58 protein-coding genes, 1 pseudogene and 1 other annotated feature (1 of these 60 cut by a window edge) are annotated in these 56893 nt (G+C 58.1%); of the genes and pseudogenes, 38 read left to right on the top strand and 21 right to left on the bottom strand.

The genetic code is table 11. The features are described from left to right. From KHQ23_RS12500 to rpmH, 7 genes are all read right to left on the bottom strand, one after another. On the bottom strand, positions 1-722 hold the 5' portion of the coding sequence (locus tag KHQ23_RS12500; RefSeq protein WP_211776958.1) for an MFS transporter. The gene continues 457 nt to the left of window position 1, outside the view; only the first 722 of its 1179 coding nucleotides appear in the window; the start codon lies at positions 720-722; its stop codon lies off the left edge, out of view. A 99-nt stretch (positions 723-821) separates the two neighbouring features. Further along, entirely contained in the window at positions 822-1241 is a 420-nt protein-coding gene (locus KHQ23_RS12495) for a GNAT family N-acetyltransferase (protein ID WP_004151539.1), read from the bottom strand. Positions 1242-1360: 119 nt separating this feature from the next. Beyond that, a complete protein-coding gene (gene mnmE, locus KHQ23_RS12490) occupies positions 1361-2725 on the bottom strand; it encodes a tRNA uridine-5-carboxymethylaminomethyl(34) synthesis GTPase MnmE (protein WP_004186273.1) in 1365 nt (454 codons plus the stop codon). Positions 2726-2919: 194 nt separating this feature from the next. Further along, the gene (gene yidC / locus KHQ23_RS12485; RefSeq protein ID WP_004150295.1) at positions 2920-4566 is read right to left on the bottom strand and encodes a membrane protein insertase YidC; all 1647 of its coding nucleotides are present in this window, start codon (positions 4564-4566) and stop codon (positions 2920-2922) included. Positions 4567-4568: 2 nt separating this feature from the next. Further along, on the bottom strand, positions 4569-4826 hold the full coding sequence (gene yidD, locus KHQ23_RS12480; RefSeq protein WP_004151536.1) for a membrane protein insertion efficiency factor YidD: 258 nt from the start codon (positions 4824-4826) through the stop codon (positions 4569-4571). Beyond that, positions 4790-5149 (bottom strand): ribonuclease P protein component, encoded by a 360-nt coding sequence (gene rnpA / locus KHQ23_RS12475; RefSeq protein ID WP_004151535.1) that lies wholly within the window; start codon positions 5147-5149, stop codon positions 4790-4792. Before rnpA ends, yidD begins: the two co-directional genes overlap by 37 nt. Positions 5150-5164: 15 nt before the next feature. Next, positions 5165-5305 (bottom strand): 50S ribosomal protein L34, encoded by a 141-nt coding sequence (rpmH, locus tag KHQ23_RS12470; protein WP_000831330.1) that lies wholly within the window; start codon positions 5303-5305, stop codon positions 5165-5167. Positions 5306-5926: 621 nt separating this feature from the next. Here rpmH and dnaA point away from each other — a divergent pair. The 13 genes from dnaA to KHQ23_RS12405 all read left to right on the top strand — a co-directional run bounded on the left by dnaA (position 5927) and on the right by KHQ23_RS12405 (position 21868). Next, positions 5927-7330 (top strand): chromosomal replication initiator protein DnaA, encoded by a 1404-nt coding sequence (dnaA, locus tag KHQ23_RS12465; RefSeq protein ID WP_004151534.1) that lies wholly within the window; start codon positions 5927-5929, stop codon positions 7328-7330. 4 nt (positions 7331-7334) lie between these two features. Further along, positions 7335-8435 carry a DNA polymerase III subunit beta gene (gene dnaN, locus KHQ23_RS12460; protein ID WP_004145090.1) on the top strand — a complete coding sequence of 367 codons (1101 nt, stop codon included), beginning with the start codon at positions 7335-7337 and terminating at the stop codon, positions 8433-8435. Between the two features lie 207 nt (positions 8436-8642). Then, entirely contained in the window at positions 8643-9716 is a 1074-nt protein-coding gene (gene recF, locus KHQ23_RS12455; RefSeq protein WP_004150293.1) for a DNA replication/repair protein RecF, read from the top strand. 28 nt (positions 9717-9744) lie between these two features. Then, positions 9745-12159, top strand: coding sequence for a DNA topoisomerase (ATP-hydrolyzing) subunit B (gene gyrB, locus KHQ23_RS12450; protein WP_004173845.1), 2415 nt, complete (start codon positions 9745-9747; stop codon positions 12157-12159). A 201-nt stretch (positions 12160-12360) separates the two neighbouring features. After that, positions 12361-13173: a sugar-phosphatase gene (yidA, locus tag KHQ23_RS12445; protein ID WP_025367788.1), complete on the top strand. Its 813-nt coding sequence runs from the start codon at positions 12361-12363 to the stop codon at positions 13171-13173. A gap of 149 nt (positions 13174-13322) precedes the next feature. Continuing rightward, positions 13323-14405 carry a hypothetical protein gene (locus tag KHQ23_RS12440; protein WP_009485044.1) on the top strand — a complete coding sequence of 361 codons (1083 nt, stop codon included), beginning with the start codon at positions 13323-13325 and terminating at the stop codon, positions 14403-14405. Beyond that, complete coding sequence (locus KHQ23_RS12435) at positions 14402-15535, top strand: BamA/TamA family outer membrane protein (RefSeq protein ID WP_025367789.1); 1134 nt, start codon at positions 14402-14404, stop codon at positions 15533-15535. Before KHQ23_RS12440 ends, KHQ23_RS12435 begins: the two co-directional genes overlap by 4 nt. A gap of 229 nt (positions 15536-15764) precedes the next feature. Then, a complete protein-coding gene (dgoR, locus tag KHQ23_RS12430; RefSeq protein ID WP_025367790.1) occupies positions 15765-16454 on the top strand; it encodes a D-galactonate utilization transcriptional regulator DgoR in 690 nt (229 codons plus the stop codon). Further along, positions 16451-17329, top strand: a complete 879-nt coding sequence (locus KHQ23_RS12425) for a 2-dehydro-3-deoxygalactonokinase (RefSeq protein ID WP_004145083.1) — start codon at positions 16451-16453, stop codon at positions 17327-17329. Before dgoR ends, KHQ23_RS12425 begins: the two co-directional genes overlap by 4 nt. After that, complete coding sequence (locus tag KHQ23_RS12420; protein WP_038992262.1) at positions 17313-17930, top strand: 2-dehydro-3-deoxy-6-phosphogalactonate aldolase; 618 nt, start codon at positions 17313-17315, stop codon at positions 17928-17930. The genes KHQ23_RS12425 and KHQ23_RS12420 overlap by 17 nt, the downstream gene beginning before the upstream one ends. Then, positions 17927-19075, top strand: coding sequence for a galactonate dehydratase (gene dgoD, locus KHQ23_RS12415; RefSeq protein WP_004150286.1), 1149 nt, complete (start codon positions 17927-17929; stop codon positions 19073-19075). Before KHQ23_RS12420 ends, dgoD begins: the two co-directional genes overlap by 4 nt. Positions 19076-19252: 177 nt before the next feature. Continuing rightward, the gene (locus KHQ23_RS12410) at positions 19253-20590 is read left to right on the top strand and encodes an MFS transporter (protein WP_004150285.1); all 1338 of its coding nucleotides are present in this window, start codon (positions 19253-19255) and stop codon (positions 20588-20590) included. 51 nt (positions 20591-20641) lie between these two features. Next, a complete protein-coding gene (locus KHQ23_RS12405) occupies positions 20642-21868 on the top strand; it encodes a DUF3748 domain-containing protein (protein WP_025367791.1) in 1227 nt (408 codons plus the stop codon). Position 21869: 1 nt separating this feature from the next. Here KHQ23_RS12405 and KHQ23_RS12400 read toward each other — a convergent pair whose 3' ends face one another. After that, a complete protein-coding gene (locus tag KHQ23_RS12400) occupies positions 21870-22202 on the bottom strand; it encodes a YceK/YidQ family lipoprotein (protein ID WP_004151524.1) in 333 nt (110 codons plus the stop codon). Between the two features lie 245 nt (positions 22203-22447). Further along, positions 22448-22523, top strand: a sequence feature (ROSE (Repression Of Heat Shock gene Expression) occurs in the 5'-region of heat shock genes and acts as an RNA thermometer to modulate expression.). Between KHQ23_RS12400 and ibpA the strand changes: the two genes are divergently transcribed. The 4 genes and pseudogenes from ibpA (at position 22517) to KHQ23_RS12380 (ending at position 26198) form a co-directional block, all read left to right on the top strand. Next, complete coding sequence (gene ibpA, locus KHQ23_RS12395) at positions 22517-22930, top strand: small heat shock chaperone IbpA (RefSeq protein WP_004151523.1); 414 nt, start codon at positions 22517-22519, stop codon at positions 22928-22930. Its footprint overlaps the feature before it by 7 nt. Positions 22931-23046: 116 nt before the next feature. Further along, a complete protein-coding gene (gene ibpB, locus KHQ23_RS12390; protein ID WP_038992266.1) occupies positions 23047-23475 on the top strand; it encodes a small heat shock chaperone IbpB in 429 nt (142 codons plus the stop codon). A 136-nt stretch (positions 23476-23611) separates the two neighbouring features. After that, a pseudogene (dinD, locus tag KHQ23_RS12385) lies at positions 23612-24435 on the top strand (DNA damage-inducible protein D). A 101-nt stretch (positions 24436-24536) separates the two neighbouring features. After that, a complete protein-coding gene (locus KHQ23_RS12380) occupies positions 24537-26198 on the top strand; it encodes a putative transporter (RefSeq protein ID WP_009485050.1) in 1662 nt (553 codons plus the stop codon). Here KHQ23_RS12380 and KHQ23_RS12375 read toward each other — a convergent pair. Beyond that, entirely contained in the window at positions 26190-26912 is a 723-nt protein-coding gene (locus KHQ23_RS12375; protein ID WP_004151520.1) for a GntR family transcriptional regulator, read from the bottom strand. The genes KHQ23_RS12380 and KHQ23_RS12375 overlap by 9 nt on opposite strands. Positions 26913-27210: 298 nt before the next feature. Here KHQ23_RS12375 and KHQ23_RS12370 point away from each other — a divergent pair, with 298 nt between their 5' ends. The 5 genes from KHQ23_RS12370 (at position 27211) to KHQ23_RS12350 (ending at position 31450) form a co-directional block, all read left to right on the top strand. Beyond that, the gene (locus KHQ23_RS12370; RefSeq protein WP_047694013.1) at positions 27211-28833 is read left to right on the top strand and encodes an alpha-glucoside-specific PTS transporter subunit IIBC; all 1623 of its coding nucleotides are present in this window, start codon (positions 27211-27213) and stop codon (positions 28831-28833) included. After that, entirely contained in the window at positions 28830-30152 is a 1323-nt protein-coding gene (locus KHQ23_RS12365; protein ID WP_002923306.1) for a 6-phospho-alpha-glucosidase, read from the top strand. Before KHQ23_RS12370 ends, KHQ23_RS12365 begins: the two co-directional genes overlap by 4 nt. Before the next feature lie 101 nt (positions 30153-30253). Beyond that, complete coding sequence (locus tag KHQ23_RS12360; RefSeq protein WP_002923305.1) at positions 30254-30601, top strand: YidH family protein; 348 nt, start codon at positions 30254-30256, stop codon at positions 30599-30601. Further along, positions 30591-30953 (top strand): DUF202 domain-containing protein, encoded by a 363-nt coding sequence (locus KHQ23_RS12355; protein ID WP_002923304.1) that lies wholly within the window; start codon positions 30591-30593, stop codon positions 30951-30953. The genes KHQ23_RS12360 and KHQ23_RS12355 overlap by 11 nt, the downstream gene beginning before the upstream one ends. Before the next feature lie 74 nt (positions 30954-31027). Further along, positions 31028-31450, top strand: coding sequence for a hypothetical protein (locus KHQ23_RS12350; RefSeq protein ID WP_002923302.1), 423 nt, complete (start codon positions 31028-31030; stop codon positions 31448-31450). A 3-nt stretch (positions 31451-31453) separates the two neighbouring features. Here the strand turns inward: KHQ23_RS12350 and dsdA are convergent, their stop codons facing one another. Then, positions 31454-32782 (bottom strand): D-serine ammonia-lyase, encoded by a 1329-nt coding sequence (gene dsdA / locus KHQ23_RS12345; RefSeq protein WP_002923300.1) that lies wholly within the window; start codon positions 32780-32782, stop codon positions 31454-31456. 16 nt (positions 32783-32798) lie between these two features. Further along, positions 32799-34136 (bottom strand): D-serine transporter DsdX, encoded by a 1338-nt coding sequence (gene dsdX / locus KHQ23_RS12340; protein WP_004173855.1) that lies wholly within the window; start codon positions 34134-34136, stop codon positions 32799-32801. A gap of 91 nt (positions 34137-34227) precedes the next feature. Here dsdX and KHQ23_RS12335 point away from each other — a divergent pair, with 91 nt between their 5' ends. Next, positions 34228-34362, top strand: coding sequence for a hypothetical protein (locus KHQ23_RS12335; protein ID WP_004150275.1), 135 nt, complete (start codon positions 34228-34230; stop codon positions 34360-34362). Then, the gene (dsdC, locus tag KHQ23_RS12330; RefSeq protein WP_004188006.1) at positions 34362-35285 is read left to right on the top strand and encodes a DNA-binding transcriptional regulator DsdC; all 924 of its coding nucleotides are present in this window, start codon (positions 34362-34364) and stop codon (positions 35283-35285) included. The genes KHQ23_RS12335 and dsdC overlap by 1 nt, the downstream gene beginning before the upstream one ends. A gap of 159 nt (positions 35286-35444) precedes the next feature. Here the strand turns inward: dsdC and emrD are convergent, their stop codons facing one another. From emrD to KHQ23_RS12305, 5 genes are all read right to left on the bottom strand, one after another. Continuing rightward, on the bottom strand, positions 35445-36629 hold the full coding sequence (emrD, locus tag KHQ23_RS12325; protein ID WP_004181587.1) for a multidrug efflux MFS transporter EmrD: 1185 nt from the start codon (positions 36627-36629) through the stop codon (positions 35445-35447). Between the two features lie 175 nt (positions 36630-36804). Continuing rightward, the gene (locus KHQ23_RS12320) at positions 36805-37638 is read right to left on the bottom strand and encodes a DMT family transporter (protein WP_002923296.1); all 834 of its coding nucleotides are present in this window, start codon (positions 37636-37638) and stop codon (positions 36805-36807) included. Positions 37639-37706: 68 nt separating this feature from the next. Then, positions 37707-38153 carry a GNAT family N-acetyltransferase gene (locus KHQ23_RS12315; RefSeq protein ID WP_002923294.1) on the bottom strand — a complete coding sequence of 149 codons (447 nt, stop codon included), beginning with the start codon at positions 38151-38153 and terminating at the stop codon, positions 37707-37709. A gap of 90 nt (positions 38154-38243) precedes the next feature. Then, positions 38244-38363, bottom strand: a complete 120-nt coding sequence (gene tisB / locus KHQ23_RS12310; protein WP_004145059.1) for a type I toxin-antitoxin system toxin TisB — start codon at positions 38361-38363, stop codon at positions 38244-38246. Positions 38364-38815: 452 nt separating this feature from the next. Next, positions 38816-38983 carry a hypothetical protein gene (locus KHQ23_RS12305; RefSeq protein ID WP_004150272.1) on the bottom strand — a complete coding sequence of 56 codons (168 nt, stop codon included), beginning with the start codon at positions 38981-38983 and terminating at the stop codon, positions 38816-38818. Between the two features lie 12 nt (positions 38984-38995). Here KHQ23_RS12305 and ivbL point away from each other — a divergent pair, with 12 nt between their 5' ends. The 8 genes from ivbL to KHQ23_RS12265 all read left to right on the top strand — a co-directional run bounded on the left by ivbL (position 38996) and on the right by KHQ23_RS12265 (position 46884). Then, entirely contained in the window at positions 38996-39091 is a 96-nt protein-coding gene (gene ivbL, locus KHQ23_RS12300; RefSeq protein ID WP_002923286.1) for an ilvB operon leader peptide IvbL, read from the top strand. A gap of 104 nt (positions 39092-39195) precedes the next feature. Further along, positions 39196-40884, top strand: a complete 1689-nt coding sequence (gene ilvB / locus KHQ23_RS12295; protein WP_004173858.1) for an acetolactate synthase large subunit — start codon at positions 39196-39198, stop codon at positions 40882-40884. A gap of 3 nt (positions 40885-40887) precedes the next feature. Further along, positions 40888-41175, top strand: coding sequence for an acetolactate synthase small subunit (ilvN, locus tag KHQ23_RS12290; protein ID WP_002923283.1), 288 nt, complete (start codon positions 40888-40890; stop codon positions 41173-41175). A gap of 150 nt (positions 41176-41325) precedes the next feature. Beyond that, positions 41326-41919: a transcriptional regulator UhpA gene (gene uhpA / locus KHQ23_RS12285; protein ID WP_002923282.1), complete on the top strand. Its 594-nt coding sequence runs from the start codon at positions 41326-41328 to the stop codon at positions 41917-41919. A 17-nt stretch (positions 41920-41936) separates the two neighbouring features. Beyond that, the gene (uhpB, locus tag KHQ23_RS12280; protein ID WP_073553676.1) at positions 41937-43418 is read left to right on the top strand and encodes a signal transduction histidine-protein kinase/phosphatase UhpB; all 1482 of its coding nucleotides are present in this window, start codon (positions 41937-41939) and stop codon (positions 43416-43418) included. A gap of 11 nt (positions 43419-43429) precedes the next feature. Next, entirely contained in the window at positions 43430-44758 is a 1329-nt protein-coding gene (locus KHQ23_RS12275) for an MFS transporter (RefSeq protein WP_211776959.1), read from the top strand. 145 nt (positions 44759-44903) lie between these two features. Beyond that, positions 44904-46295 (top strand): hexose-6-phosphate:phosphate antiporter, encoded by a 1392-nt coding sequence (uhpT, locus tag KHQ23_RS12270; protein WP_002923280.1) that lies wholly within the window; start codon positions 44904-44906, stop codon positions 46293-46295. Positions 46296-46431: 136 nt separating this feature from the next. Next, a complete protein-coding gene (locus KHQ23_RS12265; protein ID WP_002923278.1) occupies positions 46432-46884 on the top strand; it encodes a DUF1198 family protein in 453 nt (150 codons plus the stop codon). A gap of 129 nt (positions 46885-47013) precedes the next feature. On the opposite strand, the gene KHQ23_RS12260 is transcribed toward KHQ23_RS12265, so the two are convergent. Together KHQ23_RS12260 and KHQ23_RS12255 are read right to left on the bottom strand one after the other, a co-directional pair. Beyond that, positions 47014-47337 carry a DNA-binding transcriptional regulator gene (locus tag KHQ23_RS12260; RefSeq protein WP_004173862.1) on the bottom strand — a complete coding sequence of 108 codons (324 nt, stop codon included), beginning with the start codon at positions 47335-47337 and terminating at the stop codon, positions 47014-47016. Beyond that, the gene (locus tag KHQ23_RS12255) at positions 47321-47680 is read right to left on the bottom strand and encodes a type II toxin-antitoxin system RelE/ParE family toxin (RefSeq protein ID WP_004151518.1); all 360 of its coding nucleotides are present in this window, start codon (positions 47678-47680) and stop codon (positions 47321-47323) included. The genes KHQ23_RS12260 and KHQ23_RS12255 overlap by 17 nt, the downstream gene beginning before the upstream one ends. Before the next feature lie 211 nt (positions 47681-47891). Between KHQ23_RS12255 and nepI the strand changes: the two genes are divergently transcribed. Next, positions 47892-49085 (top strand): purine ribonucleoside efflux pump NepI, encoded by a 1194-nt coding sequence (gene nepI / locus KHQ23_RS12250; RefSeq protein WP_004186250.1) that lies wholly within the window; start codon positions 47892-47894, stop codon positions 49083-49085. On the opposite strand, the gene phnX is transcribed toward nepI, so the two are convergent. Together phnX and phnW are read right to left on the bottom strand one after the other, a co-directional pair. Next, the gene (gene phnX, locus KHQ23_RS12245; RefSeq protein WP_016532492.1) at positions 49082-49891 is read right to left on the bottom strand and encodes a phosphonoacetaldehyde hydrolase; all 810 of its coding nucleotides are present in this window, start codon (positions 49889-49891) and stop codon (positions 49082-49084) included. The two genes, nepI and phnX, sit on opposite strands and share 4 nt — an antisense overlap. 9 nt (positions 49892-49900) lie before the next feature. Continuing rightward, positions 49901-51004, bottom strand: coding sequence for a 2-aminoethylphosphonate--pyruvate transaminase (phnW, locus tag KHQ23_RS12240; RefSeq protein WP_038992278.1), 1104 nt, complete (start codon positions 51002-51004; stop codon positions 49901-49903). Positions 51005-51145: 141 nt separating this feature from the next. Here phnW and phnR point away from each other — a divergent pair, with 141 nt between their 5' ends. From phnR to phnV, 5 genes are all read left to right on the top strand, one after another. Next, the gene (phnR, locus tag KHQ23_RS12235) at positions 51146-51865 is read left to right on the top strand and encodes a phosphonate utilization transcriptional regulator PhnR (protein ID WP_004145049.1); all 720 of its coding nucleotides are present in this window, start codon (positions 51146-51148) and stop codon (positions 51863-51865) included. A gap of 176 nt (positions 51866-52041) precedes the next feature. Continuing rightward, positions 52042-53055, top strand: coding sequence for a 2-aminoethylphosphonate ABC transporter substrate-binding protein (phnS, locus tag KHQ23_RS12230; RefSeq protein WP_020953275.1), 1014 nt, complete (start codon positions 52042-52044; stop codon positions 53053-53055). Positions 53056-53060: 5 nt separating this feature from the next. Next, entirely contained in the window at positions 53061-54173 is a 1113-nt protein-coding gene (gene phnT, locus KHQ23_RS12225; RefSeq protein ID WP_038992282.1) for a 2-aminoethylphosphonate ABC transport system ATP-binding subunit PhnT, read from the top strand. Beyond that, positions 54173-55033, top strand: a complete 861-nt coding sequence (phnU, locus tag KHQ23_RS12220; protein WP_038992284.1) for a 2-aminoethylphosphonate ABC transporter permease subunit — start codon at positions 54173-54175, stop codon at positions 55031-55033. Before phnT ends, phnU begins: the two co-directional genes overlap by 1 nt. A 2-nt stretch (positions 55034-55035) precedes the next feature. Continuing rightward, positions 55036-55833 carry a 2-aminoethylphosphonate ABC transport system, membrane component PhnV gene (phnV, locus tag KHQ23_RS12215; protein ID WP_004145044.1) on the top strand — a complete coding sequence of 266 codons (798 nt, stop codon included), beginning with the start codon at positions 55036-55038 and terminating at the stop codon, positions 55831-55833. 258 nt (positions 55834-56091) lie between these two features. On the opposite strand, the gene KHQ23_RS12210 is transcribed toward phnV, so the two are convergent. Further along, positions 56092-56893, bottom strand: an 802-nt coding sequence (locus KHQ23_RS12210) for a carbohydrate porin (protein WP_148722431.1), incomplete at its 5' end; no start/stop codon positions are given.

Here is a 56893-nt window from a genome sequence, read left to right as displayed (position 1 = left end):
TAAGTTCCCCGGTCGAACCCCATCTCTTCCATCATTAGTACCGGCGAGACGTTAACGTAGGTCAGGATCACCGTCACGCTGAGGGTGGTAATGAGTAAGCGGCTGAGGAAAAAGCGGTTCAACAGCGATTCGCCAGCGTCATGCTGCGGTGACGCTGCCTGCGGAGGCGCCGTCGGCCGCGTTTCACGCAGGATAAAGACCGACAGCACAGCGATCATGACGCCCATGCCGGTCATCGTGTAGAACAGGCTCTGCCACGGATATTTCAGCATAATCAGGTGGCCAAGCACCGGCGCCAGGACGGGGATAATGCAGGTGATGCCGTTGAGCAACGACAGCACCTTGGCGCGGCGACGGTCGTCCAGCGTATCGCGCAGGATAGCGAAAGCCACCACGTAGCAGCTGCCGGCGCCGATCCCCTGGATAAAGCGTCCGATGAGGAAGTGGCTGCTGGTATGCGCCTGGGCGCAGAGCAGGGAGGCGATAACAAAGATCGCTGCACCTACAATAGCGACAGGCTTACGCCCCGAGCGGTCGGCGATGCGGCCAGCAAACAGCATCGCGGAGGCCATACCGGCCAGATAGACCGAGAAGGCGATATGTAATTGCGCCTCGCTGGCCCCCAGGTCCTGAGCAATACGCGGCAGGCCGACCAGATACATATCGATGCCGGAGGGGTAGAGCAGAACCAGGGCAAAGCTGCAGAGAAGAAAGCGTGTCATGGGATCCTCGCGATGTGAATGGCGTTCAGCATAGTGAGGAACGCGCCGTAAGACGAGTTGCCATTTGGACAACGCTCTTTTCCTGGCAGGAAATGCGAGCTAACGACTGCGGGTTCGCCAGACGCGGGCCATCCCCTCGCTCTCCGGGCGAACGCTTTCGAAGCCGAACTTCGCGTACAGTTCCGGCACATCCGCCACCAGCGTAACGTAGGCGCCATCAAAGGCGTTAGCGTCCAGCCAGGCGACCAGCTTCTCCATCACCAGCCGGCCAAGGCCTTTTCCCTGGTGAGCCGGATCGACGGCGACGTCGACAATATCGAAATTAATCGCGCCGTCGCCGACGATGCGTCCCATCGCGATCGGCGTCTCCTGCCAGAGGATATGTACGCCATAACAGCTATGCGGCAGTCCGGCTCTGGCGCCTTCCAGGGGGCGCGGCGACATGCCGGCGGCTACCCGCAGGTGGCAAAACGCTTCGGCGGAGGGCACCTTCTCGATCACGGTATATTCAACGGTCATGTTTTAGTCTCGCGGCAGAGGGGGAGATAAAAGTAGAGAACGTTGCGCCGCAAAGGGCAAGAAAAAACCCGCATTAACGCGGCGTTAATGCGGGTGAGTGAACGTTTACGGACTAAACGTTATTTGCCGATACAGAAGCTGGAGAAGATGCGGCCCAGCAGATCATCGGAAGTGAACTCCCCGGTGATCTCGCTCAGCGCCTGCTGCGCGAGGCGCAGCTCTTCCGCCAGCAGCTCGCCGGCCCAGGCGCCCAGCAGCTGGGCTTTGCCTTGCTGCAGATGGTTCGCCGCCTCTTCCAGGGCCTGCAGGTGACGGCGGCGGGCGAGGAAGCCGCCTTCCATATTGGTATCGAAGCCCATGCTCTGCTTGAGGTGGTTACGTAGCACCTCCACGCCGTCGCCGGTACGTGCCGACAGGCGAATAAGTGAGTGGCCATTTACTTCGCTGATACCGAGCGCTTCGCCGGTGACATCGGCTTTATTGCGCACCACGGTAATCGGCAATTTAGCGGGCAGGCGCTCGATAAAGTCTGGCCAGATCTCCGCCGGGTCAACGGCGCTGGTGGTGGTGCCATCGACCATAAACAGCACCCGATCGGCCTGGGCAATCTCCTGCCAGGCGCGCTCGATGCCGATACGTTCCACTTCGTCATTAGCATCGCGCAGGCCTGCGGTATCGATGATATGCAGCGGCATGCCGTCGATATGGATATGCTCGCGTAGCACGTCGCGGGTGGTACCGGCGATATCGGTGACGATCGCCGCTTCGCGGCCCGCCAGGGCGTTCAGCAGGCTTGATTTACCGGCATTTGGCCGCCCGGCGATCACCACTTTCATCCCTTCGCGCAGCAGGCTGCCCTGACGAGCTTCCGCGCGGACGGCGTCGAGATCGGCCATCACCTCGTTCAGCTGGGCTTCAATTTTGCCGTCGGAAAGGAAATCGATTTCTTCATCCGGGAAGTCAATGGCCGCTTCCACGTAGATGCGCAGGTGAGTGAGCGCTTCCACAAGATGATTCACCCGCGCGGAGAACGCCCCCTGCAGCGAATTCAGCGCCGAGCGCGCCGCCTGCTCTGAACTGGCGTCGATAAGGTCGGCGATGGCCTCTGCCTGCGCCAGATCGAGCTTGTCGTTGAGGAACGCGCGCTCGGAAAACTCACCCGGCCTGGCGATGCGCAGGCCCGGCAGGGTCAGAATACGTTTAAGCAGCAGGTCGAGAATGACCGGGCCGCCGTGGCCCTGCAGCTCAAGCACATCTTCCCCGGTAAAGGAGTTCGGCCCGGGGAACCACAGCGCAATCCCCTGATCCAGCGGGGTACCGTCAACGTCGTTGAACGGCAGGTAGTCGGCATAGCGCGGCTTCGGCAGCTTGCCCAGCACCGCCTGCGCGACGTCGCGCGCCTTAAGGCCGGAGATACGCAGGATGCCCACACCCCCGCGTCCCGGAGGGGTTGCCTGGGCGACGATAGTGTCGTTATGGCTCATGGTGACTCTCTATGTAGATGTAAAAAAGGCGGTCCATTGACCGCCTTCTCTGGCATTAACGCTACCGTAGATACTCGAAATAATTCAAGTTGCAGAAAGGCGGCAAGTTAGTGAGGCCCCAGGAGCTTACTGTAGTAAGTGACTGGGGCGAACTAATGAAGCCAACGCATCTGCGGCTTGAAGAATGAAGAGTATCAGGATTTCTTCTTCTCGCGGCTATGCAGGCCACGTTTCTCCAGACCACGGTAAATCAGCTGCTGCTGAATAATGGTGACCAGGTTGCTGACGATGTAGTACACCACCAGGCCAGACGGGAACCACAGGAAGAACACCGTGAAGATGACCGGCATAAAGGTCATGATCTTCTGCTGCATTGGGTCGGTCACGGTGGTCGGCGACATCTTCTGGATGAAGAACATGGTCGCGCCCATGATGATCGGCAGGATGTAGTACGGGTCCTGAGCAGACAGGTCGTGGATCCACAGGATAAACGGCGCATGACGCAGTTCAACCGAGGCGCTCAGCATGTAATACAGCGCAAGGAAGATCGGCATCTGAATAATCAGCGGGAAGCAGCCGCCCAGCGGGTTTACTTTTTCCGCTTTATACAGCGCCATCATCTCCTGGCTTTGACGTTGTTTATCGTCGCCCAGACGCTCACGCATGGCCTGAATCTTCGGCTGCAGCATGCGCATCTTCGCCATCGAGGTGTACTGCGCTTTGGTCAGCGGGTACATGATGCCACGAACGATAAAGGTGATAACGATGATCGAGAAGCCCCAGTTGCCGAGGAAGCTGTGGATGAATTTCAGCAGCTTGAACAGCGGTTGGGAGATGAACCACAGCCAGCCGTAGTCGACGGTCAGATCCAGGTGCGGCGCAACGGCAGCCATTTTGTCCTGAATAGCCGGGCCGACCCACAGCGTGCTCTGCAGTTTGTCGGTCTGGCCTGGCTGCACCAGTACCGGCTGCGATTTGTAGCCAATAGCGACAACGCCGTTGCCGAGGTTGGCGGTGTAGAAGTTATTCGTCCCGTTATTCCGCGGCACCCATGCGGTGGTGAAGTACTGCTGCAGCATGGCAACCCAACCGTTTTTGGTGCTGACGTTCAGGTTTTCGTTATCCAGAATGGTATCGAATTTATATTTCTCGTATTTCGAATCCGCAGTGGAGAACGCGGCGCCACGGAAAGTATGCATCGTGGACAGGCCACCGGTCTGCGTATCGCGACTGGTCGGCAGCGCAGCGGTCTGCTTCAGCTGACCGAAGGTTGAGACTTCCAGAGGCTTCTCGCTGGCATTCTGCACGCTGTAACCCACGTTCACCGCATAGCCACCGCGCTTCAGGGTGAAGGTTTTGGTGAAGACGTTGCCGGCTTTGTCAGTGTAGGTCAGCGGGATAACGAGCTCATCCTGGCCATCGGCCAGCACAAACGCCTCTTTATCGACGTTGTACAGCGGACGCGGGCCGTTTGCCGGGTTATCCGGACCGTCACGGCCGGTTAAGCCGCTCTGCGCCTGGTAGACAAACTGCGGCGTGGTTTCCAGTAACTGGAACGGTTCGGTCGATTTCAGCGTTTTTGGATACGCCAGAAGCAGCGCCTGCTCAATATCGCCACCGTTGGTGTTGATAGTCAGCTCAAGCACGTCGGTTTTAACCGTAATCAGTTTCCCCTGGCCACTGGCCGGTACGCCCTGGTCGGCGGCGCTACCCGCTGCTGTGGTCGTAGTCTGCGTGGTCTGCTGCTGGGGCTGCGGATTTTTGTCCTGCTCCCAGGCTTGCCAGATCATGAAAGACACGAACAACAAAGCGATGATAAGAAGATTGCGTTGCGAATCCATCGTTAGTGTTCTCTGGTATCAAATGGTCCAGGCGGGACGGGATCGTCACCACCAGGGTGTAAAGGGTGGCATTTTAATACGCGTTTCATCGTCAACCAACTGCCTTTTATCACTCCAAACCTGCGTAAGGCCTCAATTCCGTATTGAGAACAGGTTGGGGTGAAACGACAATGCGGCCCGAGTAGCGGACTAATCAGGCGCTGATAAACTCGAATCAGGCCGATCAGGACCCGCGAGCCAGGCGACAATGGCGGCGCCATAATTTTTCCAACGCTTCCGAGAGAGCACGGTTATCGAGGTCGGCAACCCCTCTTTTCGCCACCACCACGAAATCCATTGGCGGGAGTTCATGTTGACGCAAACGAAAACTTTCACGCGTCAGACGTTTAATCCGATTGCGTTCATGTGCGCGTTTCACGTTTTTCTTGGCGACGGTGAGACCGATGCGGGGATGCCCCAGCGAATTCAGGCGGCCGAGGATGGTGATTTGCGGCGTGCCAGCCCGTTGTGGCTGCTGGAAGACGAAAGTGAAATGACTGGGAGTTAACAAGCGTAACTCCCTGGGAAATGCGAGCTTAACCACGCAGGGTTAGCTTTATTACTTGGAAACGGTCAGACGAGCGCGGCCTTTAGCACGACGACGTGCCAGAACCTGACGACCATTTTTAGTAGCCATACGAGCACGGAAGCCGTGAGAACGGTTGCGCTTCAGTACAGACGGTTGAAAAGTGCGTTTCATGGCGATTTCTACCTAAACTTGAATAAATTCACTGACTTTTGCGTAGACCCGAACGAACTTCGAACGACTTACGCCTCAGCGTGGGTGATTAAAGAGGCCGGATTGTAATAATTGTACACTCCGGAGTCAATTCTCTTTCCTTATTTCTCGCACCTCGTCGCACAAAAAATAAGCTGAGACGCGTGACGAAAACGGGCATTACGCGCCGGGTGGGGGATTATACGGCCTGGCCAGTAAAGCGCAAGGATCCACAAGGATCTTTATTAGATCGTTTCCGCCCAAAAGCGGCATAGCTCATTAATTTTTCCAATATGCGGCGGAAATCGTGCTTCACTCCCCGCAGGATCGATTACACTTACCCGGTTTCGATCCTTCCTGTGGATAAATCGGGAAGAATCTGTTGAGAAACACAAGATCTCTTTCTCAGTTTAGGCTATGATCCCCGGTCCCGATCGCGATCCCCGGATCCGCAGCGGGTAATAACCGCAGATAGCGGTTCGCACGTCACCCCTTTTGTGCAGGGGCTTTTCGGCTAATGCAGGGTCTTGTCGACGTGTGCCAACAATCACGATTGTTTCAGTTTTTCTTTGATATCGATTTTATGTTCGAGTGGAGTCCGCCGTGTCACTTTCGCTTTGGCAGCAGTGTCTTGCCCGATTGCAGGATGAGTTACCAGCCACAGAATTCAGCATGTGGATCCGCCCATTGCAGGCGGAACTGAGCGATAACACGCTGGCACTGTATGCGCCAAACCGTTTTGTGCTCGACTGGGTAAGGGACAAATACCTCAATAATATCAATGGACTCCTCAATGATTTTTGCGGTGCGGACGCCCCGCAGCTGCGTTTTGAGGTGGGCGCTAAGCCCGCCAGCTCGCTGCAGAAAGGGGCGGTAAGCCCGGCTGCGGCGGCCATTCCGGCGGCGCAGGTGCAGACCGCGCGCGCGGCGCCGACGATCGTGCGCCCTGGCTGGGATAATGTCCCGGCGCCGGCGGAGCCGACCTACCGCTCTAACGTTAACGTGAAACACACGTTTGATAACTTCGTCGAAGGTAAATCTAACCAGCTGGCCCGCGCGGCGGCGCGTCAGGTGGCGGATAACCCGGGCGGCGCCTACAACCCCCTGTTCCTCTATGGCGGGACGGGTCTGGGTAAAACTCACCTGCTGCACGCGGTGGGCAACGGCATTGTGGCGCGTAAGCCGAACGCGAAAGTGGTCTATATGCACTCTGAGCGTTTCGTTCAGGACATGGTTAAAGCGCTGCAGAACAACGCCATCGAAGAGTTTAAGCGTTACTACCGCTCCGTTGACGCCCTGCTGATCGATGACATTCAGTTCTTTGCCAATAAAGAACGATCCCAGGAAGAGTTTTTCCACACCTTCAATGCGCTTCTGGAAGGTAATCAGCAGATCATCCTGACGTCGGATCGTTATCCAAAAGAGATCAACGGCGTTGAGGATCGTCTAAAATCCCGCTTCGGCTGGGGGCTGACGGTGGCGATCGAGCCGCCGGAGCTGGAAACCCGCGTCGCGATCCTGATGAAAAAAGCCGACGAGAACGACATCCGCCTGCCGGGCGAAGTGGCGTTCTTTATTGCCAAGCGTCTGCGCTCGAACGTGCGTGAGCTGGAGGGGGCGCTGAATCGCGTTATCGCCAACGCCAACTTCACCGGCCGGGCGATCACCATCGATTTCGTGCGCGAAGCGCTGCGCGATCTGCTGGCGCTGCAGGAAAAACTGGTCACCATCGACAATATTCAAAAGACGGTGGCGGAGTACTACAAGATTAAGGTAGCGGATCTGCTGTCCAAACGCCGCTCCCGTTCGGTGGCGCGTCCTCGCCAGATGGCGATGGCGCTGGCCAAAGAGCTGACCAACCACAGCCTGCCGGAAATCGGCGATGCGTTTGGCGGCCGAGACCATACCACCGTGCTGCACGCCTGCCGCAAGATTGAGCAGCTGCGTGAAGAAAGCCACGACATTAAAGAAGATTTTTCCAATTTAATCAGAACATTATCCTCGTGACGCTATGAAATTTACCGTAGAACGTGAACATTTATTAAAACCGCTGCAACAGGTGAGCGGTCCGTTAGGTGGTCGTCCGACGCTGCCCATTCTCGGTAACCTGCTGCTTCAGGTCGCGGACGGCGCGCTGTCGCTGACCGGTACCGATCTTGAAATGGAGATGGTGGCGCGCGTGGCGCTGGTTCAGCCGCACGAAGCGGGCGCAACGACCGTTCCGGCACGGAAATTCTTTGATATCTGCCGCGGCCTGCCGGAAGGCGCGGAGATCGCGGTTCAGTTGGAAGGCGATCGCATGCTGGTGCGTTCCGGCCGCAGCCGCTTCTCGCTGTCGACCCTGCCCGCCGCCGATTTCCCGAATCTGGATGACTGGCAGAGTGAAGTGGAGTTTACCCTGCCGCAGGCGACCATGAAGCGTCTGATCGAAGCCACCCAGTTCTCGATGGCGCACCAGGATGTTCGTTACTACTTAAACGGCATGCTGTTTGAAACCGAAGGCAGCGAACTGCGCACGGTGGCCACCGATGGTCACCGCCTGGCGGTCTGTTCGATGCCGCTGGAAGCGTCGCTGCCGAACCATTCGGTGATCGTGCCGCGTAAAGGGGTGATTGAGCTGATGCGGATGCTCGACGGCGGCGATACCCCGCTGCGCGTGCAGATTGGCAGCAACAATATCCGCGCCCACGTTGGAGATTTTATCTTCACCTCTAAGCTGGTTGATGGCCGTTTCCCGGATTATCGCCGCGTATTGCCGAAAAATCCGGATAAACACCTCGAAGCGGGCTGCGATATTCTGAAGCAGGCTTTTGCGCGCGCGGCGATTCTCTCCAACGAGAAATTCCGCGGCGTGCGGCTGTACGTTAGCGAAAACCAGCTGAAAATCACCGCCAATAACCCGGAACAGGAAGAAGCGGAAGAGATTCTGGATGTGACCTACGCCGGAACGGAGATGGAGATTGGCTTCAACGTTAGCTATGTGCTGGATGTGCTGAATGCGCTGAAGTGCGAGAATGTACGCATTCTGCTGACGGATTCGGTGTCGAGCGTGCAGATTGAGGATGCGGCCTCTCAATCCGCAGCCTACGTTGTCATGCCTATGCGATTGTAGAATCTGCAAAGGGGCTGGTTTACTTGCCATTTCGCCTTCCGGCAGTGCTCGACAAAACGCTATGCGTTTTGGACGTCTGTAAGACGGTCCGAAGGACGAGCGGAGCGAGCAAATGCTCACGTACTTCGTGTACGCTCCGCTTTCTGCGCGCTGGCGGTAGACGAACTGGCTGCGACACCCACGCCCCTTGAATGATGACGAGCTGATATGTCGCTATCCCGACTCTTGATCAAAGACTTCCGCAATATTGAACATGCGGATCTCGCTTTATCTCCCGGCTTTAACTTCCTGGTTGGCGCGAACGGCAGCGGCAAAACCAGCGTGCTGGAAGCTATCTACACGCTTGGCCACGGCCGGGCATTTCGCAGTTTGCAAATTGGCCGGGTGATCCGCCACGAGCAGGATGCGTTTGTTCTGCATGGCCGTCTGCAGGGCGAAGAGCGGGAAACCGCCATCGGCCTGACCAAAGACAAACAGGGCGACAGCAAGGTGCGTATCGACGGCACCGACGGCCACAAAGTGGCGGAGCTGGCGCACCTGATGCCGATGCAGCTGATTACGCCGGAGGGGTTTACTTTACTCAACGGCGGCCCCAAATACAGAAGAGCATTCCTTGACTGGGGATGCTTTCATAACGAAGCCGGATTCTTCACCGCCTGGAGCAATCTGAAGCGCCTGGTCAAGCAGCGCAACGCCGCGCTGCGTCAGGTCAGCCGCTATGCCCAGCTGCGGCCTTGGGATCTGGAATTAATCCCGCTGGCGGAGCAGATCAGCCGCTGGCGTGCCGAATACAGCGCCGCTATCGTCGAAGACATGGCGGATACCTGTCAGCAATTTTTACCGGAATTCACGCTCACCTTCTCTTTCCAGCGCGGCTGGGAAAAAGAGACCGACTACGCGGAGGTGTTGGAGCGGAATTTCGAGCGCGACAGAATGTTAACCTACACCGCCCACGGCCCGCATAAAGCGGATTTTCGCATTCGCGCCGACGGAGCGCCGGTGGAAGATACCTTGTCGCGCGGGCAGCTTAAGCTGCTGATGTGCGCCCTGCGTCTGGCGCAAGGAGAGTTCCTCACCCGCGTCAGCGGGCGGCGCTGCCTGTACCTGATAGATGATTTTGCCTCGGAACTTGATGATGCCCGCCGCGGTCTGTTATCCAGCCGCCTGAAAGCGACGCAGTCGCAGGTTTTCGTCAGCGCGATCAGCGCTGAACACGTTATGGACATGTCGGACAAAAATTCGAAGATGTTCCGCGTGGAAAAAGGTAAAATAACGGATTAACCCAAGATTAAATGAGCGAGAAACGTTGATGTCGAATTCTTATGACTCCTCCAGTATCAAAGTCCTGAAAGGGCTGGATGCGGTGCGTAAGCGCCCGGGTATGTATATCGGCGACACGGATGACGGCACCGGTCTGCACCACATGGTATTCGAGGTTGTGGATAACGCTATCGACGAAGCGCTCGCGGGTTACTGCAAAGATATCGTTGTCACCATCCACAGCGATAACTCCGTCTCCGTCCAGGATGACGGCCGCGGCATCCCGACCGGCATTCACCCGGAAGAGGGCGTCTCCGCAGCGGAAGTTATCATGACCGTCCTGCACGCTGGCGGTAAATTCGATGATAACTCCTATAAAGTTTCCGGCGGTCTGCACGGCGTAGGCGTCTCGGTGGTTAACGCCCTGTCGCAGAAGCTGGAGCTGGTTATCCAGCGCGATAACAAAGTTCACAAGCAGATGTACGAACACGGTGTGCCGCAGGCACCGCTGGCCGTGACTGGCGAAACCGACAAAACCGGCACCATGGTGCGTTTCTGGCCAAGCCTGGAAACCTTCACCAATGTCACCGAATTTGAATATGACATCCTGGCGAAACGCCTGCGCGAGCTGTCGTTCCTGAACTCCGGCGTCTCTATCCGCCTGCGCGATAAGCGCGATGGCAAAGAAGACCATTTCCACTACGAAGGCGGCATCAAGGCGTTCGTTGAGTATCTCAACAAGAACAAAACGCCGATCCACCCGAATATTTTCTATTTCTCCACCGAAAAAGACGGTATCGGCGTGGAAGTGGCCCTGCAGTGGAACGACGGCTTCCAGGAAAACATCTACTGCTTTACCAACAACATTCCGCAGCGTGACGGCGGTACTCACCTCGCCGGCTTCCGCGCGGCGATGACCCGTACCCTTAACGCCTATATGGACAAAGAGGGCTACAGCAAAAAAGCGAAAGTCAGCGCCACCGGCGACGATGCGCGTGAAGGCCTGATTGCCGTGGTATCCGTGAAGGTGCCGGATCCGAAATTCTCCTCGCAGACCAAAGACAAGCTGGTCTCCTCCGAGGTGAAATCGGCGGTGGAGCAGCAGATGAACGAACTGCTGAGCGAATACCTGCTGGAAAATCCATCCGATGCGAAAATCGTGGTCGGCAAAATTATTGACGCCGCGCGCGCCCGTGAGGCCGCACGTCGCGCTCGTGAGATGACTCGTCGTAAAGGCGCGCTGGATCTGGCAGGCCTGCCGGGCAAACTGGCGGATTGCCAGGAGCGCGACCCGGCGCTGTCCGAACTGTACCTGGTGGAAGGGGACTCCGCGGGCGGCTCTGCTAAACAGGGTCGTAACCGCAAGAACCAGGCGATCCTGCCGCTGAAGGGTAAAATCCTTAACGTTGAGAAAGCCCGCTTCGATAAAATGCTCTCTTCCCAGGAAGTGGCGACGCTGATCACCGCGCTGGGCTGCGGTATCGGTCGCGATGAGTACAATCCGGATAAACTGCGCTACCACAGCATCATCATCATGACCGATGCGGACGTCGACGGCTCGCACATTCGTACCCTGCTGTTGACCTTCTTCTATCGTCAGATGCCGGAGATCGTCGAGCGCGGCCACGTCTACATTGCCCAGCCGCCGCTGTACAAAGTGAAGAAAGGCAAGCAGGAACAGTACATTAAAGACGACGAAGCGATGGATCAGTATCAGATCTCCATCGCGCTCGACGGTGCGACCCTGCACACCAACGCCAATGCGCCGGCGCTGGCGGGCGAACCGCTGGAAAAACTGGTTGCCGAGTTCAATGCCACCCAGAAAATGATTGGCCGCATGGAGCGCCGCTTCCCGAAAGCGCTGCTGAAAGAGCTTATCTATCAGCCGACCCTGACCGAGGCCGACCTGGCGGACGAGCAGAAGGTGACCCGCTGGGTGAACACCCTGGTCTCCGAGCTGAACGAGAAAGAACAGCACGGCAGCCAGTGGAAATTCGATCTCCACGAGAACAAAGAACTGCAGCATTTTGAGCCGGTTATTCGCGTACGTACCCACGGCGTGGATACCGACTATCCGCTGGATAACGAGTTCATTATGGGGCCGGAATATCGTCGTATTTGTGCCCTGGGCGAGAAACTGCGCGGCCTGATGGAAGAAGATGCTTACATCGAGCGCGGCGAACGTCGTCAGCCGGTAGCCAGCTTCGAGCAGGCCCTGGACTGGCTGGTGAAAGAGTCCCGTCGCGGTCTCTCCATCCAGCGCTATAAAGGTCTGGGCGAGATGAACCCGGATCAGCTGTGGGAAACCACCATGGATCCGGACAGCCGTCGCATGTTGCGCGTGACCGTCAAGGATGCCATCGCTGCCGATCAGCTGTTCACCACCCTGATGGGTGATGCCGTTGAGCCGCGTCGCGCGTTTATCGAAGAGAATGCCCTGAAAGCGGCGAATATCGATATTTAAGCCGCATGTTTCCCGGTAACGAGTTTTACCGGGGCAACAGGATGTATAAGCCCGGTCGCATCGCGCGATCGGGCTTTTCTTTTGCCGCTAAAAGAGGAATCCGCTGCTGCGGTTCCATCCCCCTTTCTGGCCGACACTTTTACTGTTTTTTGAGCGGAATCGCGTTAGCATGAGGGGAGACTCATCTTACCCGGGGACCCTATGGCTATTAAACTGATTGCAATCGATATGGACGGCACGCTGCTGCTGCCCGACCATACCATCTCTCCAGCGGTGAAAGCCGCCATCGCCGCGGCGCGCGAGCGCGGTGTTAACGTGGTGCTGACCACCGGTCGCCCTTACGCTGGCGTCCACAGCTATTTGAAAGAGCTGCATATGGAGCAGCCGGGTGATTACTGCATTACCTACAATGGCGCGCTGGTGCAGAAGGCTGGTGACGGAAGCACCGTCGCGCAAACCGCGCTGAGCTATGACGACTATCGCTTCCTTGAGCAGATCTCCCGCGAGGTCGGCTCCCACTTCCATGCGCTGGATCGCAATACGCTGTATACCGCGAACCGCGATATCAGCTACTACACCGTCCACGAATCCTATGTGGCAACCATTCCGCTGGTGTTCTGCGAAGCGGAGAAAATGGATCCTGAGATCCAGCTGCTGAAAGTGATGATGATTGATGAGCCGGCAATCCTCGACCAGGCCATCGCCCGTATTCCAGCGGAAGTGAAAGAGAAGTACACCGTGCTGAAAAGTGCGCCTTACTTCCTCGAAATACTGGATAAACGCGTCAATAAAGGCACTGGCGTGAAGTCGCTGGCCGATGCGCTGGGCATCAAGCCGGAAGAGATTATGGCGATTGGCGATCAGGAAAATGATATCGCGATGATTGAATTTGCCGGCGTCGGCGTGGCAATGGATAACGCCATTCCTGCGGTCAAAGAAGCGGCGAACTTCATCACCAAATCGAACCTTGAAGATGGCGTTGCCTTCGCCATTGAAAAATACGTTTTAGCGTAAACTTCTTTCCGGCCCGGCGTTCGCCGGGTCTGTCTTCTCTTTTTTCATGAACAGATGTTAATCCGCATTTAAATCCCTCAATCCTTGCAGGGGATTCTATAAGCTACCCGCCCTCTTTTTAGCAACTCAGAACTAACATCATACTTTTCATGAATATATACCACCGTTTGATGTTGGTTACGCTGCCATTCGCCTCTGTTCAGATTTGCGCGGCCGCGGAACCAACGGCGCCGCTCGAACCGGCGTATGCCTATCACGGCGCAGAGCCCGCGGATCTGCCGGCGCCAGAAAGTCGCCAGCCTGCGGCCGCAGCATCGTCCTCGCTACTCCCTTTGCTAGGCGATGAGGCCAGAAAGCGCGGCTACGTCCTGCCGCTGCCGTTTGGCGTCAGCATTAACTATATGGATATGCGGCAGAATATTAATGTCGACAGCATAAACTTCACCGGGCTGTCGCTGGATGGCCGCAATATCGATTGCGGTAAGGATCCTGTCTGCAAGCACGCCGTGAATAACATTTTCGCTAATGGGCCGGTCTCGCTGGATAACGCTTTCCAGATTGGCGTCGGTCATACGCGGGAAAGCAGCAAAACCGAGACGCTCAAGCTGGATGCCTGGCTGCTGCCGTTTATGAACGTTTATGGCCTGGTGGGGCACACCGAAGGGCATTCAATTTCGCAGATAGCTGTCGGCCTGAAGGGACCGAACGGTAAAGTGGTGCCCCTGCCGGGGATGCAGGATCTCGACTTTCGTCTCGATTTTAAAGGTACTACCTACGGGATGGGCACCACCCTGGTGGGCGGCGTCGGCAATTGGTTTACCGTGCTGGACGCCAACTACACGCAAACGCGCTTTGATATCCTCGACGGCAGCATCGATGCGCTTACCTTTTCGCCGCGCGTTGGCTATCGTTTCAGTACGCCATCGGTCGATGCGCTGCATCTCCCCGCCGGAAAGCTAAATCTGTGGGTTGGCAGCATGTATCAGGATGTGCAGCAGGAGTTTAAAGGCAGCCTCAGCGATCTCTCGATGCCGTCGCCGATGCTGCAGAATATGGTTAATCTGGCCAACCAGGACAATAACGGTCGCTTCGATGTGAAGCAGCATCTGCAGTCGCCATGGAACGTTCTGGTGGGTGCGCAATACGAGCTGACGCAGAATTTTAATATTACTACCGAGTTTGGCTTTGCCGAACGTAACAGTTTCTTTATTGCCGGCGAGTATCGCTTTTGAGCCGACTGTTTATCACTTTTCTGCTGCTGATGGTCTGCCCGACAGGCAGCCAGGCCGAGGCGCTCAGCCGCGAGAAAATCGACGGCTGGCTGCAGCATCTCGGCGCCAGCGATAAGTTCGACGCCAGCAAAGGCATCGACTGGGGCGTGATGCCCGGTCCGTTCTATACGCCGGAACTAGGGTTGGGCATTGGCACCGCTGTCGTCGGCCTGTATCGTCCCGACCCGCAGGATACCACCAGCCAGAACTCGACCCTGACGCTCAGCGGCTACGCCAGCTCTACCGGCGCCTTTGGCCTCAACGTGAAAAACTACACCTTTTTCGATCGTGATCTGTGGCGCGTTTTTGTCGACGGGTCGATAGCCAATACGCCCACTTATTATTGGGGGCAGGGTTTTCATGCCGGAGATAAAGACAATGAAAAAGAGAAGTATACCGCCCAGGTACTGACCCTGCGACCCACACTTTATCGGCAGCTTATCGATCATGTTTATCTCGGGGCGGGATGGTCGCTGGCGGCGCAGAATGCCGATGAGATGGACCATGACGATCGGCCGAAGATAGAAAACACTCCGCAGGGGCCGTCGGTATTCAGCTCCGGCGCCAGCATCGATATCAACTGGGACGATCGCGACTTTGTCCCTAACCCGCGCCGGGGTCAGTATGCCAACCTCCGCTATACCCACTATGCGCCCGGATTAGGTAGCGATACCCGCTTTGAGGAATTTCAGCCGCACTATAGCCATTATCATGCCCTGAGCGAGAAAAGCGTGCTCGCCTGGGAGGCCGATGGCGCCTTCACCCAGGGCGAGGTACCGTGGAGCATGATGCCGCTGCTCGGCAGCGATGAACGGATGCGCGGCTACTACCAGGGGCGCTACCGGGATAAAAACGTCGTCAGCGGTCAGCTGGAATATCGCCGGCAGCTCACCTGGCGGCACGGGATTGTCGCCTGGGCCGGGGCGGGAACCATGGGGCCCTCACTGTCGTCGCTGAATAATGGCCGCTGGCTGCCTTCGGCGGGCGTTGGCTACCGCTTTGAATTCAAACCTCGCGTTAATGTTCGCCTCGACTACGGTATCGGCAATGGCAGCAGCGGCTTTTACTTCCAGGTCGGCGAAGCGTTTTAACGCCTCCTCCCCTTAATTTTCTCTCTTATCGCCTCTTGTCAGGGCCGCTGCGCTTTAGTTTTCATGAATTGTTCTTTTTGTGATCCAAATTGTAGTACAACACAATAATGTTGTACTACATTACGCTCATGTTGATAACGTACAGCATCATGTTAGTAGTACAAACATGAGGCGAAATTCAGCAGCGACGGTAAAGTAGAGCAGTACACATAGAGCACAAGGACTCTCCATGACTCTCAATAAGACCGATCGCATTGTGATCTCGCTGGGCAAACAGATCGTCAGCGGTAAATACGTCCCGGGTTCGGCGCTTCCGGCCGAAGCGGAACTCTGTGAGGAGTTTGAAACCTCGCGCAACATCATTCGTGAAGTGTTTCGTTCCCTGATGGCGAAGCGGCTGATTGAAATGAAGCGCTATCGCGGCGCGTTTGTCGCTCCCAGAAACCAGTGGAACTACCTCGACACCGAGGTGCTGCAGTGGGTACTGGAAAGTGACTATGACCCGCGTCTTATCAGCGCGATGAGTGAAGTGCGCAACCTGGTTGAACCCGCCATCGCGCGTTGGGCGGCGGAACGCGCCACCTCAAGCGATCTAGCGGAAATCGAGTCGGCGCTCAATGACATGATCGCCAACAACCAAAACCGGGATGCCTTTAACGAAGCGGATATTCGCTACCACGAGGCGGTGCTGCAGTCAGTACATAACCCGGTTTTGCAGCAGCTTAGCGTGGCGATCAGTTCGCTGCAGCGGGCGGTATTTGAACGGACCTGGATGGGCGATGAAGGCAACATGCCGAAAACCCTCCAGGAACATAAAGCGCTATTTGACGCCATTCGGCATCAGGATAGCGACGCGGCGGAGCAGGCGGCGTTGACGATGATCGCCAGCTCGACACGAAGGCTTAAGGAAATCACATGACGGCTCGCTACATCGCAATAGATTGGGGATCGACGAATTTACGTGCCTGGCTTTATCAGGGCGAAGAATGCCTGGAAAGCAGGCAATCTGAAGCAGGCGTAACGCGCCTGAATGGTCGCTCTCCCGCTGCGGTGTTAGCGGAAATCACACAGCACTGGCGCGATGGCGCCACACCGGTGGTGATGGCAGGGATGGTCGGCAGCAACGTGGGCTGGAAAATCGCCCCTTATTTGCCGCTTCCTGCCGCTTTCTCGGATATTGGCCAGCAGTTAACTGCCGTTGGCGATAATATCTGGATAATTCCCGGCCTTTGCGTTTCCCGTGACGATAACCATAACGTCATGCGTGGGGAAGAAACGCAGCTGCTGGGCGCTCGCGCCTTAGCCCCTTCGTCTGTCTACGTGATGCCGGGAACCCACTGCAAGTGGGTACTGGCCGATCGCCGGCAAATTCACGATTTTCGTACCGTTTTGACCGGTGAATTGCATCATCTGTTGCTTCAGCACTCGCTGGTGGGCGCCGGCTTACCGCCGCAGGAAACGTCCGCTGCCGCATTCGCGGCAGGTCTGCAGCGCGGTATCAACAACCCCGCCGTCCTGCCGCAGCTGTTTGAAGTTCGCGCTTCGCACGTGCTGGGCGCGCTGCCTCGCGAGCAGGTTAGCGAATTTCTTTCCGGCCTGCTGATTGGCGCTGAAGTTGCCACCCTCAGCGACACATTCGCCGGACAGCAGGCGATCAGTCTCGTCGCTGGGTCATCGTTAACATCCCGCTATCAGCAGGCATTCGCCGCCATTGGCCGCGAAGTCAGCGCGGTTGCGGGCGATACGGCATTTCAGACAGGAATAAGGAGCATCGCTTATGCAGTGGCAAACTAACCTTCCACTTATCGCTATCCTGCGCGGTATTACGCCAGACGAGGCGCTGGCTCACGTTGGCGCCGTTATCGACGCCGGTTTCGACGCGGTTGAAATCCCGCTGAACTCGCCGCAGTGGGAGAAAAGTATTCCGCAGGTCGTCGACGCTTACGGCGGGCAGGCGCTTATCGGCGCGGGCACCGTGCTGCAACCGGAGCAGGTCGACAGGCTGGCGGCCATGGGCTGTCGGCTGATTGTGACGCCAAACATTCAACCGGAAGTGATCCGGCGAGCGGTGGGTTACGGCATGACCGTGTGTCCAGGCTGCGCCACCGCCAGCGAAGCCTTCAGCGCCTTGGATGCCGGTGCGCAGGCGCTAAAAATTTTCCCGTCATCGGCTTTTGGCCCGGATTACATCAAAGCGTTGAAAGCCGTGCTGCCGCCCGAGGTTCCGGTCTTTGCCGTTGGCGGCGTGACGCCGGAAAACCTGGCGCAGTGGATTAATGCCGGCTGTGTTGGGGCAGGATTGGGTAGCGATCTCTATCGTGCCGGCCAGTCGGTTGAACGTACCGCGCAGCAGGCAGCCGCATTCGTAAAAGCGTATCGAGAGGCAGTGAAATGAAAATAACCAATATCACCACGTACCGTTTACCTCCGCGTTGGATGTTCCTGAAGATTGAAACCGATGAAGGCATCGTCGGCTGGGGCGAACCGGTGATTGAAGGGCGCGCCCGTACGGTGGAGGCAGCCGTTCATGAATTTGGCGATTACCTGATTGGTCAGGATCCGGCGCGGATTAATGACCTGTGGCAGGTAATGTACCGCGGCGGCTTTTATCGCGGCGGCCCGATTATGATGAGCGCCATCGCCGGTATTGATCAGGCGCTATGGGATATTAAAGGTAAGGTCCTGAATGCCCCGGTGTGGCAACTGATGGGCGGGCTGGTGCGCGACAAAATTAAAGCCTACAGCTGGGTGGGCGGCGACCGCCCCGCCGAAGTGATTGACGGGATTAAGAAGCTGCGCGGCATTGGTTTCGATACCTTTAAATTAAACGGCTGCGAAGAGATGGGTATCATTGATAATTCCCGCGCGGTTGACGCGGCGGTGAATACCGTGGCGCAAATCCGCGAAGCGTTTGGCAATGAAATTGAGTTTGGTCTCGATTTTCATGGCCGCGTTAGCGCGCCGATGGCTAAGGTATTAATTAAAGAGCTGGAGCCATATCGCCCATTATTTATTGAGGAACCGGTATTAGCCGAGCAGGCGGAATATTATCCGCGGCTGGCGGCGCAAACCCATATTCCCATTGCCGCCGGCGAACGTATGTTTTCGCGCTTTGAATTTAAACGGGTCCTGGAAGCGGGCGGGGTGGCTATTTTACAACCCGATCTGTCGCACGCAGGCGGTATTACCGAATGCTATAAAATTGCCGGCATGGCGGAAGCCTATGACGTTGGGCTGGCGCCGCACTGTCCGCTGGGACCGATCGCGCTGGCAGCCTGTCTGCACGTTGATTTCGTTTCGCATAACGCGGTCTTCCAGGAGCAGAGCATGGGGATCCATTACAACAAAGGCGCCGAACTGCTTGATTTTGTGAAAAACAAAGAAGATTTCAATATGGAAGGCGGCTTCTTTAAACCTCTGATGAAGCCGGGGCTGGGCGTGGAAATTGATGAGGCCCGCGTGATTGAGTTAAGTAAAAACGCGCCGGACTGGCGAAATCCGTTGTGGCGGTATGAGGATGGATCTGTCGCCGAATGGTAAATGCGCGTCATACTTCGCACTGGTGATGCGTTGGCTGCATTTTCTTACCCTGGTCACATACTATTGTATGCTCCCAGGGATGCGAAAATTTGCCGCCTTTCCCCAGCACGAATTATTTAGCGCATCGCAACATAGTTATTAATAAAAAACAAAAACACCCTCTGTAAATTACCGGGCATGGTGAGCGGCTTCGCTATGCCCAAAATCTGGAGACAGATTGCGATGGATATTTCAGTTACCGCTGTAAAAACCGGGCGTCGCCGTTATCTGACGCTCATCATGATCTTTATTACCGTGGTTATTTGTTATGTTGACCGTGCCAACCTCGCCGTCGCCTCGGCGCATATTCAGGAGGAGTTTGGTATTAGCAAAGCGGAAATGGGCTACGTATTTTCCGCCTTTGCCTGGCTGTATACCCTCTGCCAGATCCCTGGCGGTTGGTTCCTTGACCGCGTGGGATCCAGGCTTACCTACTTTATCGCTATATTTGGCTGGTCGGTGGCGACGTTGCTACAAGGCTTCGCCACCGGTTTAATGTCGCTTATCGGTTTACGCGCCATTACCGGCATCTTCGAAGCGCCAGCCTTCCCGACCAACAACCGCATGGTGACCAGCTGGTTCCCGGAGCACGAGCGCGCTTCCGCCGTCGGGTTTTATACCTCGGGGCAATTTGTGGGTCTGGCTTTCCTCACGCCGCTGCTGATCTGGATCCAGGAGCTATTGAGCTGGCACTGGGTGTTTATCGTTACCGGCGGTATCGGCATTATCTGGTCGCTGATCTGGTTCAAGGTTTATCAACCGCCGCGCCTGACTAAAAGCATCAGTAAAGCCGAACTCGACTATATCCGCGACGGCGGCGGCCTGGTGGATGGCGATGCGCCGGTGAAGAAAGAGGCGCGTCAACCGTTATCGAAAGCGGACTGGAAGCTGGTTTTTCACCGCAAGCTGGTTGGCGTTTACCTTGGACAGTTCGCGGTAACCTCGACGCTGTGGTTCTTCCTGACCTGGTTTCCGAACTACTTAACCCAGGAAAAAGGCATCACCGCGCTGAAGGCCGGCTTTATGACCACGGTGCCCTTCCTCGCCGCGTTTTTTGGCGTCCTGCTGTCTGGTTGGCTGGCGGATAAGCTGGTGAAAAAAGGCTACTCGCTGGGCGTGGCGCGCAAAACGCCGATCATCTGTGGACTGTTGATCTCCACCTGCATCATGGGGGCAAACTACACCAACGACCCCATCTGGATCATGGCGCTGATGGCGCTGGCGTTCTTCGGTAACGGTTTTGCGTCTATCACCTGGTCGCTGGTCTCCTCCCTGGCGCCGATGCGCCTGATCGGCCTGACCGGCGGGGTGTTTAACTTTGTTGGCGGCCTGGGCGGCATCACCGTCCCGCTGGTGATTGGCTATCTGGCGCAGGATTACGGCTTTGGCCCGGCGCTGGTTTATATCTCCGTGGTGGCGTTAATAGGCGCGCTGTCTTATATCCTGCTGGTCGGCGATGTGAAACGTGTAGGCTAATTTTTTGCGATACGCTACCCTGATGCGTAAGTCTCGCATCAGGGTATCGTCATGAAACAAGTCACTTTTGCTCCCCGTCATCACCAGCTTACCAATATTAATACCTGGACTCCCGACAGCCAGTGGCTGGTATTCGACGTTCGTCCGTCCGGCGCATCGTTTACCGGCGAAACCATTGAGCGAGTGAACGTAAACAGCGGTACTGTGGAGACCATTTATCGTGCCACGCAGGGCGCGCACGTGGGCGTGGTAACCGTGCATCCAACCCAGGAGCGCTATGTGTTTATTCATGGCCCCGAGCGGCCGGATGCGCAGTGGCAGTATGATTTTCATCATCGCCGCGGGGTGGTGGCCTTTCAGGGGGCTGTCGAGAATCTGGACGCCATGGACATTACCCCCCCCTACACGCCCGGCGCGCTGCGCGGCGGCAGCCACGTCCATGTCTATAGCCCCAACGGTCAGTTTGTCAGTTTTACCTACAACGATCACGTGCTGCACGAGCGCGATCCGGCGCTGGATCTGCGCAACGTCGGCGTGGCGGCGCCCTATGGACCGGTGACGCCGCAGGGACAGCATCCGCGCGAATATGGCGGCAGCCACTGGTGCGTGCTGGTAAGCCGCACGACGCCGGCACCCGCGCCGGGCAGCGATGAGATTAATCGCGCCTATGAGGAGGGCTGGGTCGGGAACCATACTCTGGCGTTTATTGGCGATACGCTGGCGGAAAATGGCGATAAAGTGCCTGAGCTGTTTATTGTCGATCTGCCGCAGGATGAAGCCGGCTGGAAGCAGCCTGGCGGGGCGCCGCTGGCCGGTACCGCAACCACAATGCCGGCGCCGCCGGCGGGCGTCAGCCAGCGTCGTTTGACCTTCACCCACCATCGCCGCTACCCGGGACTGGTGAACGTCCCGCGCCACTGGGTGCGCGCCAATCCCCAGGCGACGGCGATAGCCTTTCTGATGCGCGACGACGCCGGCGTAGTGCAGCTGTGGCTTATTTCCCCGCAGGGGGGCGAGCCGCGGCAGTTGACGCATCACGCGTCGGGTATCCAGTCGGCGTTTAACTGGCATCCGTCGGGAGAGTGGCTGGGTTTTGCGCTGGAGGATCGGATTGCCTGCTGCCATGCCGGTACGGGAGATATCACCTTTTTAACCGATACGCATGCGCATGCGCCCTCGGCGGACGCGATCGTCTTTTCGCCAGACGGTAAACAGATTGCCTGGATGGAGGAGGTGGACGTTTATCGTCAGCTGTGGGTTACGCAGACCGGACGATAACTTACTGGGCAGGCATCGGCGCTGGCGGGATCACCGAGTTGGTCGCCAGCGTAGCCTTCTCGCTCTTTTCGACCCGAGATTTGATTGAGCTGTCGGTGCGGAACATATCCCACGGCAGCAGCAGGGTATCCATGACGGCGGTGAACGGCATGTCCAGCGCCACCAGCGATTTCACACCCCAGTTGGTATCGCTGTCCCCCAGCGTTTGCGCACTGGATCGCGTGCCCGGATAGGTTCCCTCTTTGCCACCGGTATGTGACATTACGCTGGAGCAACCGCTCAGGCTTATTATCCCGCTGAACAGGACCAGCTTTAACAGTCGTCTGCTTTTCATTGTTCTTCCATTGTCGTTTCGGGCGTTGAGATAACCTTTCAGCGGTTATATCGGGCCATCCCGTGAATGCATAGTGTTATTGCGCCGCACTGTGGCGGGCATCGCACTTTGCTTTTTGTGCTCCTCCACCCAGTCTAAGCAATCATCGATAAACTGCAAAAAAAATTGCCCTCAATCCCTTGAAAAGCACGGGGAGAAACCCATTTTATAGGTGTAACCCACTGAGAATACGCCTGAGGGGTATTCCGGATTACCGCGGCCTGTCCACGATGGAAGGTCATTTGATTCTCGCTGATTTTCAGGAGCTATTTACTATGCGTAACTTCGATCTTTCCCCGCTATATCGTTCAGCCATTGGTTTCGACCGCCTGTTCAACCTGCTGGAAAACAATCAAAGCCAGAGCAACGGCGGCTACCCTCCGTATAACGTCGAGCTGGTAGACGAAAACCACTATCGCATCGCTATCGCGGTGGCTGGCTTTGCTGAAAGCGAGCTGGAGATCACTGCCCAGGACAATCTGCTGATCGTCAAAGGCGCCCACGCCGCCGAGCAGAAAGAGCGGACCTACCTGTATCAGGGGATCGCCGAGCGCAACTTCGAGCGCAAATTCCAGCTGGCGGAAAACATTCACGTCCGCGGCGCCAATCTGGTGAACGGCCTGCTGTATATCGATCTGGAACGGGTGATCCCGGAAGCGAACAAGCCGCGCCGCATCGAAATCAACTAATTGTCCGTTTCAGGCCGCGTGGCGGCCTGATGTAACAACCTGCTCGCCGTCAGGGAGCAGATGCGAATTTACAGAATTCGCAGGTATTCACTCGCTTCTTAGAAGGAGAAAACAGTATGCGTAACTACGATTTATCCCCCCTGCTGCGTCAATGGATCGGTTTTGACAAACTGGCCAGCGCCCTGCAAACCGCCGGTGAAAGCCAAAGCTTCCCGCCCTATAACATCGAAAAAAGCGACGATAACCACTACCGCATTATCCTTGCGCTGGCCGGTTTCCGTCAGGAAGATCTGGATATTCAACTGGAAGGCACCCGTCTGGTGGTGAAAGGCACGCCGCAGCAGCCGGAAAAAGAGACCACATGGCTGCACCAGGGGTTGGTGAGCCAGGCCTTCAGCCTGAGCTTCACCCTCGCCGACAACATGGAGGTCTCAGGCGCGACCTTCACCAATGGCCTGCTGCATATCGATCTGACCCGCAATGAGCCTGAGCAGATCGCCCCGCAGCGTATCGCCATCAGCGAACGACCGGCATTAAATAGTTAATTAAGCGAATAACTTATAAGGCCCCGATTTTCGGGGCTTTTTTGTGTGCGAGAGCACAATAAACTTCCTTGCTGCAACGGGTGTTTCAGTTTAAAAAACAATCATACTTTGGGACTCACTCAAACAAGGATACGTTATGAACGAACAGCAGCCATTTGAAGCGATTAGAAAGAGCGATGAGGCGGGGCGGGAGTATTGGTCTGCCCGCAACCTTGGTCCCCTGCTTGACTATAAAGAGTGGCGGAATTTTTATAAGGTCATTGCAAAAGCGATAATTTCATGTGAGGCGAGTGGTCATCCCTCGGCAGACCATTTTGTTGAAACCAACAAAATGGTCGAATTAGGTTCTGGCGCCAGCAGGAATCTTGAAGATTTCCACCTCTCACGCTACGCCTGCTATCTGGTAGTGCAAAATGGCGATCCGTCGAAACCGGTGATTGCTGCGGGGCAAACGTACTTAGCCTTGCAAACCCGGCGCCAGGAATTGCAAGATGATCAAATATTTAAGTCTCTACGAGAGGATGAAAAGCGACTGTTCCTTCGCAATGAGCTCAAAGAGCATAATAAACATCTGGTTGAAACGGCCCAACGTGCTGGTGTTGAGACGACTCTTGATTTTGCTGTCTTTCAAAACCATGGTTATAAAGGTCTCTATGGTGGTCTTGACCAAAAAGCAATCCATGAGCGTAAGGGCCTAAAGAAAAGCCAAAAAATACTCGACTATATGGGATCGACTGAGCCGCGGCCAACCTGTTTCGTGCTACCCAAACGGAAGAAAAACTACGTCGGGACGCGGTTGATTCGAAGCAACTCGCCAACAAAACGCATTATGACGTAGGGCAAAAAGTACGCCAGACTATTAAAGACCTGGGTGGCACTATGCCTGAAGCACTTCCTTCCCCGGAGAAAAGTATTCAGCAACTCACTATCGCAGCGAAAAATAAGAACGCGCCTGAGTAGCGTATCTTACTCCATGATTATTGTGCGCCAGGCGGCATACAATCCGCCTGGCCGCGGTCATAATCCCTGTTAATAATAATGTTATTCACAGGGACGGTACCATGAGTGAGATAGCATTGACGGTCAGCGTGCTGGCGCTGGTGGCGGTGGTTGGGTTGTGGATCGGCAATGTCAAAATCCGCGGCGTCGGCTTTGGCATTGGCGGCGTCCTGTTTGGCGGGATTATTGTCGGCCACTTTGTCGATCAGGCGGGCGTCGCCCTCAGCAGCCCGATGCTGCATTTTATTCAGGAATTCGGCTTGATCCTGTTTGTCTACACCATCGGTATTCAGGTGGGGCCGGGCTTTTTCGCCTCGCTGCGGGTCTCTGGCCTGCGGCTCAATCTGTTCGCTATTCTTATCGTTATCCTCGGCGGCCTGGTGACCGCGGTGCTGCATAAACTGTTCAATATTCCTCTCCCGGTGGTGCTCGGTATCTTCTCCGGTGCGGTGACCAACACGCCAGCGCTGGGGGCCGGGCAGCAAATTCTGCGCGATCTCGGCGTACCGTTCGAGGTGGTCGATCAAATGGGGATGAGCTACGCGATGGCGTATCCGTTCGGCATCTGCGGCATTCTGCTGACCATGTGGCTGGTGCGTCTGTTCTTTCGCATCAATGTCGAGAAAGAGGCCCAGCGGTTTGAGGAGAGCAGCGGCAACGGCCACGCTCATTTGCACACCATTAACGTGCGGGTGGAGAACCCCAACCTCAACCAGATGGCGATTCAGGATGTGCCGATGCTCAATAGCGACAACATCGTCTGTTCGCGGCTGAAGCGTGGCGAGCTGTTGATGGTGCCTGCGCCGGGCACCCTTATCCAGGCTGGCGACCTGCTGCACCTGGTGGGGCGACCTGAGGATTTGCACAATGCGCAGCTGGTGATAGGCCAGGAGGTGGCGACCTCGCTGTCGACGCGCGGCACCGATCTGAAAGTGGAGCGGGTGGTGGTCACTAACGAAAAAGTGCTGGGGAAGAAAATACGCGATCTGCACGTCAAACAGCGCTATGACGTAGTGATCTCCAGGCTTAACCGGGCAGGCGTCGAGCTGGTAGCCAGCAGCAGCGCCAGCCTGCAGTTTGGTGACATCCTCAACCTGGTCGGCCGTCCGGAGGCAATTGACGCCGTGGCCGCCGAACTGGGTAACGCTCAGCAGAAGCTGCAGCAGGTCCAGATGCTGCCGGTGTTTATCGGCATCGGACTCGGGGTACTGCTGGGATCTATCCCGTTGTTTATTCCCGGCTTCCCTGCCGCATTGAAGCTGGGACTGGCCGGTGGGCCGCTGATTATGGCGCTGATCCTTGGGCGTATCGGCAGTATCGGCAAGCTGTACTGGTTTATGCCGCCGAGCGCCAACCTGGCGCTGCGCGAGCTGGGGATAGTGCTGTTTCTGGCGGTGGTCGGGCTAAAATCGGGGGGTGACTTTGTCGCCACCCTGACCCAGGGCGATGGTCTGAGCTGGATCGCTTACGGCATTTTCATCACCGCCATCCCGCTGCTGACGGTGGGCATCCTCGCGCGCATGCTGGCGAAAATGAACTATCTGACGCTGTGCGGCATGCTGGCCGGCTCCATGACTGACCCGCCGGCGCTGGCCTTCGCCAACAACCTGCACGCCACCAGCGGCGCAGCGGCGCTCTCTTACGCCACCGTCTATCCGCTGGTGATGTTCCTGCGCATTATCACCCCGCAGCTACTCGCCGTGCTGTTCTGGGGGCTAAGCTAGCGGGCTTTGCGCCTGGACGCGGCGCAGGTGATAGTCCACCTGATACTCGCTGGCGTTGCGGAACATGACCGAATAGTTAAGAAACTCGCCGCTGTCGCTGTAGGAAAGGGAGGTAATACGCAGCAGCGGCGTCTGCTCCGGGACGTTCATTGAGCGCGCCAACTGCTTGTCCGCCAGCACCGGCGTCAGCGTTTCATAGTTCCCGCTGATGATGATCCCGCACTCTTTCTCAATATAATCAAATTTCGACCCTTCCAGATGACTCAGCGACAGGTTGCGGAACAGCTTCACCGGCATATAGCTATCCTCCAGCATCAGCGGCTTGCCGTCGACGTAGCGCACCCGCCGTGAGAAGTAGATCCGTTCATCAATTTTAATCCGCAGCAGACTGGCGATGGCCGGCGGGGCGGGCATCACCTCGAAGGCCAGCACCTGACTCACCACCTCTTTACCCTGCTTGCGCAGCACTTCCGCCAGGCCGGTCAGATTGCTGGTTTCATGATGGACGTCTTTACGCGCCACGTAAGTTCCCGAGCCGTGGCGACGCACAACCAATCCCCAGTCCACCAGCAGATCGATGGCTTTGCGAATAGTCATGCGCGCCACTCCGAACTCCTCGGCCAGTTTTTTCTCTCCTGGTAGCGGGCTGCCGATGGCGAAGTCGGCGGAATTCAGCCGCAGCCGCAGGCGGTCAGCAATGGATTTGTAGATCACCAGTAGTCCTCTTGTGCAGGAAAAGGGGATGTCGCTTTATGCTCTTTTTTCTAAAAAAGTTGTTTAATTACAATCGATTAAGAAACATTCATTTAGTTAATTTCGCTGCCTGACTTATCGATGTCTAACTTTTGTTATCGAAGTAGACAACTTTGGCCAAATTAAAACCATGAATGGGATCACGAATCGCAACGGCGCGGCATGTTGTCGGACGGGCAAATTTTTATTCTCCAGTCAGGCCGGTAATCAAGAAAAAGAAGGCCACTCACCCTACGAGTTGTTACATGAGGATTTCCCAATGCTCAGTCAAATACAACGCTTTGGCGGCGCCATGTTTACCCCGGTTTTGCTGTTTCCTTTTGCCGGGATCGTGGTCGGTATCGCCATCATGCTGCGCAACCCGATGTTCGTCGGCGAAGCGCTGACCGCACCCGACAGCCTGTTTGCCCAGATCGTTCACATCATTGAGGAGGGCGGCTGGACCGTCTTTCGTAATATGCCGCTGATTTTCGCCGTCGGTCTGCCGATCGGCCTGGCGAAACAGGCCCAGGGCCGGGCCTGCCTGGCGGTGCTGGTGAGCTTTCTCACCTGGAACTATTTTATCTACGCCATGGGGATGACCTGGGGCCACTTCTTCGGCGTCGATTTTTCCGCTGAACCCACGGCCGGCAGCGGCCTGACGATGATTGCCGGGATTAAAACCCTCGACACCAGCATTATCGGCGCCATCGTCATCTCCGGTCTGGTGACGGCCCTGCACAATCGCTATTTCGATAAACCCCTGCCGGTATTCCTCGGCATCTTTCAGGGTTCATCGTTTGTGGTCATTGTCGCCTTCCTCGCGATGATCCCTTGCGCCTGGCTGACCCTGCTCGGCTGGCCAAAGGTCCAGCTGGGCATTGAATCACTGCAGGCCTTCCTGCGCTCAGCCGGGGCGCTTGGGGTGTGGGTTTACATCTTCCTTGAGCGCATCCTGATCCCCACCGGCCTGCACCACTTCGTCTATGGCCCGTTCATCTTTGGCCCTGCGGTGGTGGAGGGCGGACTGCAGGTCTACTGGGCAGAGCATCTGCAGGCGTTCAGTCAGAGTACGGAACCGCTGAAGACGCTGTTCCCGGAGGGCGGCTTTGCCCTGCACGGTAACTCGAAAGTGTTTGGTTCGGTGGGGATTGCGCTGGCGCTCTACTTCACTGCCGCGCCGGAAAACCGCGTCAAGGTCGCCGGACTGCTCATCCCCGCCACCCTGACCGCGATGCTGGTCGGGATCACTGAGCCGCTGGAGTTCACCTTCCTCTTCATCTCGCCGCTGCTGTTCGCCGTTCACGCGGTGCTGGCGGCGACTATGGCGACGGTGATGTACATCTGCGGGGTGGTAGGCAACTTCGGCGGCGGCCTGCTCGATCAATTCTTGCCGCAAAACTGGATCCCAATGTTCCATCACCACGCTTCGATGATGTTCATTCAGATAGGCATCGGCCTCTGTTTCACTGCCCTCTACTTCGTAGTCTTCCGTACCCTGATCCTGCGTCTGAACCTGAAGACGCCTGGCCGGGAAGAGAGCGAAATCAAGCTCTACAGCAAGGCCGATTACCAGGCGGCACGAGGTAAAACCACGGCCGCCGCCGCGCCAGAGACCCGGCTGGGTCAGGCCGCTGGCTTCCTGCAGGCCCTCGGCGGCGCCGACAACATTGAAAGCATCAACAACTGCGCCACCCGACTGCGCATCGCGCTGGTCGATATGGCGAAAACGCAAAGTGACGACGTCTTTAAAGCGCTGGGCGCCCACGGGGTAGTACGCCGCGGCAACGGGATTCAGGTCATCGTCGGCCTGCACGTTCCCCAGGTGCGCGACCAGCTGGAAAACCTGATGAAAGATTCTCTTTCGACCGAACATACCACCATGACGGAGGCAGTATCATGAAAAAATTCTCAGTTGTTATCGCAGGCGGCGGCAGCACCTTCACCCCGGGCATTGTCCTGATGCTGCTGGCAAACCAGGATCGTTTTCCGCTGCGGTCGCTGAAATTTTACGACAACGACGGCGCGCGCCAGGAGACCATCGCCGAGGCGTGCAAAGTGATCCTCAAAGAGCAGGCGCCGGAGATTGAGTTCAGCTATACCACCGATCCGCAGGCGGCGTTTACTGATGTTGATTTTGTCATGGCGCATATCCGCGTCGGGAAATATCCGATGCGTGAACAGGATGAGAAAATCCCGCTACGCCACGGCGTGCTGGGCCAGGAGACCTGCGGACCGGGCGGGATCGCCTACGGTATGCGCTCTATCGGCGGCGTGCTGGAGCTGGTGGATTATATGGAAAAATATTCGCCGAACGCCTGGATGCTTAACTACTCCAACCCGGCGGCGATTGTGGCGGAAGCCACTCGTCGTCTGCGGCCGAACGCCAAAATCCTCAACATCTGCGATATGCCGATCGGCATTGAAGGGCGGATGGCGCAGATTGTCGGCCTCAAAGACCGTAAACAGATGCGCGTGCGCTACTACGGCCTCAACCATTTCGGCTGGTGGACCTCGATTGAGGACCTCGACGGCAATGATTTGATGCCGAAACTGCGCGAATATGTGGCGAAATACGGCTATGTGCCGCCCTCGAACGATCCGCACACCGAGGCCAGCTGGAACGACACCTTTGCCAAAGCGAAAGATGTGCAGGCGCTGGATCCGCAGACCATGCCGAACACCTACCTGAAATATTATCTGTTCCCGGACTATGTGGTAGCCCACTCCAACCCGGAACGCACCCGCGCCAATGAGGTGATGGATCATCGGGAGAAAAACGTCTTCAGCGCCTGCCGGGCGATCATCGCCGCCGGGAAATCCACCGCCGGCGATCTGGAGATTGACGAGCATGCCTCCTATATCGTCGATCTGGCGACGGCTATCGCCTTTAACACGCAGGAAAGGATGCTGCTGATTGTGCCGAACAATGGCGCGATCCATAACTTTGACGCCGACGCGATGGTGGAGATCCCTTGTCTGGTAGGCCACAACGGACCGGAGCCGCTGACGGTAGGCGACATCCCGCATTTCCAGAAAGGGCTGATGAGCCAGCAGGTGGCAGTGGAAAAACTGGTGGTCGATGCCTGGGAACAGCGCTCTTACCACAAGCTGTGGCAGGCGATTACCCTGTCGAAAACCGTGCCGAGCGCCTCGGTGGCGAAAGCGATCCTCGACGACCTCATTGCCGCCAACAAAGATTACTGGCCTGAGCTGCATTAATCCCCGTTGTAATACCGGCGCCCTGCGGGGCGCCGGTTCTTCTCCCCGGTTCCTGATTTACGCTATGCTGAAGCCTGCAGCGCGATGAACAAGGAACTGTAATGAAAATCTCCCGCCTCGGCGAAGCGCCGGATTACCGCTTTTCGCTGGCTAACGAACGCACCTTTCTGGCATGGATCCGCACGGCGCTCGGTTTTCTCGCCGCCGGCGTCGGCCTTGACCAGTTAGCGCCGGACTTTGCCACGCCGCTGATCCGTGAAATTCTCGCCCTGCTGCTGTGTCTCTTTGCCGGCGGCATGGCCATCTATGGCTATCTGCGCTGGCTGAATAACGAGAAGGCGATGCGTCTCAAGCAGGACCTTCCCTATACCCGCACGCTGCTGGTGATTAGCATTCTGCTGCTGGCGGTGGTGGCCGCGGTGATGCTGCTGGTGGTGTATGGCGGATAAACGCCGGGCGCGGCGGGAAAGCGATCCCGGTCTTCAGCCAGAGCGCACCTCGCTGGCCTGGTTTCGCACCCTGTTGGGCTACGGCGCGCTGATGGCGCTGGCGATTAAGCACAGCTGGCACCGCGCCGGCCTGCCGTTCTGGCTGTCGATCGGCGTGCTGGCGATTGTGGCGGTGATCCTCTGGGGCTATACCCGCCGTCGTCATCTGATGGATGTCGACGATAGCGATTTTTTACAGCCGCGGGCGGTTCGTGACAAATTTTTGATCGCACTCGCAGTACTTTCTCTGGCATTCCTGTTTGCTGTTACTCACCTTCAACCGATCGTTTTATTCATTAGGGATATGTCATGACAGGATGTCCGGCGAATTTGCCTCTCACTCATGCCCCCGGCCAGCAACATGACACTCCCTTTCAGGCTGTCGTGGTGGAGGCGCATCATTGCCATCAACCGCAGGCGTTCTATGCACAGCTTCGTCAACAGGGGCTCACCGCTATCCATTTTATTCCGCAGCTGGCGGCCGGCGACGCCGCGCTTTGGGGAGAGTTTCTCTGCGCAGTCTTTCACCGCTGGGTGCGGGAAGATATTGGGCGCATCAATATTTTACTGTTTAGCGAGACGCTGAGCGCCTGGTGTGGGGAGACGCTGACCCAGCCAGGCGCGCCGGCGGCCAACAGCACCTGCTACGGCTGCCCGTGGCTGCGCCTGTGCCGCTGTGGCGAACAGGAAGACCCGCTGTGCGCGGGTTACCGGCAGTTCTACGATTTTAGCGGGCCCTATATGCGAGTGATGCGGGACCTGCGACGACAGCAGCGGCCACCAGAGGCGCTGATGCCGCTGCTGCGCTAAAGATTAGCGCCCCTTCGCCAGGTACTGCGCCATCTCCTCTTCCGGCACCATGCCGCCGCCGGTGGCCCACACCAGGTGGGTGGCCTGCTGCAGCTGTTGCTCACTCAGCCCCTGCAGCTGATGGTACGCTTTGCTGGCGCAGACCCGCTGCGCTCCGGCCATCCCGGCCAGCGCGGAGGGTTCAAGGCGGATATTTTCCGCTGCCGCCAGCCAGCCCAGCATGTCATACATCGTCTGGTCGTCAAGGGTATAGAACCCGTCGAGCAGGCGCTCCATTGCCCGGCCAACGAACCCGGACGCCCTGCCGACCGCCAGACCGTCGGCCGCGGTCAGGTTATCAATACCTAAATCCTGCACCGCTATCTGGTCGTGGAGCCCGGTATAGACGCCGAGCAGCATGCATGGCGAATGGGTCGGTTCGGCGAACAGGCAGTGAACGTGGTCGCCGAAGGCCAGCTTCAGGCCAAATGCCACGCCGCCGGGGCCGCCGCCGACGCCGCACGGCAGATAGACGAACAGCGGGTGATCGGCATCGACCACGCGCCCTGCTTTGGCAAACTGCGCCTTCAGGCGCTCGCCGGCTACGGCATAGCCGAGGAACAGCGTGCGTGAGTTTTCATCATCAATGAAAAAGCAGTTCGGATCGGATTCCGCTGCCTTGCGCCCCTGTTCGACCGCCACGCCATAGTCCTCTTCATACTCAACCACCGTTACGCCGTGGCTGCGCAGTTTGGCTTTTTTCCACGCCCTGGCATCGGCGGACATATGCACCGTGACTTGAAAACCAATGCGCGCGCTCATGATGCCTATCGACATCCCAAGGTTGCCGGTGGAGCCGACGGCGATGCTGAACTGGCTAAAGAACTGTTTAAACTCCGGCGTCAGCAATTTGCGATAATCGTCTGCGGTCGTCAGCAGCCCGGCTTCCAGCGCCAGCTTTTCCGCATGGGTCAGCACTTCATAAATCCCACCGCGCGCTTTGATTGAGCCGGAGATTGGCAGATGGCTGTCTTTTTTCAGCAGCAGTTCGCCGCTAATTGGCTGGCCGAATTTTTGCTCAAGGCTGCGTTTCATTGCCGGAATGGCAACCACTTCTGATTCGATAATCCCGCAGCTCGCGGCGGTTTCCGGGAAGGCTGCCGCCAGATAGGGCGCGAAGCGCTGAAGGCGGGCATGGGCGTCTTGCACATCGTCGGCGGTCAGACCGACGTAAGGCAACCCCTCCGCCAGGGTGGTGGTTGCCGGGTTAAACCAGGTAGTTTCTTTCAGGGCGATCAGATCCTGCACAAGCGGGAAGGTCGCGGTTAAGGTGGTCAGGTCAGCGTTTTTCATATTACGTCTCGTTCGCTTAGATGATGAAAGAAAGCAGGAAGGTGGCGGCCAGTGCAAGTAGCGACGCGATAAATGTCGCTGTCGTGTAGTACTTGAACGTTTCACTGAGGCTGGCGCCGCAGTACTGTTTTACCAGCCAGAACAGGGAATCGGTGACGATCGTGCAGCCAATGGCGCCGGAACCGATGGCAATGGCGATGATCTCCGGGCTTACGCCGGGATAAAGCGGCAGCATCGGGGCAACGATGGCGGTAGCGCCCATCATCGCCACGGTGGCGGAGCCAACGGCGGCGTGCAGGATAAGCGCCACCAGCCAGGCCAGCAAAATCGGGTGCATATCAAGGTTCGACAGGATCACCGCGAGGCTATCGGCCAGGCCGCTGGATTTCAAAATCGCGTTGAATGCGCCGCCGGCGCCGATAATCAGCAGGATGTTGGCGATGGACCCAAAGCCGTTTTCGGTATGAGTCAGCAGAACGCCCATCCCCATTTGCCGACGGATGCCGAGCATGTAATAGGCGACAAAGACGGCGATAAACATCGCGGTGATGGGGTTGCCGATAAATTCCAGCACTGTATACAGCGTGCCGCCTTTCGCCATATTCAGTTCAGCGACGGTTTTCACCAGCATCAGGCCAATCGGTAACAGCACGGTAAACAGCGTAGCGCCGAGCGACGGCAGCGTCGATTCTTCGCGAACGTCGAGGTTGGAAAACTCGGCTGGCACTGGTTTAAACGGCAGGCGGTTGCCGAGCAGCCTGAGGAACAGCGGGCCGCCGACCAGCGAGGCGATCAGACCGACCAGCAGGCCATAGACGATAACCGTCCCGATATCAGCGCCCAGTTTATTCGCCACGAACAGCGCGGCCGGATGCGGCGGTACCACGCAGTGCACCGCCATCAGCGCGGTACACAGCGGAATAGCCAGCTTCAGCAGCGAAGTATTGGTTTTTTTGGCGATGGAGAATGCCAGCGGGATCAGCAGCACCACCCCGACTTCGACAAACAGGGTAATGCCGCAGATCAGGCCGACCAGCACCATAATCACATCCGCCGACAGCCAGCGGCAGCGCTGGAGCGTCAGGCCGATGCGCTCCGCCGCGCCGGAGACCTCCATCATCTTGCCGAGAATGGTGCCGAGACCGATCACCGCCGCCAGGAAGCCCAGCGTACCGCCGATCCCGCTCTCAATGGCGTTGACCATCTCCAGCGGGCCCATTCCCATCATCGCACCGACGAAAAAGCTCGCCAGCAGCAGCGCCAGAAACGGATGAAACTTCAGTTTGACGATGGTTAATACAATTAACACGATGCTAATCAGCAATGTGCTCACAACCCAAATTTGCGATTCCATACCCCACCTCGCCGTAAGTAACGTGTGGTTATTGAACAGAAACTCGGCATGGGCTGACAAACGATATAAATGACCTTTCAGATGAGCCAAATTGAATCAAAAAGGTGATTTAGCTCTAAAAGTGACCTCTAAATATGCTATGGGTCAAATTAACTCATCCTTTAGCGGAAGTTCCGGCATTATTTTTTTATCATCCAGACTCCCTATTATCGCCAGGAGCGCATAATGGATGTGCTAAAAACCTTAGGTACCCGGTTGCTGAACGGCTGGCAACTCTCCAGGCTGTCGACGTTTGAGGTGGCGGCGCGGCACGAGTCGTTCGCCCTTGCCGCCGACGAGCTGGCGCTCACCCCAAGCGCCGTCAGTCACCGGATTAATCAGTTGGAAGAGGAGCTGGGGATCCAGCTCTTTGTCCGCTCGCACCGCAAAGTGGAGCTGACGCGTGAAGGGAAGCGCGTTTACTGGGCGCTGAAGGCGTCGCTGGATGGTCTCAATCAGGAGATTCTGGACATCAAAAACCAGGAGCTCTCCGGCAGTCTGACGGTCTACTCGCGGCCCTCTATCGCCCAGTGCTGGCTGGTGCCGGCGCTGGGGGATTTCAGTCGCCGCTACCCGGCCATCTCGCTGACCGTGCTGACCGGCAACGATAACGTCAACCTGCAGCGGGCGGGTATCGATCTGGCAATCTATTTTGATGACGCGCCGTCGTCGCAGCTAAGCCACCATTTTCTGATGGATGAGGCGATCGTGCCGGTATGTACGCCGTATTACGCCCGCCAGCTGCAGTTAACGTCAAATCCTGCCAATCTGCGCCACTGTACGCTGCTTCACGATCGCCAGGCATGGAGCAATGATTCCGGCACCGATGAATGGTTCAGTTGGGCACAACAATTTGGGATTGAACTGCCGCAATCGTCGGGCATTGGCTTCGATCGTTCTGATTTAGCGGTGATTGCGGCGATGAATCATGTCGGGGTAGCGATGGGGCGTAAACGGCTGGTGCAGAAGCGGTTAGAGAGCGGCGAGCTTATCGCGCCGTTCGGCGATATGACGCTGAAATGCCATCAGCATTATTACGTGACCACCCTGCCGGGCCGCCAGTGGCCGAAAATCGACGCCTTTATCGAGTGGCTGCATAGCCTGACCTGAAAAAGAGCCGGGCTATCCCTCGGAGTTGTTAGGGAGGCCGGGTAGGGCGTGCGCCGCCACCCGGCAAAATGACGGCACTGCGCTTGCGCGGGCCGGCAGACGACCAGTCCGGTAGCCCGGATAAGGCGTCAGCCGCCATCCGGGGAACGGCCGCCGCGCTTATACCGGCTGCTGATGGTGGGTAAAGCGCGAGGCCAGCGGCAGCCAGCACAGCAGAATCAACAGGCCCATCAGCATCATCAGCAGGCCGAGGCTGCCCTGACCGGTTTGCGGCATCATCGCCGACAGCCAGGCCAGCACGCCGGAGCCGATATTCTGCAAGCCGCCCACCAGCGCCCCGGCGGTTCCGGCGAGGAACGGGAACGGCTCCATCGCGCCGCTGGTGGCCAGCGGGAACAACATCCCGGCGCCGAAGAAGAACAGCGCCGCAGGCACCAGCAGGGTCCAGACGGTCATGATGCCCAGCAGCCCTGGGATCCACATCATCAGACCCGCCAGCAGGCAGCAGATCACCGACTGCCACATCAGGGTCGGGAAACGCTTGTTGGGGCGGCCGGCAAACCACGCCCCGAAGAACGCCGCCGGGATCGGCAGAATAAACAGAATACTCACCGCCATGCTGCTCAGGCCGAGCACCGCGCCCATCAGCACCCCGGAGCAGGCTTCGAATACCGCAATCCCCGCCAGGCCGCCGATCAGCATCAGCAGATAGCAGTTAAAGGCGCCGGTGCCGAACAGCGTTTTGTAGCTGGCCAGAAGTTTGGTGCGCGGCGCCCCTTCCGGGCGCGTTTCCGGCATCCACTTCGCCATGCTGAAGGTCACCCCGGCGCACAGGACCAGCAGGAAAGCGTAGCAGGCGCGCCAGCTCCACAGGGTGTCGAGGATGCCGCCGAGCAGCGGGGCAATCAGCGGGCTGACCAGAATACCCATATTTAACAGGCTATTGGCATGACGCAGCTGAGCGCCTTCGTACAGGTCGCGGGGCAGGGTGCGCGCCATCACGCCGCCGACCCCGGTGCCCATCCCCTGCATGGCGCTGGCGGCGATCAGCACCGGCAGGCTATGGGTGGTAATAGCTACCAGCGTCGCCAGCATAAAAATCGACATCCCGACGAGGATCACCGGGCGGCGACCGACGCGGTCAGAGAGCGGGCCGTAGAATAGCTGTGAAATACCGTAGGTCAGCAGGTAGGCCGCCATCACGCTTTGTACCGCCCCTTCGCGGACGTTCAGCGCGACCGCCATGTCGGCGATGGCCGGAATATAAATGGTCTGCGCCATCTGGCCGACGGCCACCAGCAGTACCAGCATCAACAACAAATTGAAGTTCTTATGCCGTTTCATGTCGATGAATACTTTGTGAGTAAAGAGAAATGAAGAATATGTGACTACCACATCCCGTAAACGATGGAGGAATCTACCATATTAAAATGACAGAACAACTGCAAAGTGCCGATTGTTGAGGGAATTCCAGGCAGATTATGTAAACAGGAACGGCAACTAATGTTGCCATCTCAGGCTACGCCAGGCGCAGGAGGATCGCCCCGGCGGCAATCCCGCAGGCGGCCACGATGCGCAGCGGCATCAGTTGCTCTTTCAGGACGATAAAGGCGATCAGCGCGCCGAAGAGAATGGAGGTTTCACGCAGCGCGGCGACCACCGCCAGCGGGGCCTGGGTCATCGCCCATAGCGCCAGGCCGTAGGAGCCCATGGTGCCGATCCCGCCGAGGATGCCTTTTTTCCAGTGCTGACGTAAATAACGACTGGCCTCACGCCGTCGCGCCACCATCGCCCAGCACAGCAGGCAGAAGCCGTTCATAAAAAAGGTCCACAGGGTGTAGCCCAGCGCCGAGCCCGCCAGCCGGACGCCGGTGCCGTCCACCAGCGTATAACCGGCGATAAAGCAGGCGTTGATCAGCGCCAGCACGATGCCTTTGCGCGAGCTGGCGCGGCCGTTAAAGGCCATCGCCAGAATCGCCAGGCAGATGACGCCGATACCCAGCCAGGCCAGCGGCGACAGACGATCGCCGAGGAACAGCACGCTTATCGCCGCCACCAGCAGCGGCGCAGTGCCGCGCATCAGCGGATAGGTCTGGCTCATATCCGATACCTGGTAGGTCTTCGCCACCAGCACCGTATACACCACCTGTAACGCGCACGACGCCAGCAGATAGGGGGCGCTGACCAGCGCGGGCTGCGGGGCAAAGGGGAGCATCACCAGGGCGATCAGCGCGGCCGAGCCGCTGACGCCGATCGCCGCGTACATTTTATCGCCGCTGGCTTTGACGATAGCGTTCCAGCTGGCGTGCAGCAGGGCGGCGAACAGCAAAATGCAGAATACGGTGAGGGTCATCGCAGACAGGTTCAACAGTGAAGGTCACCGGAATGTAACACGCGCCCGCGCTGCCTGCCAGCGGGGGGTTAAAGCGAACAAAACAGGCGATGCGTCACCCGCGGTTCATCGTACACCGGGCGGAAACCAAGCCTTTCATAAAAGGGCCAGGCCTGCGCCGGGGCATGGGTGTTGAGAAAGTCGAACCAGGCGCTGGAGTGGGTGATAACCGAGACCAGCAGCTGCTGGCCGATGCCCCGGCGACGGTAGCGTTCGCTGATGTAGAGGTGGCGAATGCGCCCGGCCCGCGGCTGCGGACTGAAGGGATCGCTATTGATGCCGCATACCCCTACCAGCTGGTGGTTGACGAAGGCGCCCAGCAGCGTTTCGCCCGGCGCGTTAAAGCGGTTTTTGCCGCTCTGCCAGTTTTCCGCCAGGCGGCGCAGCATATTGAAATGCTGTTCAAGGCTTTCAATTCGTAGCGCCGCGAACCCCGGGGCATCCGGCGTCGTGGCGGCAATTAACAGGGGTGGCATAGCTTCCTCCATCAAGTCATCCCGGGACGCCCGGCGGGCGCCTGCAGGGGGGCGGTTTCCCGCCCCCCTCAGGTGCGACTTGAACCTGAATCAGCGGAACTGTTTCAGGACTGCATCAAGTAGTTGCAACACAGCAACCATGAGTTTCAGGATCAAAATAATAATATCCATTCCGCCCATACGCGCGTCTCCTGTGGTTAAGGAGCACAATAAGCTGACGTACCTTTCCGCTGCCCGTTGCCAGCTTATCCCTGCCTGTCGCCGGCGGCGTCTGCCCTGGCCGATAGTTCGTCCTTTCCATGAACGGCTTCCCGGCCCGCCGCCTGCAACGACAGGGGTGCGCAGCGCTGAGCCACGCGTTGCCGCGCGGGCCAGTGACTGCACGTTGTTGACGTAACACAGTGTGCTCTCTCGGGGTTAAGGCACTGACGGCACCACCCGTTTCAGCCAGGACTTCGTTGCGCCGGTCAAACTTGCGGCCCCCGAATGGCACAAAGTGAACACACCCAGTATAGATAAACACTGTATGGATGAACAGTATTTTTTGGACAAATCCGCCCCTCTCATCCATACTCTATGACAGAGAAAAACCGACCTTAAATTGCGCGAACTGCAGCGATCGCGTATACTTTTGGCGTTGACGTAATACAGTGTGCTTGCGGCTACCACCTGTAACCATGCTGATAAAAACCTCGCTCCGGCGGGGTTTTTTGTTTTCTGTCCTTTTGCGCCGAACTGTGATCTTTCGCGCAAATTTTCGTGGATGAAAATAAATCCATTGTGAAAACGTAAAACCTGTGTTTGTATAAATTCAGCTTATTTTTCGACACAACAGGTCCCTAATGAACGCAACCCTGATCGCTTCGACCCTACTAAAAACCGCGCCAGCCGCGGTGGTCGTCGTGTCTGTGGTGGTCGTCGTCGGCAATGCGCCGTAGGGTCCGGAACAACACGAATTCCAAACCCCGCCGGCGCAAACCGAGCGGGGTTTTTTGTTGGCGAGCCCCCCGGTAAAGTCGGCCCAGAAGAAAAGGACTGGAGCATGGCAAGTTCGGGCACCACATCAAACACAATGCGCTTTACCGGCGCGCAGCTGGTTGTTCATTTACTGGAGCGCCAGGGTATCACTATGGTCAGCGGCATTCCGGGCGGCTCCATCCTGCCTATCTACGATGCCTTAAGCCAGAGCACGCAGATCCGCCACATCCTGGCGCGCCATGAGCAGGGCGCGGGCTTTATCGCCCAGGGGATGGCGCGTACCGAAGGCAAGCCGGCGGTCTGTATGGCCTGCAGCGGCCCGGGGGCGACGAACCTGGTGACGGCGATCGCCGATGCCCGCCTGGATTCGATTCCGCTGGTCTGCATCACCGGCCAGGTACCGGCCTCGATGATCGGTACCGACGCCTTCCAGGAAGTGGACACCTACGGCATCTCTATCCCCATCACCAAACATAACTATCTGGTGCGCGACATTGCCGAGCTGCCGCAGGTGATCAGCGACGCCTTCCGTATTGCCCAGTCCGGACGTCCCGGGCCGGTGTGGATAGACATTCCTAAGGACGTGCAGTCGGCGACCATTGAGCTGGAAGCGCTGCCTGAGCCTGGCGAGCGCGCCCCGGCACCGGCATTCGCGCCTGAAAGCGTGCGTGAAGCGGCGGCAATGATCAACGCGGCGAAACGCCCGGTACTGTATCTGGGCGGCGGGGTGATTAACGCGCCGCAGGCGATCCGTGAGCTGGCGGAAAAAGCCAACCTGCCGACCACCATGACCTTAATGGCGCTGGGCATGCTGCCGAAGGCGCACCCGCTGTCGCTGGGGATGCTGGGGATGCACGGCGCGCGCAGCACCAACTTCATTCTGCAGGAGGCGGATTTACTGATTGTTTTAGGCGCCCGTTTTGATGACCGGGCGATTGGCAAGACCGAGCAGTTCTGCCCGAACGCGAAGATTATCCACGTCGATATCGACCGCGCCGAACTGGGCAAAATTAAGCAACCGCACGTGGCGATTCAGGGCGATGTGGCGGAAGTCTTAGCCCAGCTGAACCCGCAGATTGAGGCGCAGCCGCGCGAGGAATGGCGCCAGCTGGTGGCCGACTTGCAGCGCGAATTCCCCTGCGCCATCCCGCAGGAAAGCGACCCGCTCTCCCATTACGGCCTGATTAACGCCGTGGCCGCCTGCGTGGATGATGAAGCGATCATCACTACCGACGTTGGCCAGCACCAGATGTGGACGGCGCAGGCCTACCCGCTCAATCGTCCGCGCCAGTGGCTGACCTCCGGCGGCCTCGGCACCATGGGCTTCGGCCTGCCGGCAGCCATCGGCGCGGCGCTGGCGAATCCGCAGCGCAAGGTTATCTGCTTCTCCGGCGACGGCAGCCTGATGATGAATATTCAGGAGATGGCCACCGCCGCCGAAAATCAGCTGGATGTAAAAATTATCCTGCTGAACAACGAAGCGCTGGGGCTGGTGCATCAGCAGCAGAGCCTGTTCTATCAGCAGGGCGTTTTTGCCGCCACCTATCCGGGGATGATTAACTTTATGCAGATTGCCGCCGGTTTTGGCCTGCAAACCTGTGATTTAAATAATGAAGTCGATCCGCAGGCGGCGCTGCAGGCGATTATCGACCGTCCGGGGCCGGCGCTGATCCACGTGCGCATCGACGCACAGCAGAAAGTGTATCCGATGGTACCGCCGGGTGCGGCCAATACTGAAATGGTGGGGGAATAAGCCATGCAAAAACAATGTGATAACGTCATTCTGGAACTCACCGTCCGCAACCATCCCGGCGTCATGACCCACGTGTGCGGGCTTTTTGCCCGTCGCGCGTTTAACGTCGAAGGCATTCTCTGTCTGCCAATTCAGGGCAGCGAACACAGCCGCATCTGGCTGCTGGTAAATGATGACCAGCGACTGGGGCAGATGATTAGCCAGATTGAAAAGCTGGAAGATGTCACCAAAGTGGCGCGTAACCAGTCCGATCCCACCATGTTTAACAAAATTGCGGTGTTCTTCGAATAGCGCTCAAGGCTTGAACAGCCACGCGCTTATCGCTAAGGTAAGCGCCTTTGCCGGATGACGCTGCGCTTATCCGGCCTACAGGCAGTGAATCTGTAGGCCGGATAAGGCGTTTACGCCGCCATCCGGCGTTTTCAGGCACCAGGACACACCATGACCACCATCGCCCTTATTGACGATCATTTGATTGTCCGCTCCGGCTTTGCTCAGCTGCTGGGGCTGGAAGCTGATTTTCAGGTTGTCGCCGAATTTGGTAGCGGCCGCGAGGCGCTGACGGGGCTACCGGGGCGCGGCGTGCAGGTCTGTATCTGCGATATCTCCATGCCGGATATTTCCGGGCTGGAGCTGCTCAGCCAGCTGCCGAAGGGGATGGCGACCATCATGTTGTCGGTACACGATAGCCCGGCGCTGATCGAGCAGGCGTTGAACGCCGGCGCGCGCGGCTTCCTGTCGAAACGCTGCAGCCCCGATGAACTTATCGCCGCGGTACGCACGGTGGCGGCGGGCGGTTGCTATCTCACGCCGGATATCGCCATGAAGCTGGCCGCCGGGCGCCAGGATCCGCTCACCAAACGCGAGCGTCAGGTGGCGGAAAAGCTGGCGCAGGGCATGGCGGTGAAAGAGATTGCCGCCGAGCTCGGTCTGTCGCCGAAAACCGTCCACGTACACCGCGCCAACCTGCTGGAAAAGCTGGGCGTCAGCAACGACGTTGAGCTGGCGCGCCGCATGTTCGATAGCTGGCAATGAAGGCCGTCGTCTCACGATTGCTGTCGGTCATCGGCTGCGCCTTTATCTTCGCGGCCGCCTGGTTCTGCCTGTGGAGCATCAGTCTGCATCTGGTGGAACGCGCGGATTTAGCGGTGCTGCTGTTTCCCTTTGGCCTGCGGCTGGGGTTAATGCTGCAATGCCCCCGCGGCTACTGGCCAGTGCTGCTGGGAACCGAGTGGCTGCTTATCTTCTGGCTGGCGCAGGAGGTGGCGCTGGCGCACCCGATAATTTTGATGACCGGAAGCCTGCTGACTCTGCTGCCGGTGGCGTTGATCTCGCGCTACCGGCAGCAGCGCGACTGGCTGACGCTGCTGCGTCAGGGCGGGGCGTTAATGGCCGCCGCGCTGCTGCAATCGCTGCCGTGGCTGGCGGAGGGGGACGAGGGGCTTAACGCCCTGCTGTTGACGCTGACCGGCGGCCTGACGCTGGCGCCGACCTGCCTGGTTTTCTGGCACTATCTTACCAGCACCGTCTGGCGGCCGCTGGGGCCGGCGCTGGTGGCGCAGCCGGTTAACTGGCGCGGGCGGCATCTGATCTGGTATCTGCTGTTATTCACCATTAGCCTGTGGCTGCAGCTTGGCCTGCCCGCCGAGCTCTCCCGCTTTACCCCGTTTTGTCTGGCGCTGCCGATTATCGCCCTCGCCTGGCACTACGGCTGGCAGGGAGCGCTGATCGCCGCCCTGATGAACGCTATCGCCTTGATTGCCAGCCAGACCTGGCACGATCACCCGGTCGATTTATTGCTTTCCCTGCTGGCACAGAGCCTCACCGGGCTGCTGTTGGGGGCGGGGATCCAGCGGCTACGCGAGCTGAACCAGTCATTACAAAGCGAGCTGGCGCGTAATCGTCGGCTGGCGGAACGCCTGCTGGAGACCGAAGAGAGCGTGCGGCGAGACGTCGCCCGCGAGCTCCATGATGATATCGGCCAGACCATCACCGCGATCCGCACCCAGGCCGGGATCGTACAGCGGCTGGCGCCGGACAACGCCAGCGTGCGCCAGAGCGGTCAGCTGATAGAACAGCTGTCGCTGGGAGTTTACGACTCGGTGCGTAGACTGCTGGGCCGTCTGCGTCCGCGTCAGCTCGACGACCTGCCGCTGGAGCAGGCGGTACGTTCGTTGATGCGCGAGATGGAGCTGGAGGACCGCGGCATTGTCAGCCATCTCGACTGGCGGATTAACGAGGCGGGACTGAGCGAGAACCAGCGCGTGACCCTGTTTCGCGTTTGCCAGGAGGGGCTGAATAATATCGTCAAGCACGCCAGCGCCAGCGCTGTCACTCTGCAGGGCTGGCAGCAGGATGAGCGACTAATGCTGGTGCTGGAAGATGACGGTTGCGGCCTGCCGCCGGGGTCGAATCTGCAGGGGTTCGGCCTGACCGGCATGCGCGAGCGCGTGACCGCCCTGGGCGGCACACTGACGATCTCCTGCACCCATGGTACACGGGTGTGCGTCAATCTACCGCTGCGTTACGCCTGAGAGGATCGCCGATGTTCGCCTTTTTAAAAGCCCCGCCGGACGCTGCGCCGATTAGCGATAAACGCGAACTTGATGCGCGTTATCGCTACTGGCGTCGCCATATCCTGTTGACCATCTGGCTGGGCTACGCGCTGTTCTATTTCACCCGCAAAAGCTTTAACGCCGCGGTCCCGGAAATTCTCGCCAGCAACGTCCTGACCCGCAGCGATATTGGCCTGCTGGCCACGCTGTTCTATATCACCTACGGGCTGTCGAAATTTTTCTCCGGTATCGTCAGCGACCGCTCCGACGCCCGCTATTTTATGGGGCTGGGGCTTATCGCCACCGGGGTGGTGAATATTCTGTTCGGTTTTTCTTCCTCACTATGGGCTTTCGCGCTGCTGTGGGCGCTGAATGCCTTCTTCCAGGGCTGGGGCTCGCCGGTCTGCGCCCGACTGCTGACGGCCTGGTATTCGCGGACCGAGCGCGGCGGCTGGTGGGCGCTATGGAATACGGCGCATAACGTCGGCGGCGCGCTGATCCCGATGGTGGTGGGAGCGGCGGCGTTGCACTACGGCTGGCGTGCCAGGATGACCATTGCCGGCTGTCTGGCGATCCTCGCCGGACTGTATCTGTGCTGGCGGCTGCGCGATCGCCCGCAGGCGGTGGGGTTACCCGCCGTGGGCGACTGGCGTCACGATGCGCTGGAAATCGCCCAGCAGCAGGAAGGCGCTGGGATGTCTCGTAAAGCGATCCTGACCCGCTACGTGCTGGCCAATCCCTACATCTGGCTGCTGTCGTTGTGCTATGTGCTGGTGTACGTGGTGCGGGCGGCGATTAACGACTGGGGCAATCTGTATATGTCGGAGACGCTCGGCGTCGATCTGGTGACCGCTAACTCGGCGGTGACCATGTTTGAGCTGGGCGGTTTTATCGGCGCGCTGGTGGCGGGGTGGGGCTCGGATAAGCTGTTTAACGGCAACCGTGGGCCGATGAACCTGATTTTCGCCGCCGGAATTTTGCTGTCGGTTGGCGGCCTGTGGCTGATGCCGTTCGCCAGCTATGTCATGCAGGCGGCCTGCTTCTTCACTACCGGTTTCTTCGTTTTCGGCCCGCAGATGCTGATCGGCATGGCGGCGGCGGAATGTTCGCATAAAGAAGCCGCCGGGGCGGCAACCGGGTTTGTCGGCCTGTTCGCTTATCTTGGCGCCTCGCTTTCCGGCTGGCCGCTGGCGCAGGTGATGGATATCTGGCACTGGACCGGATTCTTCGTGGTGATTGCGATTGCCGCCGGCATTTCCGCGCTGCTGCTGCTGCCGTTTTTAAACGCGCAGGCGCCGCGTACCGCCAGCGAAGCGTGATGTAGCTCACCCTTTCGCCGCGAACGGGACAAAACTAAGAAATTTTCCCGGTTTTACCTGGACGCCGTCTCAGGCCAGACGGCGCGCTGGTTTTTACAATGCCTGGTTATTACGCAGGCATAAAAAATCAGCTCAGGAGATACCCATGCTGGCCTTTCTGAATCAGGTGCGCAAGCCGACCCTGGATCTGCCGCTCGATGTGCGGCGCAAAATGTGGTTCAAACCTTTCATGCAGTCCTATCTGGTGGTTTTCATCGGCTACCTGACCATGTACTTGATCCGCAAGAACTTTAACATCGCGCAGAACGACATGATCTCCACCTACGGGCTGAGCATGACCCAGCTGGGGATGATTGGCCTGGGCTTCTCCATCACCTACGGCGTGGGCAAGACGCTGGTCTCTTATTATGCCGACGGCAAAAACACCAAGCAGTTCCTGCCGTTTATGCTGATCCTCTCCGCCATCTGTATGCTGGGCTTTAGCGCCAGCATGGGGGCGGGTTCTACCAGCCTGTTCCTGATGATCGCCTTCTATGCGCTGAGCGGTTTCTTCCAGAGCACCGGCGGCTCGTGCAGCTATTCCACCATCACCAAGTGGACGCCCAGACGCAAACGCGGCACTTTCCTCGGCTTCTGGAATATCTCCCACAACCTCGGCGGCGCGGGCGCGGCGGGCGTGGCGCTGTTTGGCGCCAACTATCTGTTCGACGGCCATGTGATCGGCATGTTTATCTTCCCGTCGATTATTGCGCTGATCGTTGGCTTTATCGGCCTGCGCTACGGTAGCGACTCTCCGGAATCCTACGGCCTCGGCACGGCGGAAGAGCTGTTTGGCGAAGCGATCAGCGAAGAGGACAAAGAGACCGAAGAAAATGCGATGACCAAGTGGCAGATCTTTGTTGAGTACGTGCTGAAAAACAAAGTGATCTGGCTGCTGTGCTTCTCCAACATCTTCCTCTACGTGGTGCGTATCGGTATCGATCAGTGGTCCACCGTGTACGCCTTCCAGGAGCTGAAGCTGTCTAAAGAGGTGGCGATTCAGGGCTTTACCCTGTTTGAAGTCGGCGCGCTGGTTGGCACGCTACTGTGGGGCTGGCTGTCGGATCTGGCCAACGGCCGCCGCGCGCTGGTGGCCTGCATCGCGCTGGCGCTGATTATCGCCACCCTCGGGGTTTACCAACACGCCAGCAACCAGTACGTCTATCTGGCCTCGTTATTTGCGCTGGGCTTCCTGGTGTTTGGTCCGCAGCTGTTGATCGGCGTCGCCGCCGTCGGTTTCGTACCGAAAAAAGCGATCGGCGCCGCCGATGGGATCAAGGGCACCTTCGCCTATCTGATCGGCGATAGCTTCGCCAAACTGGGTCTCGGGATGATCGCCGACGGCACCCCGGTCTTCGGCCTGACCGGCTGGGCCGGCACCTTTGCGGCGCTGGACGCCGCCGCCGTCGGCTGTATCTGCCTGATGGCCATCGTGGCTATCTTTGAAGAGCGTAAAATTCGCCGCGAGAAAAAGAACCGTATTTTGCAGACCGCCTGATTCACCAGGTATTTGGTAACCTTGCCCGGCCTTCGCGCCGGGCTTTTTTATTTCTTGCGCATTATGCCAGGTCCGACAGTCGACAGCAGGCAAATTCCCATTATGATAGACAGGCTGCGATTGGATGAGAGGATGCATGATCTGGATAGGACTGGCCACCCTGGTAGTGGTGTTTGTTGTGGGATTTCGGGTGCTTACCTCTGATTCACGCCGCGCGATCCGCCGCCTGAGCGAACGCCTCGGCATCACGCCTGTCCCGCTGGAATCGATGATCGATCAGCTGGGAAAAACCGCCGGTAATGAGTATTTGCGTTACCTGGAGCGGCCGAATGAAGCGCATCTGCAGAACGCCGCCCAGGTGCTGCTCATCTGGCAGGTCGCGATTGTCGACGCCAGCGAAAAAAACCTGCATTACTGGTATCGCCTGATGCAAAAAGCGCGTTTAGCGGCGCCGATTACCGAGGCGCAGATCCGCCTGGCGCAAGGGTTTCTGCGCGAGCTGGACCCGGATGTGAGCGATTTACATAACCTACAGCAGCGCTACAACGACCTGTTTCTCCCGGAAGACGGCGTGCACTGGCTGCACTGATCTCATTGTTATCCGGCCTGTGGTTCATCGCTTTTGTGTGCCGGATGGCGGCTGCGCCTTATCCGGCCTACGGTTTCCGCACTCGTCACTTGTAGGCCGGATAAGCGTAAGCGCCATCCGGCAGGATAACTACAGTAGGATTTTCAGGCCGTGTTTTTGTACGACGCTAAGCAATTTTAATGACATTCCGCTTGGTCGCTTAGCGCCAGTCTCCCATTTTTGCACGGTAGACACGCTGGTATTCAGATAACGAGCGAACACGGGTTGGCTAACATTGAGTTGTTCACGTAGCGCTTTAATTTCAATGGGTTGAAGTGCGGCTACGCTACCGAGACATGATTCATCAAAATGGCGCATTGTTTCCTGTGGGATTGCGCCAACGCTGAATAGCCCCGACGCAGCGCTATGGATCGCTTCGAAAGCCGGGCTTTTGTATTTATTTTTTGCTGTCATCGCAAATCTCCACCAGTTCTTTACTTTTAACTAAGACCGTCGTTTTCTCTTCAGAGAGATTGGCATAGTGTTTTGCTAACTCACGAAACCCCATTAATTCGCGATGGTTGATATTGGCCATATCCTGTTTGGCATATAGAAAGGTATAAAACCAATACTCTGCGCTTTTGGTAAGGATGATTGCGCGATCGCGATTCTTGTTGAGTCGCTTTTTATAAACCCCTCCTCCTAAATCAACCACTTTGCCCTGAAGCGCAGATTGAATTGCCTGATAGAGCTCGTCGTCGGAAATGCCATGAGAGCTAGCCTCTCTGGCGAACCATTTGGTTTTGAAGATACGCATTGCTGACATCCTGTCGTTAAAAGTATAGCACATAGTGCTATATTAAATTCTCCTGAGATTTGTTAAAGCGATAGCAAGCATCGTTTTTTTAAACATGCGAGCAGCTACGCATCCTCTTATGAAAAGCGAGAATAGTTGCGAAAACGTTAAATGCGTCACAAACAAAATGTTACACTGCGCAGCTTTCCGCCACTTTCTTCGCAGGTCACTCATGAGTCATTCAAATGAAACCAAACCCCATGCACGCGAGCTGGCGCGACCAAACTGGTCGGCGGTCTTCGCGGTTGCTTTCTGCGTTGCCTGCCTGATTACCGTCGAATTTCTACCGGTCAGTCTGTTGACGCCGATGGCGCTGGATTTAGGCATCTCCGAAGGGATGGCCGGGCAGTCGGTGACGACGACGGCATTCGTCGCGATGTTTTCCAGCCTGTTTATCACCACGGTGATAGGTAAAACCGATCGCCGCTACGTGGTTATCCTGTTTTCGCTGCTGCTGACCCTTTCCTGCCTGCTGGTATCTTTCGCTGATAGCTTCACCCTGCTACTGCTGGGGCGCGCCTGTCTGGGCCTGGCGCTCGGCGGTTTCTGGGCGATGTCCGCATCGCTGACCATGCGGCTGGTGCCGATGCGCGTGGTGCCGAAAGCGCTATCGATTATTTTCGGCGCGGTATCGATCGCGCTGGTAATTGCTGCCCCATTGGGCAGTTTCCTTGGCGGGCTTATCGGCTGGCGCAACGTCTTTAACGGCGCGGCGGTGATGGGCGTGTTGTGTACGCTCTGGGTGCTGAAAGCGCTGCCGTCGCTGCCCGGTGAATCGGCTTCTCAGCAGCAAAATATGTTTGGTCTGCTGAAGCGTCCGGGGGTGATGGCCGGAATGTGCGCCATTTTCATGGCTTTTGCCGGACAGTTCGCCTTCTTTACCTATATTCGCCCGGTGTACATGACCCTCGCCGGGTTTGATGTCGACGGCCTGACGCTGGTGCTGCTGAGCTTTGGTATCGCCAGCTTTATCGGCACCTCGCTCTCCTCGGTGCTGCTCAAGCGTTCGGTAAAAGCGGCGCTGGCGATCGCGCCGCTGGTGCTGACCGCCTGCGCGGTGGCGCTGGTGCTGTGGGGAGAGAGCAAAATCATCGCCTCGACGGTGGCGATTATCTGGGGCTTCGCGTTTGCGCTGATCCCGGTGGGGTGGTCAACGTGGATCACCCGTTCCCTCTCCGATCAGGCGGAAAAAGCCGGGTCGATTCAGGTGGCGGTGATCCAGCTGGCCAACACCTGCGGCGCCGCGGTCGGCGGCATTGCGCTTGACCACTTAGGGCTGCTGTCGCCGCTGGTGTTGTCAGGGATATTGATGCTGTTTACCGGCCTGCTGGTGGCGGCCAAAGTGAAGGTGAATTCACCCGCTTAAGGCCGCTCGCCTTTTGCCAGCCGGGCATTGATGTCGGCAATCACTTCCGGCAGGTCCGCCAGGGTATCAACCACATAATGCGCCCCGGCGGCATACAGTTTGCCTGCCGCCCGCTCGCGGCGGGTGGCGATTTCCGCTTTCGACATCGCCTGGTACTCCTCCCAGGTTGCGCCGAATTCGTTACCGGACACCGCCAGCCCGACGCTCCACATCCCGGCATGTAACCCTTCGCTGATGCCCGGCGCGGCGTCGTCGACCTTCACGCAGTGGGCCACATCGTCTATGCCCAGGGTAATCACGTTCTGCAGCGCCATCCACGGGCCCGGACGACCGCCGGCGGCAAGGTCATCGGTGGCGACCCAGTGGTCCGGGGCGTAGCCCTGGGCGGCGGCGGCCGGTACCAGCTTTTCCATCACCGGGCGCGGATAACCCGAGCAGGAGCCGATCTTCAGGCCCTCGGCGCGAAACGTGGCGATGGTGTCGACCACGCCGGCTATTGGTGCGGAAAAATCGACAACCTTAGCGATTTGCAGCGGCATAAACGCGGCGTAGATCGCATCGATATCCGCGGCCGTCATCGCGCGGCCGAATTTGGCCTGCCAGCGGCTGTCGACAGCGGGGAGTTTGCCCAGCGCCTCAATGTGCTGCCATTTGCCAAGCCCCATCGGCACGCGGGCCTCTTCAAGGGTTATCTCAATATCGAAGGCCTGGCGGAAGGCCTCGACGAAGATTTGCGTCGGGGCGAAAGAGCCGAAGTCTACGGTGGTGCCTGCCCAGTCAAGGATCAGTGCGCTAATACGGTTCATGGCGGTTCCTTAATGTTTCCAGTACATGGCGTTGTCGATAGCCGCCAGCAGGGCGGTGATATCGGCGTCGTAGACTTCGCCAATGTTGCCGATGCGGAAGCAGTCGCTTTGCGATACTTTGCCCGGATAGATAACGAAGCCCTGATCTTTCAGCTTCTGGTAGAAGGTGTGAAAGCGATACTGCGGCGCATCCGGTGAATAAAAGGCGGTAATGATCGGCGAGTGCAGGCTATCGTCGAGCAGCGGCCGGAAGCCGAGCGCGCGCATCCCGGCGACCAGCCGGCGCTGATTGTTGCGGTAGCGCTGATGGCGAGCGCTGACGCCGCCCTCCTGCGCCAGCTCTTTCAGCGCCTGGGCGAAGGCCAGCACGGTATGCGTCGGCGAGGTGAAGCGCCACTTACCGTGGTTGTCCTCCATGCAGCGCCACTGGGCGTACAGATCCAGCGACAGCGAGCGCGAACGGCCTTTGCAGGCGGCCAGCTCCGCTTCACGGGCAATCACGAAGGCAAAGCCCGGCACGCCCTGAATGCATTTATTGGCGGAGCTTATCAGGTAATCAATATTCAGCGCGGCGATATCCAGTGGAATGCCGCCGAAGCTGCTCATCGCATCGACGATATAGCGTTTATCGTACCGTTTCGCCAGTTCGGCCACCTCTTCGATCGGATTCAGCATACCGGTGGTGGTTTCGCTGTGTACCATCGCGATATGGGTGATCGCCGGGTCGTTCTGCAGGATCTGTTCGATCGCGGCCGCGTCCGGACGGGAGACTTCGCCACAGTCGTAAGGGTGGCAGGCGATGCCCATCAGTTGCGCCATCTCAATCATACGCGCGCCATAGGCGCCATTGCTGACGATTAGCACTTTGCCTTGTTCGCCGATGACGCTGCCGAGCACCGCTTCGACCGCGTAGCTGCCGCTACCCTGCAGCAGCACTGCGGTATAACCGTCGGCCGGGGTAGCCAACTGCACCAGCTGCTGGCGAATGGTCTGTACCACGCCGAGATTGTAATCATCATCCCAGGTGCAGCTATCGAACAACATCGCCTCTTTCACCGTACGGGAGGTGGTTAACGGGCCGGGGGTCAGCAGCAGGTAATTTCGTGAAGTCATTTGTCTCACCATTTGGTCTATACCAGATTTATAGTTATCATGGAGACAAAGCCGGGAAAGGGTCAAAGGAAATGTGGCGCTGCAACAAAAAATTCATCTGGCTATGTATAATGAGCGCACGAAAAGTGGCAGTGAGTAAACATGAAATCACCCTCTGGCGAGATGCCGCAATACCTGATGATTAAGGCGCAGCTGCAGGCGCGTATTCAAAACGGCGCCCTCAAAAGCGGCGACAAGCTGCCTTCCGAGCGCGAGCTGTGCGCGCTGTTCAACACGACGCGGATTACGGTGCGTGAGAGCCTGGCGCAGCTGGAGGCCAGCGGCGTGATTTACCGCGCCGACCGCCGCGGCTGGTTTGTGACGCCGGAGCGTCTGTGGCTGGATCCGACGCAAAATACCAACTTCCACAAGCTGTGTCTCGAGCAGGGGCGCGAACCGAAAACGGTGCTGCTTGATGGCCGCCTGGCTGCCGTGCCGCTGGATGTAATGGCGCCTCTGGCGCTGCAGCCCTTCGATCAGGTCTATTTGCTGACCCGGCTGCGCTATGCCGACGGCCGGCCGGTGTGCTACTGCGAAAACCACTGTCTGCCCGCGCGGGTGCCTGAGCTGCTGCGCCACGATCTCAACGGCAGTCTGACCGAGATTTATCAAACTCACTACGACCTGATCTATACCAGTATGCATCTGTCGTTTTATCCCACCTCAATGCCGCCGCAGGCCGCCGAGGCGCTGGGGGTGATGGAGGGGCGCCCGGCGCTGCTGTTGCGCAGGCTGAATTACGATCAGCATGGGCGTATTCTCGATTATGATATCGAATACTGGCGGCATGACAGCCTGCGGATCGAAGTCGATACCCATTGATTTTATTAGTTAAATTTTTTGATCTCCCCGGTGGCGCTAGCGCTTACCGGGGCTACGCATCCCGCTCGTTTTAACTCCTTCGACACACTTCTTTCATCGTTTTGTCATAAACCATCGGTAGCGTGAAGGCAAATCTGGTCTACACCAGAATAACTAACTGCGATGAGGCTTACACGATGAAACTCTCCCGACTTGCTCTGCTGTCCCTGTTCGCGCTGACCAGCTCTCCGGTTTGGGCGGACGGCGTCGTCACGGTTTACTCCGCCGACGGCCTGCATGACGGCGATAACAGCTGGTATCAGAGCCAGTTCGCTGCCTTCACCAAAGCGACGGGCATCAAAGTGCAGTATGTGGAAGGCGGCTCCGGCGCGATCGTCGAGCGTCTGGCCAAGGAGCGCACCAATCCGCAGGCTGATGTGCTGGTCACGGTGCCGCCGTTTATCCAGCGCGCCGCGAAAGAGCAATTGCTGGCAACTTTTACCCCGCAAGGTAGCGCGCAGATCCCCGGCGCCAACGACCGCTATTCGCCGCTGGTGAACAACTATCTGACCTTCATCTATAACGGCCAGTTGCTGAAAACCGCGCCGGCCAGCTGGCAGGATCTGCTGGATAGCCGCTTTAAGAACAAGTTGCAGTACTCCACGCCGGGCCAGGCGGGCGACGGTACCGCGGTGATGCTGCAGGCGTTCCACAGCCTCGGCGGCAAAGACGCCGGCTTCGAGTATCTGGGCAAGCTGCAGGCCAATAACGTTGGCCCATCGGCCTCGACCGGTAAGCTGACGGCGCTGGTCAACAAAGGCGAGCTGTACGTCGCCAACGGCGATCTGCAGATGAACCTGTCGCAGATGGCGCGTAACCCGAACGTTAAAATTTTCTGGCCGGCGGATGACAAAGGCGAGCGCAGCGCGCTGGCGCTGCCCTACACCATCGGGCTGGTGCAGAACGGACCGAACAGCGAAAACGGCAAAAAGCTGATCAATTTCCTGCTGGATAAACCGGCGCAATCCAGCGTCAGTGCGCGCTCCTGGGGCCTGCCGGTACGCAGCGATGTGGCGCCGGATGATGCTAACTTTAAGGCGGCGAAAGCGGCGCTCGACGGCGTGAAGAGCTGGGAACCTAACTGGGACGATGTCGCGGTATCGCTGTCGGCTGACATTGCCCGCTGGCATAAAGTGACCGATAGCGAGTAAGCCTGATGTTGATGAAAACCACCGTCACTTCTTCCCCGTCGCTGGCGGGGACGTCCGGGATCACCCTGGACTCGCTGCGCGTTTCATACCACGGCAACGTGGTCTTAAAACCGCTGTCATTGACCATTGAGCCCGGTGAGGTGCTGGCGCTGATTGGCCCTTCCGGTTCCGGGAAAACCACGGTGCTGCGGGCGATTGCTGGTTTTGTGAAACCGGCTGGCGGGCGGATCCTGATCGGCGATACTGACGTCACCCAGCTGCCGCCGTACAAACGCGGGCTGGCGATGGTGGTGCAGAACTACGCGCTGTTCCCGCATATGAAGGTGGAAGATAACGTTGCTTTCGGCCTGCGGGCGCAGAAGCAGCCCAGGGGGCTTATCGCCGAGCGGGTGACTGAAGCCTTAAAAATCGTCGGCATGGCGGATTACGCCACCCGCTACCCGCATCAGCTTTCCGGCGGCCAGCAGCAGCGCGTGGCGATAGCCCGCGCGATTGCCGTGCGTCCTCGGGTGCTGTTGCTTGATGAACCGCTGTCGGCGCTGGATGCGCAAATTCGCCATAACATGGTGGAAGAGATTGCCCGTCTGCATCGCGAACTGCCGGAGCTCACCATTCTCTACGTCACCCACGATCAGACCGAAGCGCTGACCCTGGCGGACAAAATCGGCATCATGAAAGACGGGTCGCTGATCGCCCACGGTGAAACGCACGAGCTGTACCACTATCCGCCGAACCGCTTTAGCGCCGAATTCCTCGGCCGCGCCAATATCCTGCAGGCGACGGCACTGAAAGACAGCCCCGAGCCGGGGCTGGTTAGCGTGAGCTGTGGCGGCGGCCTGATTAACGCCTTCAGCCGGGGCGGCCTGCATGGCAACAACAAGCTGTTATGCATTCGCCCGCAGCACATGAGCCTGGCGCCGCGATCGGCAACTAGTAATCGTCTCAATGCTACCCTGACCTCGGTACACTGGCAGGGCGATCTGACGCATCTGCTGTGCGATGTTGCCGGCGAAGCGGTGCGGATCGTCATGACCCACGTGAACCCGCTGCCGCGCGCGGGGGACAAGCTGGCGCTCTACTTCGAACCTGGCGATGCGGTTCTGATCGAGGTGCAATGATGGCGCAAACCCTCACGCTTGCGCGTCCGGCGCGAAACTTACGGCCTTACCTGTGGCTGGCATTGCCGCTGCTGGTGCTGGCGACGCTATTTTTCTATCCGCTACTGCTGATCGCCGAACAGGCGCTGCGCGACGCCAGCGGCAACCTGAGCCTCGAGACCTTCTGGCAGGTGATCGACTCTAAGCGCTTTATTGGCGCGCTGCTCAATACCTTACAGATTGCGGTGTTCGCTACCCTTGGCTGCCTGGTGCTCGGCAGCGTGCTGACGCTGATTCTGGTCTTTATTCCGTTCCCCGGAAGCCAACTGGTGGGCCGGGTCATTGATACTTTTATTGCGCTGCCGACCTTTCTTATCACTCTCGCATTCACCTTTATTTACGGCTCGGCGGGGCTGCTCAACGGCACCCTGATGGCGCTGTTTGCTTTTGAACTGCCGCCGGTAGACTTCCTCTATTCGATTAACGGCGTGATTCTGGCGGAGATTACCGTCTTTACGCCGCTGGTGATGCGCCCGCTGATGGCGGGACTGCGGCAGATAGATAAGAGCCAACTGGAAGCGGCGAGTATTCTCGGCGCCCATCCGCTACGGGTGATTACCCAGGTTATCTTCCCGGCGGCGCTCCCGGCGCTGATGGCGGGCGGCAGCCTGTGCCTGCTGTTGACCACTAACGAGTTCGGGATCGTGCTGTTTATTGGCGCCAAAGGGGTCAATACCCTGCCGATGATGGTCTACAGCAAGGCGATTCTGGAGTCGGATTACAGCGTGGCCTGCATGATTGCGCTGATCAATATTCTGCTGTCGCTGGGGCTGTTTATGCTCTATCGGCTGGCGGCGGCGCGCACTGGCGTAAGGAGTTAACGATGTTGATTTGGTCGCGTAAAGGCCGCGCGGCGGCGGGCGCGCTGGCGGTGACGCTTTTTGCCGGCGTTTTCCTGCTGCCGCTGGCGGTGATTTTACTCTCCAGCCTGAGTAAACAATGGAACGGCCTGCTGCCCACCGGCTTTACCTTTGCCCACTTTGTTAACGCCTTTCGCGGCGCGGCGTGGGATTCGCTGTTTTCGAGCCTGATGGTGGGCTTCTGCGCCAGCCTGTTGGCGCTGCTGTGCGGGATGTGGGCGGCGCTGGCGCTGCGCCAGTATGGCGCGACGCTACAGAAATATCTTGGCCTGGCGTTTTATCTGCCCAGCGCTATCCCCTCGGTTTCCGTCGGACTGGGCATTCTGGTGGCGTTTAGCCAGGGGCCGCTGCAGATGAACGGCACCTTCTTTATCGTTCTGGCGGCGCACTTCGTGCTGATCTCCGCCTTTACCTTCAGCAACGTAACGACCGGGCTGGCGCGTATTTCCGCTGATATTGAAAACGTCGCCTCCAGCCTGGGCGCTTCGCCGTGGTATCGCCTGCGCCATGTGACGCTGCCGCTGATGACGCCGTGGATGATCTCGGCGCTGGCGCTGAGCCTGTCGTTGTCGATGGGAGAGCTAGGGGCGACGGTGATGATCTATCCGCCGGGCTGGACGACGCTGCCGGTGACCATTTTCAGCCTCACCGATCGCGGCAATATCGCCGATGGCTCGGCGCTGACCATTGTGCTGGTGGGCGTCACGCTGCTGTTGATGATGAAGCTTGAGCGCATCGCCCGCCGATTAAGCCAGAGATAAAGAATTGATGACGCCACCAGGGCACGGGGCTGACTGCCCGGCGGAGCTGTTGCTTGCCGGTCCTGGGGGGAAGGCGATTTTCTGTAGGCCGGATAAGGCATGTATGCCGCCATCCGGCACAGCCGCGGGTACGGTGCCTGACCGCCCGGCGGCGCTGCGCTTGCGCGGGCCTGGGGGTGGAATCCCGCAGGCCTCCTCAGTTGTAGCCCGGCTAAGCGTAGCGCCAGCCGGGAACGCTCCTTCGACAACGCTATCGCATCAGAACCACGCCTCAAACATCCCACCGACGTTCAGCGAATCCAGCTGCTGGTCTTTGGTGTTGTTGACCTTCGCGGTGTGCTCGTTGTCCACCTGGCCGCCGGTCACGTAGAAGCGCAGCATCGGACGGAACTCCGGCCCCATGCCGATGGCGATGTTCTGCGACAGCGTCAGCTTCCAGCCGTGGTTATCCCCGCCCTGGTCGTAATCCACGCGCTGGTAGCCCGCTTCCAGCCAGGTGGAGTGCACGTCGTTCCAGAAGTACATCGGCCGCACGATGGCGCCGTAGTTTTTGCGGTTGTCGGTATTATCTTTGCCGTTGTCGTAGTCATGGAAGGCCAGCAGATATTCCACCTGCGCCTGCTGGGTGAACTTATGGCTGCCCTCGAAGCTGGCGTAGACCGTGGTCAGGTCGTCGGTCTTGTTGTAGACGCTGTTATCCGAGTTGTCGGAATAGCGCAGGATCACCTTGTTCACCCCGCTGTCGTTGGTGTGGCTCAGCACCAGGCCGCCCTGCCAGGCTTCGAGACGCGCGTCGCTGTCCACCGCCTTTGAGTCAAAGCCGTAGTTGGCGTACACCTCGACGTCGATCGGCCCGGCCTTGATGTTGTGGGTTTTGGTGGTCAGCGCGTAGTGGCCGTTGTCGCCGGTGTCGGAGCTGCCGGTACAGGTGATGCGCGACGGGTTGGTCTCGTCGGCCATCACTTCCGGGCTGCAGGATTTCACCTGCGACACAGCCGCCACGTCGAACTGCACGCCGCCGATATCAAAGTTCTTTACCCCGGCGCCCTGGCCGTCGTGG

Source organism: Klebsiella sp. 64 (assembly GCF_018223915.1).
GTDB lineage: Bacteria > Pseudomonadota > Gammaproteobacteria > Enterobacterales > Enterobacteriaceae > Klebsiella > Klebsiella pneumoniae.
Note: the sequence above shows the minus strand (reverse complement) of the source record. Positions and strands in the feature narration are given on the sequence as shown.

Bases quoted from the DNA above. Each gene is read 5' to 3' on its own strand.
- KHQ23_RS12495 (WP_004151539.1), bottom strand. From the start codon at position 1,241: ATGACCGTTGAATATACCGTGATCGAGAAGGTGCCCTCCGCCGAAGCG.
- mnmE (WP_004186273.1), bottom strand. From the start codon at position 2,725: ATGAGCCATAACGACACTATCGTCGCCCAGGCAACCCCTCCGGGACGC.
- yidC (WP_004150295.1), bottom strand. From the start codon at position 4,566: ATGGATTCGCAACGCAATCTTCTTATCATCGCTTTGTTGTTCGTGTCT.
- yidD (WP_004151536.1), bottom strand. From the start codon at position 4,826: ATGGCGCCGCCATTGTCGCCTGGCTCGCGGGTCCTGATCGGCCTGATT.
- rpmH (WP_000831330.1), bottom strand. From the start codon at position 5,305: ATGAAACGCACTTTTCAACCGTCTGTACTGAAGCGCAACCGTTCTCAC.
- dnaN (WP_004145090.1), top strand. From the start codon at position 7,335: ATGAAATTTACCGTAGAACGTGAACATTTATTAAAACCGCTGCAACAG.
- recF (WP_004150293.1), top strand. From the start codon at position 8,643: ATGTCGCTATCCCGACTCTTGATCAAAGACTTCCGCAATATTGAACAT.
- gyrB (WP_004173845.1), top strand. From the start codon at position 9,745: ATGTCGAATTCTTATGACTCCTCCAGTATCAAAGTCCTGAAAGGGCTG.
- yidA (WP_025367788.1), top strand. From the start codon at position 12,361: ATGGCTATTAAACTGATTGCAATCGATATGGACGGCACGCTGCTGCTG.
- KHQ23_RS12440 (WP_009485044.1), top strand. From the start codon at position 13,323: ATGAATATATACCACCGTTTGATGTTGGTTACGCTGCCATTCGCCTCT.
- dgoR (WP_025367790.1), top strand. From the start codon at position 15,765: ATGACTCTCAATAAGACCGATCGCATTGTGATCTCGCTGGGCAAACAG.
- KHQ23_RS12425 (WP_004145083.1), top strand. From the start codon at position 16,451: ATGACGGCTCGCTACATCGCAATAGATTGGGGATCGACGAATTTACGT.
- KHQ23_RS12420 (WP_038992262.1), top strand. From the start codon at position 17,313: ATGCAGTGGCAAACTAACCTTCCACTTATCGCTATCCTGCGCGGTATT.
- dgoD (WP_004150286.1), top strand. From the start codon at position 17,927: ATGAAAATAACCAATATCACCACGTACCGTTTACCTCCGCGTTGGATG.
- KHQ23_RS12410 (WP_004150285.1), top strand. From the start codon at position 19,253: ATGGTGAGCGGCTTCGCTATGCCCAAAATCTGGAGACAGATTGCGATG.
- KHQ23_RS12405 (WP_025367791.1), top strand. From the start codon at position 20,642: ATGAAACAAGTCACTTTTGCTCCCCGTCATCACCAGCTTACCAATATT.
- KHQ23_RS12400 (WP_004151524.1), bottom strand. From the start codon at position 22,202: ATGAAAAGCAGACGACTGTTAAAGCTGGTCCTGTTCAGCGGGATAATA.
- ibpA (WP_004151523.1), top strand. From the start codon at position 22,517: ATGCGTAACTTCGATCTTTCCCCGCTATATCGTTCAGCCATTGGTTTC.
- ibpB (WP_038992266.1), top strand. From the start codon at position 23,047: ATGCGTAACTACGATTTATCCCCCCTGCTGCGTCAATGGATCGGTTTT.
- KHQ23_RS12380 (WP_009485050.1), top strand. From the start codon at position 24,537: ATGAGTGAGATAGCATTGACGGTCAGCGTGCTGGCGCTGGTGGCGGTG.
- KHQ23_RS12370 (WP_047694013.1), top strand. From the start codon at position 27,211: ATGCTCAGTCAAATACAACGCTTTGGCGGCGCCATGTTTACCCCGGTT.
- KHQ23_RS12365 (WP_002923306.1), top strand. From the start codon at position 28,830: ATGAAAAAATTCTCAGTTGTTATCGCAGGCGGCGGCAGCACCTTCACC.
- KHQ23_RS12360 (WP_002923305.1), top strand. From the start codon at position 30,254: ATGAAAATCTCCCGCCTCGGCGAAGCGCCGGATTACCGCTTTTCGCTG.
- KHQ23_RS12355 (WP_002923304.1), top strand. From the start codon at position 30,591: ATGGCGGATAAACGCCGGGCGCGGCGGGAAAGCGATCCCGGTCTTCAG.
- dsdA (WP_002923300.1), bottom strand. From the start codon at position 32,782: ATGAAAAACGCTGACCTGACCACCTTAACCGCGACCTTCCCGCTTGTG.
- dsdX (WP_004173855.1), bottom strand. From the start codon at position 34,136: ATGGAATCGCAAATTTGGGTTGTGAGCACATTGCTGATTAGCATCGTG.
- dsdC (WP_004188006.1), top strand. From the start codon at position 34,362: ATGGATGTGCTAAAAACCTTAGGTACCCGGTTGCTGAACGGCTGGCAA.
- emrD (WP_004181587.1), bottom strand. From the start codon at position 36,629: ATGAAACGGCATAAGAACTTCAATTTGTTGTTGATGCTGGTACTGCTG.
- KHQ23_RS12320 (WP_002923296.1), bottom strand. From the start codon at position 37,638: ATGACCCTCACCGTATTCTGCATTTTGCTGTTCGCCGCCCTGCTGCAC.
- KHQ23_RS12315 (WP_002923294.1), bottom strand. From the start codon at position 38,153: ATGCCACCCCTGTTAATTGCCGCCACGACGCCGGATGCCCCGGGGTTC.
- ivbL (WP_002923286.1), top strand. From the start codon at position 38,996: ATGAACGCAACCCTGATCGCTTCGACCCTACTAAAAACCGCGCCAGCC.
- ilvB (WP_004173858.1), top strand. From the start codon at position 39,196: ATGGCAAGTTCGGGCACCACATCAAACACAATGCGCTTTACCGGCGCG.
- ilvN (WP_002923283.1), top strand. From the start codon at position 40,888: ATGCAAAAACAATGTGATAACGTCATTCTGGAACTCACCGTCCGCAAC.
- uhpA (WP_002923282.1), top strand. From the start codon at position 41,326: ATGACCACCATCGCCCTTATTGACGATCATTTGATTGTCCGCTCCGGC.
- KHQ23_RS12275 (WP_211776959.1), top strand. From the start codon at position 43,430: ATGTTCGCCTTTTTAAAAGCCCCGCCGGACGCTGCGCCGATTAGCGAT.
- uhpT (WP_002923280.1), top strand. From the start codon at position 44,904: ATGCTGGCCTTTCTGAATCAGGTGCGCAAGCCGACCCTGGATCTGCCG.
- KHQ23_RS12265 (WP_002923278.1), top strand. From the start codon at position 46,432: ATGATCTGGATAGGACTGGCCACCCTGGTAGTGGTGTTTGTTGTGGGA.
- KHQ23_RS12260 (WP_004173862.1), bottom strand. From the start codon at position 47,337: ATGACAGCAAAAAATAAATACAAAAGCCCGGCTTTCGAAGCGATCCAT.
- KHQ23_RS12255 (WP_004151518.1), bottom strand. From the start codon at position 47,680: ATGCGTATCTTCAAAACCAAATGGTTCGCCAGAGAGGCTAGCTCTCAT.
- nepI (WP_004186250.1), top strand. From the start codon at position 47,892: ATGAGTCATTCAAATGAAACCAAACCCCATGCACGCGAGCTGGCGCGA.
- phnX (WP_016532492.1), bottom strand. From the start codon at position 49,891: ATGAACCGTATTAGCGCACTGATCCTTGACTGGGCAGGCACCACCGTA.
- phnW (WP_038992278.1), bottom strand. From the start codon at position 51,004: ATGACTTCACGAAATTACCTGCTGCTGACCCCCGGCCCGTTAACCACC.
- phnR (WP_004145049.1), top strand. From the start codon at position 51,146: ATGAAATCACCCTCTGGCGAGATGCCGCAATACCTGATGATTAAGGCG.
- phnS (WP_020953275.1), top strand. From the start codon at position 52,042: ATGAAACTCTCCCGACTTGCTCTGCTGTCCCTGTTCGCGCTGACCAGC.
- phnT (WP_038992282.1), top strand. From the start codon at position 53,061: ATGTTGATGAAAACCACCGTCACTTCTTCCCCGTCGCTGGCGGGGACG.
- phnU (WP_038992284.1), top strand. From the start codon at position 54,173: ATGGCGCAAACCCTCACGCTTGCGCGTCCGGCGCGAAACTTACGGCCT.
- phnV (WP_004145044.1), top strand. From the start codon at position 55,036: ATGTTGATTTGGTCGCGTAAAGGCCGCGCGGCGGCGGGCGCGCTGGCG.